At 66.5% G+C, this 55,747-nt stretch carries 52 protein-coding genes and 3 pseudogenes; 14 read left to right on the top strand and 41 right to left on the bottom strand.

Translation table 11 applies throughout. The features are described from left to right. The 9 genes from RMP09_RS17750 to RMP09_RS17710 all read right to left on the bottom strand — a co-directional run. A partial coding sequence (locus tag RMP09_RS17750; protein ID WP_310567304.1) for an HAD-IC family P-type ATPase occupies nucleotides 1-1,253 on the bottom strand: 1,253 nt, incomplete at its 3' end. A gap of 10 nt (nucleotides 1,254-1,263) precedes the next feature. After that, nucleotides 1,264-2,313: a cytochrome D1 domain-containing protein gene (locus RMP09_RS17745; RefSeq protein WP_244908973.1), complete on the bottom strand. Its 1,050-nt coding sequence runs from the start codon at nucleotides 2,311-2,313 to the stop codon at nucleotides 1,264-1,266. 9 nt (nucleotides 2,314-2,322) lie between these two features. Further along, on the bottom strand, nucleotides 2,323-3,963 hold the full coding sequence (locus RMP09_RS17740) for a multicopper oxidase domain-containing protein (RefSeq protein WP_310567303.1): 1,641 nt from the start codon (nucleotides 3,961-3,963) through the stop codon (nucleotides 2,323-2,325). A gap of 57 nt (nucleotides 3,964-4,020) precedes the next feature. Further along, nucleotides 4,021-4,530 carry a hypothetical protein gene (locus RMP09_RS17735; RefSeq protein ID WP_310567302.1) on the bottom strand — a complete coding sequence of 170 codons (510 nt, stop codon included), beginning with the start codon at nucleotides 4,528-4,530 and terminating at the stop codon, nucleotides 4,021-4,023. 104 nt (nucleotides 4,531-4,634) lie between these two features. Continuing rightward, a complete protein-coding gene (locus tag RMP09_RS17730; RefSeq protein WP_310567301.1) occupies nucleotides 4,635-5,021 on the bottom strand; it encodes a cytochrome c in 387 nt (128 codons plus the stop codon). A 116-nt stretch (nucleotides 5,022-5,137) separates the two neighbouring features. After that, nucleotides 5,138-5,476 (bottom strand): copper-binding protein, encoded by a 339-nt coding sequence (locus RMP09_RS17725; protein ID WP_310567300.1) that lies wholly within the window; start codon nucleotides 5,474-5,476, stop codon nucleotides 5,138-5,140. Nucleotides 5,477-5,517: 41 nt separating this feature from the next. Next, complete coding sequence (locus RMP09_RS17720; protein WP_310567299.1) at nucleotides 5,518-6,012, bottom strand: cupredoxin family protein; 495 nt, start codon at nucleotides 6,010-6,012, stop codon at nucleotides 5,518-5,520. A 70-nt stretch (nucleotides 6,013-6,082) separates the two neighbouring features. Beyond that, entirely contained in the window at nucleotides 6,083-7,477 is a 1,395-nt protein-coding gene (locus RMP09_RS17715; protein ID WP_310567298.1) for a copper oxidase, read from the bottom strand. 13 nt (nucleotides 7,478-7,490) lie between these two features. Further along, entirely contained in the window at nucleotides 7,491-8,600 is a 1,110-nt protein-coding gene (locus tag RMP09_RS17710) for a TolC family protein (protein ID WP_146219374.1), read from the bottom strand. 146 nt (nucleotides 8,601-8,746) lie between these two features. On the opposite strand from RMP09_RS17710, the gene RMP09_RS17705 reads away from it, so the two are divergent. Both RMP09_RS17705 and RMP09_RS17700 read left to right on the top strand, forming a co-directional pair. Next, a complete protein-coding gene (locus RMP09_RS17705; RefSeq protein WP_310567297.1) occupies nucleotides 8,747-9,433 on the top strand; it encodes a heavy metal response regulator transcription factor in 687 nt (228 codons plus the stop codon). Further along, a complete protein-coding gene (locus RMP09_RS17700; RefSeq protein ID WP_110400896.1) occupies nucleotides 9,433-10,821 on the top strand; it encodes a heavy metal sensor histidine kinase in 1,389 nt (462 codons plus the stop codon). Before RMP09_RS17705 ends, RMP09_RS17700 begins: the two co-directional genes overlap by 1 nt. 253 nt (nucleotides 10,822-11,074) lie before the next feature. On the opposite strand, the gene ttdB is transcribed toward RMP09_RS17700, so the two are convergent. The 7 genes from ttdB to RMP09_RS17665 form a co-directional block, all read right to left on the bottom strand. Next, a complete protein-coding gene (gene ttdB, locus RMP09_RS17695; RefSeq protein ID WP_226466571.1) occupies nucleotides 11,075-11,683 on the bottom strand; it encodes a L(+)-tartrate dehydratase subunit beta in 609 nt (202 codons plus the stop codon). Then, a complete protein-coding gene (gene ttdA, locus RMP09_RS17690) occupies nucleotides 11,680-12,579 on the bottom strand; it encodes a L(+)-tartrate dehydratase subunit alpha (protein ID WP_226466573.1) in 900 nt (299 codons plus the stop codon). The genes ttdB and ttdA overlap by 4 nt, the downstream gene beginning before the upstream one ends. Nucleotides 12,580-12,608: 29 nt before the next feature. Continuing rightward, on the bottom strand, nucleotides 12,609-13,550 hold the full coding sequence (locus RMP09_RS17685) for a tripartite tricarboxylate transporter substrate binding protein (protein WP_310567305.1): 942 nt from the start codon (nucleotides 13,548-13,550) through the stop codon (nucleotides 12,609-12,611). A 166-nt stretch (nucleotides 13,551-13,716) separates the two neighbouring features. Next, entirely contained in the window at nucleotides 13,717-15,135 is a 1,419-nt protein-coding gene (gene pyk / locus RMP09_RS17680) for a pyruvate kinase (protein ID WP_310567296.1), read from the bottom strand. After that, complete coding sequence (locus RMP09_RS17675) at nucleotides 15,136-16,422, bottom strand: glycerate kinase (RefSeq protein WP_310567295.1); 1,287 nt, start codon at nucleotides 16,420-16,422, stop codon at nucleotides 15,136-15,138. It lies immediately after the preceding gene. Between the two features lie 20 nt (nucleotides 16,423-16,442). After that, nucleotides 16,443-17,783, bottom strand: a complete 1,341-nt coding sequence (locus tag RMP09_RS17670; RefSeq protein ID WP_226466584.1) for a dicarboxylate/amino acid:cation symporter — start codon at nucleotides 17,781-17,783, stop codon at nucleotides 16,443-16,445. Nucleotides 17,784-17,947: 164 nt separating this feature from the next. Further along, nucleotides 17,948-19,036, bottom strand: a complete 1,089-nt coding sequence (locus RMP09_RS17665; protein ID WP_310567294.1) for a tartrate dehydrogenase — start codon at nucleotides 19,034-19,036, stop codon at nucleotides 17,948-17,950. Nucleotides 19,037-19,150: 114 nt separating this feature from the next. Between RMP09_RS17665 and RMP09_RS17660 the strand changes: the two genes are divergently transcribed. Then, nucleotides 19,151-20,080, top strand: coding sequence for a LysR family transcriptional regulator (locus tag RMP09_RS17660; RefSeq protein WP_310567293.1), 930 nt, complete (start codon nucleotides 19,151-19,153; stop codon nucleotides 20,078-20,080). Between the two features lie 83 nt (nucleotides 20,081-20,163). On the opposite strand, the pseudogene RMP09_RS17655 reads toward RMP09_RS17660, so the two are convergent. The 11 genes and pseudogenes from RMP09_RS17655 to RMP09_RS17605 form a co-directional block, all read right to left on the bottom strand. Further along, nucleotides 20,164-21,112, bottom strand: a pseudogene (locus RMP09_RS17655) (IS5 family transposase). A 47-nt stretch (nucleotides 21,113-21,159) separates the two neighbouring features. Next, complete coding sequence (dctP, locus tag RMP09_RS17650; protein ID WP_310567292.1) at nucleotides 21,160-22,203, bottom strand: TRAP transporter substrate-binding protein DctP; 1,044 nt, start codon at nucleotides 22,201-22,203, stop codon at nucleotides 21,160-21,162. Between the two features lie 34 nt (nucleotides 22,204-22,237). Next, entirely contained in the window at nucleotides 22,238-23,767 is a 1,530-nt protein-coding gene (locus RMP09_RS17645; protein WP_310567291.1) for an aldehyde dehydrogenase (NADP(+)), read from the bottom strand. 12 nt (nucleotides 23,768-23,779) lie between these two features. Next, on the bottom strand, nucleotides 23,780-25,336 hold the full coding sequence (locus tag RMP09_RS17640; RefSeq protein ID WP_310567290.1) for an altronate dehydratase family protein: 1,557 nt from the start codon (nucleotides 25,334-25,336) through the stop codon (nucleotides 23,780-23,782). A gap of 4 nt (nucleotides 25,337-25,340) precedes the next feature. Then, the gene (locus tag RMP09_RS17635; protein ID WP_310567289.1) at nucleotides 25,341-26,546 is read right to left on the bottom strand and encodes a fumarylacetoacetate hydrolase family protein; all 1,206 of its coding nucleotides are present in this window, start codon (nucleotides 26,544-26,546) and stop codon (nucleotides 25,341-25,343) included. A 5-nt stretch (nucleotides 26,547-26,551) separates the two neighbouring features. Further along, complete coding sequence (locus RMP09_RS17630; RefSeq protein WP_310567288.1) at nucleotides 26,552-27,376, bottom strand: transporter substrate-binding domain-containing protein; 825 nt, start codon at nucleotides 27,374-27,376, stop codon at nucleotides 26,552-26,554. Between the two features lie 38 nt (nucleotides 27,377-27,414). Beyond that, the gene (locus tag RMP09_RS17625) at nucleotides 27,415-28,233 is read right to left on the bottom strand and encodes an amino acid ABC transporter ATP-binding protein (protein ID WP_310567287.1); all 819 of its coding nucleotides are present in this window, start codon (nucleotides 28,231-28,233) and stop codon (nucleotides 27,415-27,417) included. Next, nucleotides 28,217-28,867: an amino acid ABC transporter permease gene (locus RMP09_RS17620; RefSeq protein WP_310567286.1), complete on the bottom strand. Its 651-nt coding sequence runs from the start codon at nucleotides 28,865-28,867 to the stop codon at nucleotides 28,217-28,219. Before RMP09_RS17620 ends, RMP09_RS17625 begins: the two co-directional genes overlap by 17 nt. 12 nt (nucleotides 28,868-28,879) lie before the next feature. Further along, nucleotides 28,880-29,563, bottom strand: a complete 684-nt coding sequence (locus RMP09_RS17615; RefSeq protein WP_310567285.1) for an amino acid ABC transporter permease — start codon at nucleotides 29,561-29,563, stop codon at nucleotides 28,880-28,882. A gap of 25 nt (nucleotides 29,564-29,588) precedes the next feature. After that, nucleotides 29,589-30,344 carry a FadR/GntR family transcriptional regulator gene (locus RMP09_RS17610; RefSeq protein WP_310567284.1) on the bottom strand — a complete coding sequence of 252 codons (756 nt, stop codon included), beginning with the start codon at nucleotides 30,342-30,344 and terminating at the stop codon, nucleotides 29,589-29,591. A gap of 333 nt (nucleotides 30,345-30,677) precedes the next feature. Beyond that, the gene (locus RMP09_RS17605; RefSeq protein ID WP_310567283.1) at nucleotides 30,678-30,824 is read right to left on the bottom strand and encodes a hypothetical protein; all 147 of its coding nucleotides are present in this window, start codon (nucleotides 30,822-30,824) and stop codon (nucleotides 30,678-30,680) included. 380 nt (nucleotides 30,825-31,204) lie between these two features. On the opposite strand from RMP09_RS17605, the gene RMP09_RS17600 reads away from it, so the two are divergent. Continuing rightward, on the top strand, nucleotides 31,205-31,780 hold the full coding sequence (locus RMP09_RS17600) for a hypothetical protein (protein ID WP_310567282.1): 576 nt from the start codon (nucleotides 31,205-31,207) through the stop codon (nucleotides 31,778-31,780). A 16-nt stretch (nucleotides 31,781-31,796) separates the two neighbouring features. Continuing rightward, nucleotides 31,797-32,765, top strand: coding sequence for a relaxase/mobilization nuclease domain-containing protein (locus RMP09_RS17595; protein ID WP_310567281.1), 969 nt, complete (start codon nucleotides 31,797-31,799; stop codon nucleotides 32,763-32,765). On the opposite strand, the gene RMP09_RS17590 is transcribed toward RMP09_RS17595, so the two are convergent. Beyond that, entirely contained in the window at nucleotides 32,747-33,442 is a 696-nt protein-coding gene (locus RMP09_RS17590) for a glutathione S-transferase C-terminal domain-containing protein (RefSeq protein ID WP_310567280.1), read from the bottom strand. The genes RMP09_RS17595 and RMP09_RS17590 overlap by 19 nt on opposite strands. A gap of 89 nt (nucleotides 33,443-33,531) precedes the next feature. Further along, nucleotides 33,532-33,771: pseudogene (locus RMP09_RS24105) on the bottom strand (glutathione S-transferase N-terminal domain-containing protein); the annotation flags it as partial. 231 nt (nucleotides 33,772-34,002) lie between these two features. On the opposite strand from RMP09_RS24105, the gene RMP09_RS17585 reads away from it, so the two are divergent. The 7 genes from RMP09_RS17585 (at nucleotide 34,003) to RMP09_RS17555 (ending at nucleotide 40,060) form a co-directional block, all read left to right on the top strand. Then, nucleotides 34,003-34,863 carry a branched-chain amino acid ABC transporter permease gene (locus RMP09_RS17585; protein ID WP_310567279.1) on the top strand — a complete coding sequence of 287 codons (861 nt, stop codon included), beginning with the start codon at nucleotides 34,003-34,005 and terminating at the stop codon, nucleotides 34,861-34,863. Between the two features lies 1 nt (nucleotide 34,864). Then, nucleotides 34,865-35,836, top strand: coding sequence for a branched-chain amino acid ABC transporter permease (locus tag RMP09_RS17580; RefSeq protein ID WP_310567278.1), 972 nt, complete (start codon nucleotides 34,865-34,867; stop codon nucleotides 35,834-35,836). Between the two features lie 5 nt (nucleotides 35,837-35,841). Further along, nucleotides 35,842-36,606 (top strand): ABC transporter ATP-binding protein, encoded by a 765-nt coding sequence (locus RMP09_RS17575; RefSeq protein ID WP_310567277.1) that lies wholly within the window; start codon nucleotides 35,842-35,844, stop codon nucleotides 36,604-36,606. Further along, nucleotides 36,593-37,300, top strand: coding sequence for an ABC transporter ATP-binding protein (locus RMP09_RS17570; protein WP_310567276.1), 708 nt, complete (start codon nucleotides 36,593-36,595; stop codon nucleotides 37,298-37,300). The genes RMP09_RS17575 and RMP09_RS17570 overlap by 14 nt, the downstream gene beginning before the upstream one ends. 76 nt (nucleotides 37,301-37,376) lie before the next feature. Then, entirely contained in the window at nucleotides 37,377-38,543 is a 1,167-nt protein-coding gene (locus RMP09_RS17565) for an ABC transporter substrate-binding protein (protein ID WP_310567275.1), read from the top strand. Nucleotides 38,544-38,549: 6 nt separating this feature from the next. Further along, nucleotides 38,550-39,410: an SMP-30/gluconolactonase/LRE family protein gene (locus tag RMP09_RS17560; RefSeq protein ID WP_310567274.1), complete on the top strand. Its 861-nt coding sequence runs from the start codon at nucleotides 38,550-38,552 to the stop codon at nucleotides 39,408-39,410. A 32-nt stretch (nucleotides 39,411-39,442) separates the two neighbouring features. Then, on the top strand, nucleotides 39,443-40,060 hold the full coding sequence (locus RMP09_RS17555) for a histidine phosphatase family protein (protein ID WP_310567273.1): 618 nt from the start codon (nucleotides 39,443-39,445) through the stop codon (nucleotides 40,058-40,060). A gap of 28 nt (nucleotides 40,061-40,088) precedes the next feature. Here RMP09_RS17555 and RMP09_RS17550 read toward each other — a convergent pair whose 3' ends face one another. The 8 genes from RMP09_RS17550 to RMP09_RS17515 are packed head-to-tail and all read right to left on the bottom strand — an operon-like array spanning nucleotide 40,089 to nucleotide 50,298. Next, entirely contained in the window at nucleotides 40,089-41,069 is a 981-nt protein-coding gene (locus tag RMP09_RS17550) for an NADPH:quinone oxidoreductase family protein (RefSeq protein WP_310567272.1), read from the bottom strand. Nucleotides 41,070-41,093: 24 nt separating this feature from the next. Further along, nucleotides 41,094-42,209: a Zn-dependent alcohol dehydrogenase gene (locus RMP09_RS17545; RefSeq protein WP_310567271.1), complete on the bottom strand. Its 1,116-nt coding sequence runs from the start codon at nucleotides 42,207-42,209 to the stop codon at nucleotides 41,094-41,096. Then, nucleotides 42,206-43,906: a long-chain fatty acid--CoA ligase gene (locus RMP09_RS17540; protein ID WP_310567270.1), complete on the bottom strand. Its 1,701-nt coding sequence runs from the start codon at nucleotides 43,904-43,906 to the stop codon at nucleotides 42,206-42,208. The genes RMP09_RS17545 and RMP09_RS17540 overlap by 4 nt, the downstream gene beginning before the upstream one ends. Then, the gene (locus RMP09_RS17535) at nucleotides 43,903-45,129 is read right to left on the bottom strand and encodes an acyl-CoA dehydrogenase family protein (protein WP_310567269.1); all 1,227 of its coding nucleotides are present in this window, start codon (nucleotides 45,127-45,129) and stop codon (nucleotides 43,903-43,905) included. Before RMP09_RS17535 ends, RMP09_RS17540 begins: the two co-directional genes overlap by 4 nt. Nucleotides 45,130-45,160: 31 nt before the next feature. Then, nucleotides 45,161-46,225, bottom strand: coding sequence for a phosphotransferase (locus tag RMP09_RS17530; RefSeq protein WP_310567268.1), 1,065 nt, complete (start codon nucleotides 46,223-46,225; stop codon nucleotides 45,161-45,163). A 2-nt stretch (nucleotides 46,226-46,227) separates the two neighbouring features. After that, on the bottom strand, nucleotides 46,228-47,001 hold the full coding sequence (locus tag RMP09_RS17525; protein WP_310567267.1) for an SDR family oxidoreductase: 774 nt from the start codon (nucleotides 46,999-47,001) through the stop codon (nucleotides 46,228-46,230). Nucleotides 47,002-47,003: 2 nt separating this feature from the next. Continuing rightward, nucleotides 47,004-48,182, bottom strand: a complete 1,179-nt coding sequence (locus tag RMP09_RS17520) for an acetyl-CoA C-acyltransferase (RefSeq protein WP_310567266.1) — start codon at nucleotides 48,180-48,182, stop codon at nucleotides 47,004-47,006. 28 nt (nucleotides 48,183-48,210) lie between these two features. Beyond that, on the bottom strand, nucleotides 48,211-50,298 hold the full coding sequence (locus tag RMP09_RS17515; RefSeq protein WP_310567265.1) for a 3-hydroxyacyl-CoA dehydrogenase NAD-binding domain-containing protein: 2,088 nt from the start codon (nucleotides 50,296-50,298) through the stop codon (nucleotides 48,211-48,213). 145 nt (nucleotides 50,299-50,443) lie between these two features. On the opposite strand from RMP09_RS17515, the gene RMP09_RS17510 reads away from it, so the two are divergent. Continuing rightward, entirely contained in the window at nucleotides 50,444-52,249 is a 1,806-nt protein-coding gene (locus RMP09_RS17510) for an acyl-CoA dehydrogenase (protein ID WP_310567264.1), read from the top strand. A 147-nt stretch (nucleotides 52,250-52,396) separates the two neighbouring features. After that, on the top strand, nucleotides 52,397-52,843 hold the full coding sequence (locus RMP09_RS17505) for a PaaI family thioesterase (protein ID WP_310567263.1): 447 nt from the start codon (nucleotides 52,397-52,399) through the stop codon (nucleotides 52,841-52,843). A gap of 19 nt (nucleotides 52,844-52,862) precedes the next feature. On the opposite strand, the gene RMP09_RS17500 is transcribed toward RMP09_RS17505, so the two are convergent. From RMP09_RS17500 to RMP09_RS17485, 4 genes and pseudogenes are all read right to left on the bottom strand, one after another. Beyond that, nucleotides 52,863-53,606 (bottom strand): IclR family transcriptional regulator, encoded by a 744-nt coding sequence (locus tag RMP09_RS17500; protein ID WP_310567262.1) that lies wholly within the window; start codon nucleotides 53,604-53,606, stop codon nucleotides 52,863-52,865. A gap of 237 nt (nucleotides 53,607-53,843) precedes the next feature. Continuing rightward, complete coding sequence (locus RMP09_RS17495; RefSeq protein WP_310567261.1) at nucleotides 53,844-54,320, bottom strand: MaoC family dehydratase; 477 nt, start codon at nucleotides 54,318-54,320, stop codon at nucleotides 53,844-53,846. Further along, nucleotides 54,320-55,252 carry an electron transfer flavoprotein subunit alpha/FixB family protein gene (locus RMP09_RS17490; protein ID WP_310567260.1) on the bottom strand — a complete coding sequence of 311 codons (933 nt, stop codon included), beginning with the start codon at nucleotides 55,250-55,252 and terminating at the stop codon, nucleotides 54,320-54,322. Before RMP09_RS17490 ends, RMP09_RS17495 begins: the two co-directional genes overlap by 1 nt. A gap of 2 nt (nucleotides 55,253-55,254) precedes the next feature. After that, nucleotides 55,255-55,747, bottom strand: a pseudogene (locus RMP09_RS17485) (electron transfer flavoprotein subunit beta/FixA family protein); the annotation flags it as partial.

Raw genomic sequence — 55,747 nt, 5'->3', positions numbered from 1 at the left:
GTCAGGGTGCCGGTCTTGTCCACGATCAGGGTGTCGACCTTGCGCAGGTTCTCGATGGCCGCCGCGTCGCGGAACAGCACGCCGTGGCCGGCGCCGCGGCCGGTGGCCACCATGATCGACATGGGCGTGGCCAGGCCCAGCGCACAGGGACAGGCGATGATGAGCACCGCCACCGCATTGATCAACGCATAGACCCAGCTGGGCTCCGGTCCCAGCCAGCCCCAGCCCAGGAAGGTGAGCGCCGCGATGCCCACCACGGCCAGCACGAAGGTGCCCGCCACCTGGTCGGCCATGCGCTGCATCGGCGCGCGCGAACGTTGGGCCATGGCCACCATCTGCACGATCTGGGACAGCACGGTGGCCGATCCCACGCGCTCCGAGCGCATGACAAGGGCCCCGCTGGTGTTGAGCGTGGCACCGATCAGCTTGTCCCCCACCTGCTTGCTGACCGGCAGCGGCTCGCCGGTGAGCATGGATTCGTCGAGGGCGCTGCGGCCTTCCACCACCACGCCATCCACCGGCACTTTCTCGCCCGGGCGCACCCGCAACAGGTCGCCGACGTGCACATGCGCCAGCGGCACGTCCTCTTCCTTCGCGTCGGAGCCGATCCGCCGCGCCGTCTTGGGCGCCAGCCCCAGCAGGGAACGGATGGCGGCCGAGGTCTGGGAGCGAGCCTTGAGCTCCAGCACCTGACCCAGCAGCGTGAGCGAGATGATCACCGCCGCGGCCTCGAAGTACACCGCCACCCGCCCCATGGACTGGAACGAGGCAGGGAAGGCCTGCGGTGCGACCGTGGCCGCGACGCTGTAGACGAACGCGGCCCCCGTGCCCAGGCCGATCAGGGTCCACATGTTGGGGCTGCGGTGCACCACCGACTGCCACCCCCGCACGAAGAAGGGCCAGCCCGCCCACAGGACGATCGGCGCGCTCAGCACCAGCTCGACCCAGCTCTGCACCGCCATGTCGAACCAGCCCAGCCGGTGCCCGGCCATCGCCAGCACCGTGACCACCACCGTGAGCGGCAGGGTGGCCCAGAACCGGCGCTGGAAATCCGCGAGTTCCGGGTTGTCCTGTTCCTCGGCCTCCGGCATCACCGGTTCCAGCGTCATGCCGCACTTGGGGCAGTTGCCCGGGTGCGGCTGGCGGATCTCGGGATGCATGGGGCAGGTGTAGACCGTGCCCGCTGGCAGGGGCACCGCAGGCGCCGCTGCGTGCGAATCGGCGACCGGGTGGTGGTGGTGCGGCGCATGCATGGGCCTGCTCCTATGGGGTCACGCTGATGCCGTTGGGGCCGGCACCCACCGGCACGGTGGCGACCGGCTTGTGCGCGACCAGGTCGATCACGGTGACCGTGTTGTCGTACAGGTTGCTCACATAGGCCTGCCGACCGTCCGCATCGACCACGACCCCGTGCGCACCCCGTCCAGTGCGGATGCTGGCGGTGACCTTGAAGGAGGTCAAGTCGATCACGCTCACCGTCCGCCCGGGGTTCTTGCGGCTGCCCTGGTTCGCCACCAACAGGCGCTGGCTGTCCGGGGTCGCAAACAGCTGGATGGGACCGTCTCCGACGGGGACCTTGCGCACCACTTCGTGGGTCTTCGGGTCGATGACGGCCACCCGGTCCTCCTGCGACAGCGACACGAACGCCAGGCGCCCGTCGCCGGTGAACCCCACCTGGGCCGGCCCCCGGCCCACGGGAATGCTCGCGACCTGCTGGCGACTGGCCGTGTCGATGACGGACACGGTGCCGCCCTTGAGGTTGGCCACATAGGCCTGCCGCCCGTCCGGGCTCAGCCGGATGCCATGCGGGAACGCCCCGGTGGCGATGGTGGCCACCTCCTTCATCGCCGCGGCGTCCACCACGCTGACGGTGTTGTCACTACCGTTGGCCACGTAGACCCAGCGGCCGTCCGGGGACACCACCACGTGCGCGGGATGCTTGCCGACCGGCACCTTGCCAACCACCGTGTCGGTGGCGGTGTCGATGGCCCAGACCTCCCCAGGAGTGGTCATGGCGGCGTGTGCGGCGCCCGACATCCCCTGGTGGCCCGCGTGGCCGGCGTCGGCCGGTGGCGTTCCGTTGTTGGTCACCCAGACCCGCTGCCCGTCGGCGGTGGCCTGGACGTTGTGCGCGCCTGCGCCGACGGTGACGGTGCGCACGGTCTGGCGGGTGTCGGTCGCGATCACGCTGACCGTGCCGTCGGTTTCATTGGCGACGTAGACCTTGGGCGCGGCCAGGGCGGCGGAGATCCCGCCCAGGGCGAGGCAGGCGGACAACAGGGTGAATCGCATGGGATAGTTTCGGATGTTCATGTGGGTTCCTCAAGCCTTGACCTGGTAGCGAAGCATCATTCCCGCTTCGGCGTGTTCCAGCGTGTGGCAGTGAAAGACATAGTCCTGATCGCCGGCGTGGGGGTGCGAGAAGTCGATGGCGACCTTCACCGACTCGCCCGGCCAGACCTGCAGGGTGTCCACCACCCCCAGGTCTTGCGGCAGCAGGCCGCGAGCGCCGGCCAGGGGACGGATCTGGTCCGGGCTGCCCAGGCGTTCGAGCACCCGGAACGAGAAGCCGTGCAGGTGCATGGGATGCGGCATGCTGCGTTCGGCGTTCTCGATCAGCCAGGTTTCACGCGCGCCCCGCTGCACGGTCAACGCCACGGTCGCGTGGTCGAACACCCCGCCATTGATGGTCCAGTGGCCCTGGCCGTCGTGACCCAGCCGCATGCGGCGCGGCGTGCCCGCCGGTTCGACCGGTGTGGCGAGGCTGGACAGCCGGGAGGGCATGCGCCGGTCATAGGGCACTCCGGCTGCCGCCAGGTCAATACGCATCAGTGCCCTCGCATCGCCTTCCATCGCCATGGCGGCGGGCGCGGCGGCACCGAGGGCCGCGCCGTGCTGGCTGTGGTCCATCGCGGCCATGTCGTGCCCACCCTCCTGGTGCATCGGGTCGAAGGGCAGCGAGGCCAGGGTCACCGGCCGCCCGGCCTCGGCTTCCCGGAAATCCACCAGCACATCCAGCCGCTGACCGGGTGAAAGGAAGGTCTGCTCGATGCGCACGGGCTGGGCCAGCAACCCACCGTCCGTGCCCGTCAAATAGAAGCCCAGGGCGCGGCCCTGCTGCAGGAACGCCAGCCGGTAGCTGCGCGCGTTGCTGCCGTTGAGCAGGCGAAAGCGCACGATGCGGCGCCCCGCCTGAAGCACCGGGCGCTCGGTCAGGTTGATCATCAGCCGGCTGCCCACCCAGCCGCCAAAAGACTGTGCGGCGCTGGGTGCGTACTGGAGGCGTCCCTGTGCGTCGAATTCCTTGTCCTGCAGCACCAGCGGGATCTCGGATTCACCCAGCGCCAGCGCCAGTTCCTTGCGCAGGGCGGTTTCGTCGTCGTCCTCGACAAAGAACAGGCTGGCAAGCCCGTGGTAGGCCTGCTGGGGAATGAAGCCGTGCGCATGGGGGTGGTACCAGTACATCGACGACCGGTCCTGCACGGTGAAGGCGTAGTCCATCTGCTGGCCCGGCGCCACCACGTGGAGCCCGTTGCCATCGTTGCGCGAATCCACGCTCAGGCCGTGCCAGTGAACGACGGTGGGCTGATCGATGCGGTTGATCAGCTTCACCCGCATCTCGTCGCCACGGCGGGCCAGAAGCGCCGGGTTGAGGAACTTCTTGCCACCCGATTCCACGGCGTAGGCCAGGATGGGTGTGCGCTGCCCCGGCAACACTTCGATCTCGCTGCGGACCACATGGACTTCCTTGAAGTCCGTCGCGGGGAGCACCCCGAAGAGGCCACTGGTACTCGGCAGGCGCAAGGGGTTGGAAAAGCCCGTCGCCTGCGCTTCAAGGCGCAGGACCGCGTCGGTGGACAGGCTTGACGGCGTGGCTGAAGCGGCCCAGGCGCCCGGGCAGGCTGCTGCTGCCCCCAGCGCGCCCATGCCGCCCAGAAACTGCCGCCGTGAAAACATCGACATCACACAATCTCCTGAACTGGATACGAAAACAGGAACAGCGTCAGAACGTCGGCTCGATCACTGGGCGCCGGGTTTGGCGGGCGATGGCGGCATGCGCTGCATCATCATTTCCATCATGTTTTGCATCATGTCCATGCGCATCTCCATCATTTGATGCCGCTGCGTCAGATCCGGCGTGGCCGCGCCCGGGGCACCCATCCCCTGCATCCCCGACGTGCCGGCCATACCGCCCATGGGCTTCATGGCTTTCATCATGTCCATGCCCTCTTGCATGGCTTTCATGTGCTCGACCATCAGAGCCTCGCGTTCGGCCGGCGTCTTGGCGGCCGCCATCCTGGTGCGCAGCGTCTGCATCGTGGCCATGTGCTGCTGCATGTGCTCCTGCATCTGCGGCATCGACGACATGCCCATGGGCATGCCTGCTTGGGGTGTGGTCGGCTGGGTCGCGGTGCTGGTCGCCGAAGTGGACGGGTGGTGCTGGGTGTGGTCGGCTGTTTGCTGCGCTGCGGCCGAGAACGCTGCACCGGCGACAGCCACGGACAGAAGGGTTCGGATCAAGGCGGACATGACGATTTCCTTTCGTGACAGAACGCATGGCGAACTGCCATGGGGTCACTGTAGGAATCGGCCCGGGTCGGCAAGATGACCCGGAGATGACAAAAAAGTCAGGTTCAGCGCGGCGACTGCTGCTGAGCCTGCCGGTTGATGTCGTCGTGGTGGCGTCGTGTCTCTGGCGCCCATTGCGACTTGATCCAGGACAGCACGGCCACAATGTCGGCATCGCTGAGCGAATCGCCAAAGGCGGGCATGTTGGTGGCGTAGTCGGGCATGCCGACGGCCTTCGCCACCCCTTCCTTGGTGATGCGAATCAGCACATCGTCCGGGTGATGCCACGTGTGGCCGCTTGCATCGTGGGGAGGTGCAGGCAATCGCCCATCGGCGCCTCTTTCGCGCCAGTTGGCTTGCCCCTCCAGATGGACACCGTGGCAGCTTGCACAGCGGGTCTGATAAATCAGCGCCCCCTGTTTGAGCATCGCAGCGTCATCCGTGCGAAGCATCCCGACAGGAACTGGCCGGAAGAGGTCCGCAGATTGCCACCAGAAAAAGGCTGCGGAAGCCCCGGCGAGTGCCAGAACGACCGCAGCTGAACGGAGGAAACCTGTGCGCTGAAGAATCACTTCGCTGGCTGGATGTCGGTCACCGTCATCTGACCGTTCTCGTTCGTTGCCATGAACTGGATCTTGGCGCCGACGCTGGTCTTGTCCAGCAAGGCCTTGTCCTTGGCCACGAAGACCATGGTCATGCCGGGCATGTCCATGTGCTTGATGTCACCGTGCTTGATGGTGATCTTGCCGGCGTCCTTGTCGATCTTGCGGACCTCGCCGTCGGTCATGCCGGGCATGGCCGCCATGCCCATTTTTCCGTGGTCCATGTTCATCTGGGCGAACACCGGGTTAACGGCAAAGGTCGTGAAGGCCAGTGCGCCCGCACTCAAAATCACTCGCAGCTTCATCGTGAATTCCTTTCGTTGAGTGGAGATAACCAGAAAAAGGCTCACTTGGCCGCCACCTTGACCTGACCCTTCATGCCAGCGTCGAAATGTCCCACGTGCAGGCACGCGAAATCCACGGTGCCGGCCTTGGTGAACTGCCAGATCACCTCACCCTGTTTGCCGGGCGCCAGCGAGATCTTGTTGGGCTCGTCGTGCTCCATGTCGGGGAACTTCTTCATCACCTCGTAGTGCTCCGCCAACTCCTTGGGCGTGCCCAGGCTGAACTCGTGTTTGACGCTGTCGGTGTTCTTCAGGACGAAGCGGACGGTTTCACCCCGCTTGACCTGGATGTCCGACGGCTTGAAGCGCATGCCGTTGCTCATGTCGACCTGGATCGTGCGCGTGACCTTGGCGGCGACACCTGGTTTGCCGATGGGTGACTCTTCGTGGTGGCCACCGCTGTGGGTGCCACCAGCGAAAGCAGCCGATGCGGCCAAGCTGGCCGCCGCGAAAACAAAGCCGGCGCGGGAAGCGACGTTGAACTTGAGGGAATTCATGGTTGTCCTTGGGGTTTTGGTTGGGGAAACGGTTGAGGAAAAGCGGTGGCGAGGCGTGCAATGGCCCATTTCAGTGGGACATGCCTTTGGCGCTGGGTTTGATCGCCGTGGCGGCAGCCGGGGTCGTGTCGCTGCTGGCCGCTGGGCGCGGCGTTGGCGGGAGCGTGCCGTTCCATTCGTAGGCCACGGTGCCTTCAGGGAACTTGTACGGACCCGGGTCCTTGTAGTCGCCTGGTTTCTGGTCCTTGCGCACCTTGAAGACCGTGAACATGCCGCCCATTTCCAGCGGGCCGAACTGGCCGGTGCCGGTCATCATGGGCGCCGTGTTGTCGGGAATGGGCATCTGCATCTCGCCCATGTCGGCCATGCCGCGCTCGCCCATCAGCATGTAGTCGGGCGCGACCTTCTGGATCTTCTTGACCAGGCCCCGGTGGTCCACGCCGATCAGGGTGGGCACGTCGTGCCCCATGGCGTTCATGGTGTGGTGGCTCTTGTGGCAGTGCATGGCCCAGTCGCCTTCTTCGTCGGCGATCAGCTCGATCTGGCGCATCTGCCCCACAGCCACATCGGTGGTGACCTCATACCAGCGGGTGCTCGGTGGGGTCGGTCCGCCGTCCGTACCCGTGACCAGAAACTCGTGGCCGTGCAGGTGGATCGGGTGGTTGGTCATGGTGAGGTTGCCCACCCGAATGCGCACGCGGTCGTTCAGGCGCACGTTGAGCGTGTCGATGGCCGGAAACACCCGGCTGTTCCAGCACCAGATGTTGAAGTCGGTCATGGTGTTGACCTTGGGCGTCTTGCTGCCGGGCTCCACATCGAAGGCGTTGAGCAGGAAGCAGAAGTCGCGGTCCACATCACTGATGTGCGGGTGCTTGGCCTTGGGGTGGGTCACCCACATGCCCATCATGCCCATGGCCATCTGCACCATCTCGTCGGCGTGCGGGTGGTACATGAAGGTGCCAGGGCGCCGAGCCTCGAACTCGTAGACATAAGTCTTGCCCACTGGAATGGCGCGCTGATTCAACCCCCCCACGCCGTCCATGCCGCTGGGCAGGCGCTGGCCGTGCCAGTGGATGGTGGTGTGCTCGGGCAGCTTGTTGGTCACGAAGATGCGCACGCGGTCGCCCTCCACCACCTCGATGGTCGGGCCTGGGCTCTGACCGTTGTAGCCCCACATGTTGACCTTGAAGCCCGGCGAGACCTCGCGCACCACCGGCTCGGCCACCAGGTGGAATTCCTTGACGCCTTTGTTCATGCGCCAGGGCAGCGTCCAGCCGTTGAGCGTGACCACCGGGTTGTAGGGTCGGCCGGACTGTGGCACCAGCGGCGGCGCGGTGTCGACCGAAGTCTGGATGACCGGCTCGGGCAAGCCAGCCAAAGCAGAGCGGGCCACGGCCAGGCCGGCCACGGAGGCGGCGGCACCGGCGAAGAACTGTCGTCTGGAGTTGGTAGGGGTGTTGGTCATGTGATGTGTCCTTTCAATGCGCTGCTGCTGCCGGAGCCTCGCCACCGGCGCCGCCCAGATTCACAAAACTGTCGGGCTCTCCGCCCTGCAAGACCCACTGCAGATCGGCCTCGGCCAGCCAGAAGTCGCGCTGTGCACCGATTGCATCCACAGTGGCCTGAGACTGGTTGCGCACCTCGTCCAGCAGGTCCCAGACACTCTTGAGCATGCCGTTGTAGTGCAGCACAGTCTCTTCGGTGATGAACTCACGGGTCTTCAGGATGTCGCCCTGGCTGTCCTGCGCCAAGGTGTGGGCGGCCCAATAAACGTTCATGGCTGACTTCGATAGCGCACGGTTGCGCAGGCTTTCTGCATCTGGCAACTGGTTGCGAACAGCATCACCGCGCTTTTGCAGGTCCGCTGCCGCCATGGGTTGCGCCGGGATGGCAGGCAACTGGTCTGGCAACACAAAGCCATCCTGAAGACCCGTTTGCCCCATCGTCTTGACCAGATTGGCCTGCGCCTGGGCGGCGGCTTGCTGCGCTCGCCTCATATTCATGCGTGCGTTGGAGGCGGCCAGTTGTACGGGAGACAGTTGCAGCTTGCTCCAGTTGCCCACCGTCACCATACGCTGCCCCAGCTCATAGGCCGCCTGGGCAGCCTCCAGCATGTCACGCTGATGCTTCAGGACCTGCTGGGCGGCCACAGCGTCAATCCAGGCTTTGCGCCCCGCCGCAGCCACCTCCAGCACCTCGCCGGTATCTTCGACGCGGCGCTGCAGGCTGGGGTCGAGTTCCGTCCAACGGCCCTCAGCGATCAGTTGCTCGTGCTTAGGACCCAACCGAGCCAACGCACGGGCCAGATCGCGATGCACCATCCAGGCCATGCGAACCGCTACCTCTGCGGTGGGGATGGCAACTCCCATGGTGCTGCTCGGCGTAACGGCGGCGACGCTCACGTTGGTCTGCTCCCACTTGAGTACGTCGGCATGGCCGCGCTTGAACACTCCCACTGCGTCATTGGCACGGCGCCAGTCGGCCTCCTGCGTCGGGCTGGCCGTCTGCGCAGCCAGCGCGAATGGGACGACCAACAGGCCTGCCACCAGCAGCTGGCTTGTGGCTCGATAACTGAACAAAGGTTTCACTGCAATCGCTCCTTTTGATGTGGATCAAGTGGTGCGGATTCTGGCGAGGCGAGTTCGTCACTTCCCTGTCGGTCAGATTACAAAAATGTCAGCTTTTGTCGCGCCCGCCTCGATACGGGCAAACTCGAGGTCAGGAGAACGTGAACGTGAAAATTCTGATCGTCGAAGATGAGCCCAAAGCGGGTGACTACCTCAGACAAGGCCTGCGCGAGGCCGGCTTTGCCGTGGACCTCGTCACCAACGGTGTGGACGGTCTGCACCATGGCCTGGAGGGGGACCACGATCTGGTGATCCTGGATGTCATGCTGCCAGGCATGGACGGGTGGCAGGTGCTCAAGAACCTGCGCAGCCAGGGACGGCAAATGCCCGTGCTGTTCCTCACGGCACGCGATCAGGTCGAGGACCGCGTCAAGGGGCTGGAACTGGGCGCAGACGACTACCTGGTCAAACCGTTTTCGTTCGCCGAACTACTGGCGCGGGTGCGCACCATCCTGCGCCGAGGCCGATCGGGCATGGAGGCCACCACACTGCAGGTGGCCGACTTGGAACTGGACCTGCTGCGCCGACGCGTGAGCCGATCCGGCAAGCGCATCGACCTCACCGCCAAGGAGTTCGGCCTGCTGGAGCTGCTGATGCGTCGGCAGGGCGAGGTGCTGCCCCGCTCCCTGATCGCGTCCCAGGTCTGGGACATGAACTTCGACAGCGACACCAACGTGATCGAGGTCGCCATGCGCCGCCTGCGGGCCAAGGTGGACGACCCGTTCGAGCCGCGGTTGATACAGACCGTTCGTGGCATGGGGTATGTGCTGGAAGCCCCCGAGGGCGCACGTTGATGCCGGGGCGGCTCTCGCTCACCGCGCGGCTGACCGCGTTCTATACCCTGGTGTCCGCGGCGGTGTTGGTCGGCATGGGCGTCCTGGTGTCGTTGGCCACCGAGCGGCACTTTGTCGAACTGGATCACGACTACCTCAAAGACAAGATCGGACTGGTCCAGAAGATCGTCCGGGAGTCGCCTTCGCAGGTCGAACTGTCCGGCCGGCTGGATGAGCTGCTGAACAGCCACCATGGGCTTTTTGTCGATCTGCGACAAGGTGATCGGCTGGTGTATGGACAGGAGGCTGCCAGCTTTCCCAAGGGCCTGCCCACCGCGGACTCGGGGGCCGATCCGGTGGACTGGTCAGTGGGGCCTCAAACGCTCAGAGGGCTGTCGGCTCAGGCCGAGGCCCCTGCGCTGCCCGACGTCGCCTCGCAAGCGACGATGCAGCTCAGGATCGCAGTGGACACGGCACACCATGCGCACTTCCTGCAGGCGCTGCGTCAGACGCTGATGCTGTACCTGCTGGGCGCCATCCTGGTCAGTGGCCTGCTGGGCTGGTGGGCGGCGCGCCGAGGGCTGGCGCCGCTGCGGGTGATGAAGGAGCGCGCCATGACCGTCACGGCTCAGAAGCTGGACCAGCGAATGCCGGTGCAAGCGGTGCCGGCGGAGTTCGCCGACCTGGCGCAGAGCCTGAACAACATGCTGGAGCGCCTGCAATCCGACTTCGCGCGGCTGCAGGAGTTTTCCAGCGACCTGGCGCACGAACTGCGTACCCCCATCAACAATCTGCTGACCCAGACCCAGGTGTCACTGGCCCAGAAACGGGATGCGAACGCCTATCAGGACATCCTCGCCTCCAACGCCGAAGAGTTCCAGCGGCTGGCCCGCATGGTGTCCGACATGCTGTTTCTGGCCAAGACGGAACACGGCATCGAATTGCCCAACCCGGAAGCGATATCGCTGGACCAGGAAACACAGGCGCTGTTCGAGTTCTACGATGCGGTGGCTGATGAAAAGCGTATCCGGCTATCACTCACCGGCCAAGCGGTGGTCATGGGCGACCGGCTGATGTTGCGGCGTGCGATCGGCAACCTGCTGTCCAATGCGCTGCGGCACTCACCGACCGATGCCGAGGTGGCGGTGATGATCGAGCAGCAGGGTGCGAACACCACGCTGAGCCTCACCAACCAAGGGGTCACCATTTCGCCCGAGGTGCTGCCGAGGCTGTTCGACCGCTTCTTCCGGGTGGACAAATCACGCAGCCACCCGGACTCCGACGGTGCCGGCCTGGGCTTGTCGATTACCCAAGCCATCATGGCGGCCCATGGCGGTGCCGTGACAGCCAGTTCGAGCAACGGCATCACCACTTTCTGCCTCGTGTTTCCCGGCTCAGTTGCAGGTTGACTGACGCTTGGAATGACCGGTCACATCGATAGCGAACGTTCAACTGGCAAGTTCGAGCGACAGCAGCCAGCCTGAAGCAGCCAGATCGTAGAGCCGCTTCGCAGCGGGAGCTGTCTGTTGAAGCCGAAGGGCGAGTGCACGATGTACGACGCTTTGCTGTCGTTCGGTTTGGCGCCTGATGAATAAAGATAGAAGCCGCAGTGCTTGGCACTGCGGCTTCAGGGCTGCAAGAAGAACTTTGAGGGGTGTCAGGTCACTTGATGAAGCGGACCTGCTGGTTGATGCGCTCCAGAATCGGCTTCTTCTTCTCATTGAAGACCGCCTTGTTTTCCTCGATCAGGTTCTTGCCCTTGGTGTCGATGGAGATGATCAGCGGGCCGAACTCCTTCACGCGGTTGACCCACAGGGTCTCGGGCATGCCCAGGTCGGTCCATTCCGCGGCCTCGATCTTCTCCACCTGCGTCGCAGCCAGCACGGCGCAGCCGCCGGGGAAGATGGCATGCACGGCCTTGTTCTCCAGGCAGCCCTGCTGTGTCTCGGGACCCATGCCGCCCTTGCCCACGATCAGCTTCACGCCGGTCTGTTCGATGAAGGCTTTCTCGAACTTCTCCATGCGCATGCTGGTGGTCGGGCCGATGGAGACCATCTCGTATTCGCCGTCGTCCTTCTTGCGCACGATGGGGCCGGCGTGGAAGATCGCGCCGCCTTTGAGCTGCACCGGCAGTTCGCGGCCCTGTTCGATCAGGCGGCGGTGCGCCACGTCGCGGCAGGTCACCAGCGTGCCGGTGAGGTAGACCACGTCGCCGATGTTGAGGGCTTCGAGGTCTTCGTCCTTGATGGGGGTGGTGAGGATTTTTTTCATGCTTGAAAACCCTGGTGCGAAATGACTTCGTGCGTCAGGTCGGCGTTGATCTTGATGCGGCCGCGGCGGTGCGCCCAGCAGCCGGTGGACACCGCGACGCCGATGGTGGACGGGTGGCGCGCGGACGATTCGATGTTCACGCCCATCACGCTGTTGTTGCCGGTCAGGCCTTGCGGGCCCAGGCCCAGTTCGTTCAAGCCATCGGCCAGCAGCTCCTCCATGAGGGCGGCCTTTTCATTCGGGTTGCTGGACGTGACGGGTCGCAGGATCGCCTTCTTGGACAGGCGCGCCGCCGTCTCGACCGAGGTGGACACGCCCACGCCGACCAGCAGCGGCGGGCAAGCATTGACACCACGCGAGGTGATCACGTCAAACACGAACTCGGCCACGCCTTCGTAGCCCTGGCCCGGCATCAGCACCGTGGCCTTGCCGGGCAACGTGCAGCCGCCGCCGGCCATGTAGACGTCGACGATCACGCTGTCTTCGTCAGGCACGATCTCCCAGTCCAGCCATGGAATCTTGCTACCAGTGTTGGTGCCGGTGTTCTTCTCTTCAAAGGTTTCCACCGCGTTGTGGCGCAACGGGCCCATGCGGGTGGCCCCGGCGGTGGCTTCTTGAAGGATGCCCTCCAACTCGCCCAGCAGCGGGAACTTGGCCCCGGCCGTGAGGAAGTACTGGATCACACCGGTGTCCTGGCAGCTGGGGCGGTCGAGCTTGTCGGCCGCTTCCTGGTTCTGCCGCATCGACTCGTAGACCTCTTTGGCGAGGAAGTTGACTTCCTTCTCACGCAGTTCGCCGAGCTTCTGGGTGACGTCGGTGGGCAGGCGCTTGCCGATGTGGGAGGTGAATTTCGCCAGCAGATCGGTCAGATCGGCGACAGCGGTGGCTTTGTCCACGGTGGGCTCCTGTGTGGGGGTGGGGGTGTTCACTCGATGACGACTTTGGCGTCTTTCACCAGCTTGCCGAACTTCTCGGTCTCGCTGGCGATCTGCTGCGCCATCTGGGCGCTGGTGTTGCCGATGGGTTCAGCGCCGATGTCGGCCATCTTGGCTTTGAACTCGGGCGACTGGATGATCTTGACCATCTCGGTATTCAGGCGCGCCACGATGTCCTTGGGCGTGGCCGCAGGGGCCAGCACGCCGAACCAGGTGCCGATGTTGAAGCCCTTGAGGCCGGCCTCTTCGAGCGTGGGCACGTCGGGCAGCGCGGCCGAGCGCTTGGCGGTGGTCACGGCCAGCGGACGCAGCTTGCCGGCCTTGATGTGCGGCAGCACCGGCGTGATGGTGTCAAAGCTCATCAGGATCTGACCGCCCAGCAGGTCGGTCGAGAGTGGGCCGCTGCCTTTGTAGGGGATGTGGATCACATCGGTGCTGGTGAGGTTCTGAAACTGCGTACCGATCAGGTGCTGCGCCGTGCCGTTGCCGTTGGAGCCGAAGGCGTATTTACCCGGGGCGGGCTTGATCATGGCCAGCAGTTCGGCCACGTTTTTGGCGGGTGTGCTGGCGTTCACCACCAGCACGTTGGGCACCAGGGCCACGGTAGTGACGGGGGCGAGGTCTTTCGAGAAGTCGTAGGGCAGCTTCTTGTAGACGGCGGGGGCGATGGTGTGGTGCACCGCGCCCATGAGCAAGGTGTGGCCGTCGGGCTTGGCCTTGGCCACGTAGTCGGCGCCGATGGTGGCGCCCGCTCCCGGCTTGCTTTCCACAATGACCGGCTGGCCCAGCGCCTGCGAGAGCTTGTCGGCCAGCGCGCGGGCCAGCACGTCGGTGGTGCCGCCGGCTGCAAAGGGCACGATCAGGCTGACCGGCTTGCTGGGGAAGGCTTGCGCCATGGCGCTGCCGCCGGACACGGCAAGGGTCAAGGCCATCGCTTGCACAACGCGGCGACGGGAAAAGGTTTGAATGGCTTTCATGCTTGTCTCCAAAAATGGCGCGGGATGCGCTCTGGTGAACCGAACTGTAGGAGTCCGGCGACATGCCGAATCACCCAAAAAGTGAATCCGGCGTGAACTTCAAATCAACAATCAACGGAATTCAATCCACCTGTGCGATGCGCAGCAGGTTGGTGCTGCCCGGGGTGCCGAAGGGCACACCCGCAGCGATCACCAGCGTCTGACCCGGAACCGCAAAGCCCAGGGTCTTGGCGGTGTCCACGGCCAGGCGGGTCATGCCGTCCACGTCGGGCACATCGGGGCTGAGCACGGGCTGAACACCCCACACCAGTGCCAGGCGGCGCGCGGTGCTGTCCCGAGGCGTGATGCCCAGGATGCTGGCGCGCGGGCGCTCGCGCGCCATGCGCAAAGCCGAAGAGCCGGAGCTGGTGTAGGCCACCAGGGCGGCCACATCGAGCAGGCCGGCCACTGAGCGCGCGGCCCAGCCGATGGCGTCGGCCGTGTTGGCCGCGGGCGGTGTGTGCGAGGCGTCGATGGCCTCGCGGTACTGCGGGTCGGCCTCGGTCTGGGCAATGATGCGGTCCATCATCGCCACCGATTCCACTGGGTATTTCCCAGACGCCGATTCGGCCGACAGCATCACGGCGTCTGCGCCGTCGTAGATGGCGGTGGCCACGTCGGAGGCTTCGGCACGCGTGGGCACCGGCGCGCTGACCATCGACTCCAGCATCTGCGTCGCCACGATCACCGGCAGGCCGCGCTGGCGGCAGGCGCGCACGATGCGCTTCTGGATCGCGGGCACCTGCTCGGCTGGCATCTCCACGCCCAGGTCGCCGCGCGCCACCATCACCGCGTCGGTCACGTCGAGGATCGCGTCCAGGCTGTGGATGGCGGCGGGTTTCTCCAGCTTGGCAACGATGCCAGCACGGCCCTGCACGATGGCCTTCACCTCTTCGATGTCGGCCGCGCGCTGCACGAACGAGAGCGCGATCCAGTCCACGCCCAGGCTGAGACCGAAGTCCAGGTCGGCGCGGTCCTTGGCCGTCAGGGCCGAGAGCGGCAGCACCACGCCCGGCACGTTCACGCCCTTGCGGTCCGAGAGCGGGCCGCCGTTGAGCACGCGTGTCTCGGCAAAGTCCGGCCCGCAGCGCTCCACCACCAGGCGCAACCGGCCGTCGTCGAGCAGCAGCTCGGCGCCGGATTGCAGCGCGGCAAAGATCTCGGGGTGCGGCAGGGGCGCGCGGGTCGCGTCGCCCGGTGTGGATCGGTCCAGGTCGAGACGGAAGGACTCGCCCTCCACCAGCGTCACCGGTCCGTTCGCAAAGGTGCCGACGCGCAGCTTGGGGCCTTGCAGATCCAGCAGCACGCCAATGGGACGGCCCAGGTCGGTTTCGATGCTGCGGATCAGTTCCAGGCGCTGCTGGTGGTCGGCGTGCGTGCCGTGACTGAAGTTGAGGCGGAACACGTCAGCCCCGGCCTTCACCAGGGCTTCGATGGTGGCGCGGTCGGCGCTGGCGGGGCCCAGCGTGGCGACGATCTTGGCGTTGCAGGGGCGGTTCATTCAGGGGGCCTCGGTTGGGGGGCCGTCGATGACGATGGCCCGAAAGTCGTTCACATTGGTCAGGGTCGGGCCGGTGATCACCGCGTCGCCCAGCGCTTCAAAGAAGCCGTGGCCGTCGTTCGCGTCCAGCCGTTCGCGCGGGTTCAGGCCCAGCGCCCAGGCGCGGTCCAGCGTGTCGGGCCCGATCAGGGCACCGGCGATCTCTTCCTGGCCGTCCACACCGTCGGTGTCCCCGGCCAGCGCGTGGATGCCGGGCTCGCCTCGCAGCGCCACGGCAAGGGCCAGGAGGAACTCGACGTTGCGGCCGCCGCGCCCCTGGCCTTTCAGCGTGACCGTGGTCTCGCCGCCCGAGAGCAGCACGCAGGGCCCCAGGAAAGGCTGGCCCCGACGGGCGGTCTGCAGCGCGATGCCGGCCAGCGCCTTGGCCACGTCGCGCGCTTCGCCTTCGATGGCATCACCCAGGATGTGGGCATGCAAGCCCGCTTGTCGAGCGACAGCGGCTGCGGCCTCCAGCGCTCTCTGCGGCGTGGCGATGAAGTGGGTGTCGATGAGCGGCAGGCGCAGATCGCCGGGCTTGAGCGATTCGCCGTCACCGCTTTCCAGCCAGGCCAGCGCGGTCGGCGGCACGCGGATGCGGTAGCGCCGCAGGATGGCGAGTGCATCGGCGCAAGTGGTCGGGTCGGGCACGGTGGGGCCTGAGGCGATGTCGATCGGGTCGTCGCCCGGCACATCGGAGAGCAACAGGTTGAGCACACGCGCCGGGTGGCAGGCGGCGGCCAGGCGACCGCCCTGGATGGCCGAAAGGTGGCGCCGCACACAGTTCATCTCGGTGATGCTGGCGCCGCTGGCAAGCAGGGCCTGGTTCAGCGCCTGCAGGTCCGCCAGCGTGAGCCCTGGCAGCGGCAACGGCAACAGCGCCGATCCACCGCCAGAGATAAGGCACAGCACCAGGTCGTCCGCACCAAGACCTTGAACCGTCTGCAGCAGCCGAGCGGCCGCTTTTTCACCTGCCGCATCGGGCACCGGGTGCGCCGCCTCAACGATCTCGATGCGCTCGCAGGGCACGGCGTAGCCGTAGCGCGTGACCACCAGACCGGACAACGGGCCAGGCCAGTGCTGCTCCACCGCGCGCGCCATGGCGGCCGACGCCTTGCCCGCGCCGATCACCACCAGCCGGCCTTTGGGCGCCGGGGGCAGCAACGGCGGCACGCACAGCGCGGGCTGAGCGGCGGCGATGGCGGCGTCGAACATGCGACGCAGCAACCGCTGGGTATCGGTCGGTTTCATGGCGTGTACCCGATACCGGTTCAAACGCCCGCTGATACGACGGGCTTGAGCACGGTGCTGGCTGGCGGAGCGTCTCCCTCGTACAGCCCGTGCAGGTCTTCAGGATCGGTCTTGCCGTCGAGCACCTGCTCCAGGCGCTCTCGGTCCACCGAGCCGACCCAACGGGCGATGGCCACGGTGCCGACGGCGTTGCCGATGGTGTTGGTGATGGCACGGGCTTCCGACATGAAGCGGTCCACCCCCAGCAACAGCACCATGCCGGCGACCGGGATCTTGCCCATCGACGCCAGCGTGGCCGCCAGCGTGATGAAGCCCGATCCGGTCACACCCGCAGAGCCTTTCGAGGTCAGCAGCAGCACGCCGAGCACCACCAGCTGGTCGGTCAGCGTCAATGGTGTGTTGGTGGCCTGGGCAATGAAGATCGCCGCCATCGTGTAGTAGATGCACTGGCCGTCGGGATTGAAGGTCAGCCCGGACGGCACCACCAGGCCGACCACCGGTTTGGAGACACCCGCGTTCTCCAGCTTGCGCATGAGCTGCGGCACCACCGATTCGGACGAACTGGTACCCAGCACGGTGAACAGCTCGTCCTTGATGTACTTCAGGAATTTCCAGAGGCTGAAGCCCGAGAGACGCGCGATGCCGCCGAGCACGATGGTCACGAACAAGAAGCAGGTGATGTACATCGTGCCCATCAGCTTGCCCAGTGAGACCACCGATCCCAGCCCGTACTTGCCGACGGTGAACGCCATGGCGCCAAAGGCGGCGATGGGCGCCAGCCGCATGATCATGCCGACGATGGAAAACACGCCGTGGGTGAACGAGTCGAGCAGGTCCACCACAGGCCTGGCGCGTGGTCCGATGTGCGAGAGCGCCACGCCAAAGAAGGTTGCGAAGACCAGGATCTGCAGGATGTCGTTCTTGGCGAGCGCGTCCACGATGCTGGTGGGCACCAGATGGAGCATGAAGTCCACAAAGCCAGCGGGCTTGGTGGAGGTGGCCGTGTAGTTGGCGATGGCCGTGGTGTCGAGCTGGGCCGCGTCGATGTTCATGCCCTCGCCGGGGCGCACCAGGTTCACAACCACCAGGCCCAGCACCAGCGCAAACGTGGAGAGCACTTCAAAGTAGATCAGGGCGCGCACACCGACGCGGCCCAGTTCCTTCATGTTCTCCATGCGCGCAATGCCCAGCACCACCGTGGCAAAGATGATGGGCGCAAACACCATCTTGATGAGCTTGATGAACACGTCGCCCAGGGGCTTGAGGTCGCTGCCAAGCTGGGGCCAGAAGAAGCCCAGCGCCACACCGGCGAACACGCCGATCAGGACCTGGACGTAGAGTTTTCCGAAGAAGCGGCGCATGGCGGAACTCCTGAGTGAGGGACGGACGCAAAAAAGGCCTCGCGCCAGTGCGAGATGACTGGCTCGGAATGGAGCGGGCGCCGGACGCGCCGCTGGGACGGAATGAAGAACCAACGCGCAAGACCGGGCAGCTGCCGGCCTTGCGTGTTCAGCCTGTCAGCAGATCAGGCGGCTTTGCGCAGTGCGCTGGCGTTGAGCAGGTCGCACACCGCCTGCGTGACCTGGGCCGTGGTGGCCTTGCCACCCAGGTCGCCGGTGTGCAACGCGGGGTTGGCGGTGACCTGTTCGATGGCGCTCATCAGGCGCTTGGCAGCGTCGAATTCGCCCAGGTGTTCGAGCAGCATCACGCAGCTCCAGAAGGTGCCGACCGGGTTGGCCAGGCCCTTGCCCATGATGTCAAACGCCGAGCCATGGATGGGCTCGAACATGCTGGGGTAGCGGCGCTCGGGGTCGATGTTGGCCGTGGGCGCAATGCCCAGGCTGCCGGCCAGCGCAGCAGCCAGGTCGCTCAGGATGTCGGCGTGCAGGTTGGTGGCGACGATGGTGTCCAGCGTGGCCGGACGGTTCACCATGCGGGCGGTGGCCGCATCCACAATTTCCTTGTCCCACTTCACGTCCGGGAACTCCTGCGAGATCTGCACGGCGATCTCGTCCCACATCACCATGGCGTGGCGCTGTGCGTTGCTCTTGGTGATCACGGTGAGTTGCTTGCGCGGGCGGCTCTGCGCCAGCTTGAACGCAAAGCGCATCACGCGCTCCACGCCGGCGCGGGTCATCATGGTCACGTCGGTGGCGGCTTCGATCGGGTGCCCTTGGTGCACGCGGCCGCCCACGCCGGAGTATTCGCCTTCGGAGTTTTCGCGCACGATGACCCAGTTCAGGTCTTCGGGCTTGCAGCGCTTGAGCGGCGCGTCGATGCCGGGCAGGATGCGCGTGGGTCGCACGTTGGCGTACTGGTCGAAGCCCTGGCAGATTTTGAGGCGCAAGCCCCAGAGCGTGATGTGGTCCGGAATGTCCGGATCGCCGGCCGAGCCAAACAGGATGGCGTCCTTGTTGCGCAACGGCTCCAGCCCGTCGGCTGGCATCATCACCCCGTGCTGACGGTAGTAGTCACCGCCCCAGTCGAAGTTTTCAAATTCGAAGCGCAAGCCGCTGCTGGAAGCAGCGATGGCTTCCAGAACTTGCTGGCCAGCGGGCACGACTTCTTTGCCGATGCCGTCTCCGGGAATGGTCGCGATGGCGTAGGTCTTCATGGCTTGTCTCCTTGTTTGGACGGGAACGATGGCGCAACTGTAGGTGGGTTCCGGCGTGCTGATTCAGGGCTATAGTGAATGCATTGTTCACCTTGATTCAACAGTGGAGCACCCATGAGCAACCCTGTTCAGCCCGCCGATCTCGGCTTTTTCTCGGTGCTGGCCAGTGCTGGCAGCCTCAGCGACGCCGCACGCGAACTGGGCATCACCACCCCGGCGGTCAGCAAGCACCTGGCACAGATGGAAGCACGTGTGGGGGTGTCGCTGGTCAACCGCACCACGCGGCGCATGGGCCTCACGCCCGAGGGCGAGCTGTACCTGGAGCACGCGCGCCGCATCCTGGGCGAGATCCAGGACCTGGGTGAGCTGCTGGGTGCCGCCAAGTCCAGCCCGCAGGGCCTACTGCGCGTGAACGCCACGCTGGGTTTCGGCCGCAGCCACATCGCACCGCTGATCTCGCGCTTCGCACGCCAGAACCCCGGTGTGGACGTGCAACTGCAGCTCTCCGTCAACCCGCCTCCGCTGACGGACGACGCGTTCGACGTCTGTATCCGCTTCGGCGCGCCGCCCGACGCGCGCGTGATCGCGCGCCACATCGCACCCAACCGGCGCCTGCTCTGCGCTTCACCGGCTTACCTGAAGCAACATGGCACGCCGCGCACGCCGCACGAACTGGCACGGTACAACTGCATCGGCATCCGCCAGGGCGAAGAGGCCTACGGTACCTGGCGGCTGACTCATGGCCGCGGTAAACAGGCGGTGACTGAGACGGTCAAGACACGCGGCAGCCTGACCACCAACGACGGCGAGATTGCGGTCAACTGGGCACTGGACGGTCACGGCATCCTGATGCGTGCCGAATGGGACATCCAGCGTTACCTGAAGAGCGGCCGGCTGGTACAGGTGCTCCCGCAGTGCTTCACGCCCGACGCCGACATCTACGCGGTGTACCCGCAGCGCCACCAGATGGCCGCGCGTGTGCGGGCCTTTGTGGATTTTGTCGCTACGGCGTTCTCGCAGCCGGCCGGCCAGGCCACCAACTGAGTGAATCGCCCCTCATATGTTCAACAAACGGCTTTGTTGCACAAGTCGGAAGGCAGACGAGATTACCCCAGCCCCAGACGCAGCTATGCCATGGCACCCACGGGCACCGTGCTCGGGCGCCCGAGCTGGGTGAAGCGGTTGAGCAGAGCCACACGCACATGCAACTCCACCACCTGACGCTCAAACGTGCGCGCCATCACCCGCTGGCCCAGGCGTTTGAAGCAGTGCATCTTGGTCTCCACCAGACTTCTGCGGTGATAGCCGCTCCACTTCTTCCAGATGCTGCGCCCCAATCTGTCACAGGCTCGCAGCGCTTCGTTGCGCGCATGCGCTCCCACCAGGGTCGCCTTCCACGTCTGGGCGTTCTTGCGCGGGGGGGATCACCGCCTGCGCATTTCGCTGGGCAATCGCCGCATGGCACGCCTTGGTGTCGTAGGCACCGTCCCCACTGACGCTGGCAATCGGCTCATCGGGTGGTATCTGCTCCAGCAACTCGAGCAGCATGGGCGCATCGCCCACGCTGTTGTCGGTCACCTCGATGGCCCGGATCTCCAACGTGTGGGCATCAATACCCAGGTGCACCTTGCGCCACTGGCGCCGGTACTCGGCCCCGTGCTTCTTGCGTTTCCATTCGCCTTCGCCAAGGAACTGAATGCCGGTGCTGTCCACCAGCAGTTCCAGTGCGGTGGTACTGGCTCGGTAGGGCAGTTGTACCTGCAAAGTCTTCTGGCGTCGGCACACGGTGCTGTAGTCGGGCACCCGCCAGTCCAGGCCTGCCAGATGCAGCAGGCTTTCAACCATGCCCAGGCTTTGACGCAGGGCCAGACCGAACAGGCACTTGATGCCCAGACAGAACTGGATGGCTGCGTTGGAGAAGATGTGCTGGCGCCCGCGTTTGCCGCTGGATGGGGCGTACCACTGCATGCCTTTGTCCAGCCAGATTGTCAGCGACCCTCGGGCTTTGAGCGCGGCGTTGTACTCTGCCCAGTTGGTGGTCTTGTAGCGGGCCTTGGACCCCTTCGGTTCACTCATGTCTCGAGGCTACCAGCTCAGCGGACTGGCTTTGTGCAACAAAGCCACTACCTCGCCTCAGACCGAGCCTGGGCGCCCTTGTCGGCTTTCGTCAAGGGTGGTTCTCCCACCGGCGGCGTGACGTTGCGCGCGATTGCCTGGATACGTTCGTAGTCCTGCTGCGTCGCGCCCAGGTCGGACGGCATGACGCGTTTCAGCGCCGCCTCCCTGAACGCCTTGCGATCCACGCTGCGCAGCTGCATTCCCAGCCGGCGCAACTCGGCTTCCATCAGCAACTCGTTGGAGATCGTTTGCACGTTGACCCACGTGGCCGCCTTGCGGATCGCCGCCTCCACCACTTTCTGATCGGCCGGTGTCAACGCTTTCCATGCGGCGCCGGAAAGCGTGATCGATACCAGGTCGTGGATATGCCCTGTCAGGAAGGCGAATTTCTGCACCTCGTAGAACTTCTTCGCGTAGATCGTGGGCAGTGGGTTTTCCTGCGCGTCGACCTCGCCGTTCTTGAGCGCTTCGTACACCTTGGCAAACGGAATGGGCGTCACCTGGGCCTGCATCGCCTGGCCGAACAGCTTGTATGCCGGCGCGCCGGGCACCCGCAATTTGAGGCCGGCCATATCCTGCGGCCCGGTGATCGAGCGGTTCGAGGTGACATGGCGGGCGCCGTAGTACACGGCGCCGATCATGTGATTGCCGGTGGCCTTTTCGTAGCCGTCCAGCTGTTCCTGGAAAAAGCCGCTGGCCAGATAGCGCCGCACATGGTCGATGTCCTGGAACACGAACGGGAAGCCGGAAACCGCCAATCCAGGATAGTCCTTGCTCGCATGGGTCATGCCTAGATAGGCGATGTGGATTTCGCCGCTCTTGAGTTTGGCAGGGAGTGTTTCCTCCCCACCCGCCTTGCTCGCGGGAATGACTTCCAGCCGCACGCGTCCCTGGGTTAGCCGGGCGATTTCGTCACCCGCCTGCACGGCCTGCAGGTGATAGGGTTCGCCCGCTTCATATACGTGGGCCCACTTGAGCACTTGGGTCTGGGCGATCGCCGCGACGCACGCGAAGGTAGACAACGCAAACAGGAATATTCTTTTCTTCATTCTCTGTCTCCCTCCGAAAAATGCGATGCCGGCTTCAGGCGGGCAGCAATGACGCCGGAAAATCCTGGTAGCACACCGGCCTGAGGAAGCGGTCGATGGACCGGCTGCCTACCGAAGTCGAGCGAACGTCGGAAGTGGCGGGGAATGGCCCACCGTGAACCATCGCATGAGCCACTTCGACGCCGGTCGGAAAGCCGTTGACCAGCAAGCGCCCGGCCTTGCGCTCCAGGATGGCAAGCAGCTGCCTGGCCGCTTCGTTATCCACCCCATCGAGTTGCAGCGTGGCGGTGAGTTGGCCGTCCAGGTGTTCGGCCAGCTCGCGCATCTGCGCGAGGTCGCGGCAGCGCACGAGCAGGGAACACGGCCCGAAAACCTCGTCGTGCAATGCCGGCGTAGCCAGAAATGTTGCGGCTTCGGTCTGGAAGACGGCCGCCTGTGCGGCGCAGGTGCCAGCAGAGCCCTGCCCTTCGCCCACCCGAGCGACGCCGGTCATCGCGGCCAACCGATCCACGCCCGCGCGATAGGCCTTATGGATTCCCGTGTTGAGCATTGTCGCCGCGGGCCGCTGTGCCAGCGCCTCTGCAACGGCCGCGCTGAATCGGTCCCATTCGGGACCGCCGACGCCAACCACCAGGCCGGGATTGGTGCAGAACTGCCCGGCTCCCATCAACAGCGAATCGACGAAACCGCTTGCGATCGCATCGCCTCGAGCCGCCAGCGCGTTCGGGAACGCGAACACCGGGTTGATCGCACTCATCTCGGCATACACCGGGATCGGCTGCGGCCGCCGCTGCGCCAGCCGGCACAGCGCCAAGCCGCCGGCCCGCGAGCCGGTGAAGGCTACCGCCTGCACGGCCGGATGCGACACCAGCCGCTCGCCGACGTCGTGGCCGGGCCCAGCCAGCATCGAGAACACGCCCAAAGGGAGATCGCAAGCCGCGGCGGCGGCCTGGAGGACCCGCGCCACCCACTCGGAAGTGCCCGGATGGGAAGGATGGGCCTTGACAATCACCGGACAGCCGGCGGCCAGCGCCGCAGCCGTATCGCCCCCCGCTACCGAGAACGCCAGCGGGAAGTTGCTCGCGCCGAACACCGCCACTGGTCCCAGCGGGATCATGCGCATGCACAGCTCGGGCCGGCGCGCCGGCTGGCGATCGGGCAAGGCACTGTCCACGACGACGGGTTGCCACAGGCCCGTGCGCGCGATTTCGGCAAACAGCCGCAACTGGGCGGTCGTGCGGGCGCGCTCGCCCTCCAGCCGCGCGCGCGGCAGGCCCGTTTCGGCCATCGCGCGTTCTATCAGCGTGTCGCCCAGCGCTTCGATGCCGGCCGCGATTCGCTCCAGGAAGACCGTCCGCTGCTCGCCGGTCGTTTGCCGGTAGGGATCGAAGGCTTGCTGCGCGAGCGCGGCGGCGTGGTCGACGTCTTCCGGCGCGGCGGCGCTGAATGCAGGTTCCAGCGTGCGCCCGCTCGCGGGGTCGACGGCATGGAAGGCGGCAGGAATTCCGGCCAGGCTGCGCTGGCCGATCAGCAGTTGCCCGTCGAGGTGCAAAGGGGAGTTCATTCGTGATTTCGTTCAGGTGATCGCGCCGAGTTGCCACGGCACGAATTCGTTCTGGCCATAGCCGTGCAGTTCGCTTTTCGTGCGTTCGCCCGAAGCGACACGCAGGATGGCCTGGAAGATCTGCTCGCCCATCTCGTCGACCGACACCTCGCCGTCGGCGATACCGCCGCAGTTGATGTCCATGTCGGCGGCCTGGCGCTGCCACAGCGCACTGTTGGTGGCGAGCTTGACCGATGGGGCCGGTGCGCAGCCATAGGCCGAACCCCGCCCGGTGGTGAAGCAGATCAGGTTGGCTCCGCCGGCCACCTGTCCGGTGGCACTGACCGGGTCGTAGCCAGGCGTGTCCATGAAGACCAGCCCGCGGCTGCGCACCGGCTGCGCGTACTCCAGCACATCGACGAGGTTGGTGCTGCCGCCCTTGGCGACTGCGCCCAGCGACTTCTCCAGGATGGTCGTGAGCCCGCCGGCCTTGTTGCCCGCCGAGGGATTGTTGTTGAGGTCCGCCCCCATGCGGCGGCAGTAGTCCTCCCACCAGCGGATGCGTGCCAGCAGCTTGTCCGCCACGGCCGGGCTTTGCGCGCGCCGCGTGAGCAGGTGCTCGGCGCCGTAGATTTCCGGCGTCTCGGACAGGATGGCGGTGCCGCCGTGGCGCACCAGCCGATCCATCGCTGCGCCCAGCGCCGGATTCGCCGTCATGCCCGAATAGCTGTCGGAGCCGCCGCATTGCAAGCCCACCACCAGGTGGCTGGCCGGCACTTCGACACGCTCGATGGCATTCGCCCGCGGCAGCAGATTGCGCACCGCCTGCACGCCCCGCTCCACCGCCAATGCGGTGCCGCCGGATTCCTGGATCGTGAAGGTCTGAAGCGCCGGGCCGGCCTGCAGGCCCTCGGCCTCGATCCAGCCCGCAATCTGGTTGGTTTCGCAGCCCAGCCCGATCACGAGCACGGCCGCGAAGTTGGCATGCAGCGCATACCCGGCCAAGGTGCGGCGCAGCACGCGCAGCCCTTCGCCTTCGGCATCGATGGCGCAGCCCGCGCCGTGGGTCAGCGCCACCACGCCATCGACGTGAGGGAAATCCGCCAGCTCTTGCGGGTGGATGTCGCGACGGAACCGGTCGGCAATGGCGCGCGCCACCGTGGCCGAGCAATTCACCGACGTCAGTACGCCGATGTAGTTGCGCGTGGCCACGCGGCCGTCAGGGCGCACGATGCCGAGAAAACGGGCCGGGTTTTGCGCCGGCACTGTTTCGCGTGCGTCAGTCGCGGCCGCGGCATCGCGCTCGAATGCACCCATGGCCAGGTTGTGTACGTGCACGTGCTGGCCGGGGCGGATCGGCTGCGAGGCGAAACCGATGATCTGACCGTATCGCCGCACCGGGTCGCCGGCCGCGATGTGGCGCACCGCCACCTTGTGGCCCCGGGGCACCAGGCCCGCCACGCGCACCTGCTCGCCCGGCAGCAAGGTGCCGGACACCAGTTGGCCGCGCGCGATCACGACGTCGTCGTCCGCATGCAGGCGAATGGTGAATTGCGCTGCCGCCGCCGCTGCGGCTGTTTCTGCTGGCATCACCCTACAGTTCTCCCTGCGCCAGCAGGCCGCGCGCCGCGAGGTTGTTGATGAACGCACGCAGCCCGAATCGCCAGGGCGCAGCGCGCTCGCTGTGGGTCACGCGGTTGCACAGCTCGCCCAGGCGGGCGCTGCGGATGGACACACGGTCGCCCAGCTTATGGGTGAAACCCCCGCCGGGCTGATCGCGGTCCTGCGTCGGCGCGAACAACGTGCCCAGGAACAGCATGAAGCCGTCCGGATACTGGTGCGCGGCCATCGCCTGGTCCACCAGGTCCTGCGGATCGCGGCTGATGCGGCCCATGGAGTTGGTGCCCAGCAGTTCGAATCCCTCAGCATCGTCCACGCGCAGATGCACTGTTTCGCGCCGGACATCGTCCAGGCCGAAGGTCTCGTCGAACAGCCGGATGAACGGGCCAATCGCGCAGGAAGCGTTGTTGTCCTTGGCCTTGCCCAGCAGCAGCGCGCTGCGGCCCTCGATGTCGCGCAGGTTGACGTCGTTGCCCAGGCTGGCACCCACGATGCGGCCCCGGCTGTCGACGGCCAGAACCACCTCCGGCTCCGGGTTGTTCCATGAGGAGTCGGCGCGGATGCCGATCTCGCTGCCCGTGCCGACCGCGGCCAGGACCGGCGCCTTGGTGAACACCTCGGCGTCGGGGCCGATGCCCACCTCCAGGTACTGGGACCACAGGCCCTGGCGCTGCAGTACTCCCTTCAGCGCCTGCGCCTGGGCCGAGCCCGGCCGCACCGCCGCGAGGTCGGCGCCGATCTGGGCTTGCACCTGGGCGCGCACTTCCTGGGCCCGCGCGGCGTCGCCACCCGCCTGCTCTTCGATCACCCGTTCGATCAGGCTGGCGGCGAAGGTCACGCCGGCCGCCTTGATCACTTGCAGGTCGCACGGCGCCAGGAAGAAGGCGCGCTCTGGATCGCGCGCCGCCTCGTCGCTGTTGGCCAGCACCTCTTGCAGGCTGCCCAGACGTTCGCCGGCCACTGCACGCACCCTGCTCGCCGGATCGGCCGCCTCGAGCAGCGTGCTCATGGTGGGAATTTGCGCCGAGAGATCGTAGACACCATCGGCGCGCACCGCCGCCACCGATGGCCCCGGCAGCGCCCCCGGGCGCCAGACCCGTGCCACCAGCGTGCCCGCGCAACCATCATCGGGCAGGCAGCGCTGGGCCTCGAGGGCGAGGCTCGTCTTGCTGTTGTTCACGGCGGTCACAGTGCGATGGCGCGGGCTTCATCCGCAAGCTTCTTCATGTCGGGCAGTTGCAAGCCCATCCACTTCGAGTAAATCTTGTTGAGCTCGCCGTTGGCGGCGTTCTTCTCGACCCAGCCGTTGATCCACTTGGCCAGCTCGACTTCGCTCTTGCGCATGCCGATGGCGAGCGGCTGGACCTTGACCACGAACTTGATCTCGAGGTTCTTGGCGGGGTTGCGCGAAGCCAGTGTCTGCACCGTCGTGGACGGGGTGGCGATGGCATCCACCTGGCCGGCGATCAGCGCGGTGTTGGCGGTGGCGTCGTCCTCGTAGCGCACCAGCGTGGCGCCCTTGGGTGCCGACTTGGTCAGCTCCAGGTCCTGCAGGTTGCCGCGCACGACGGCGATGCGCTTGCCCACCAGGTCGTCCATCTTGGCGATGGCCACGCCTTTGGGCGCGCCCACCACCAGCTGGTTGACGCTGTAAGGCGCCGAGAAGAGAACGACCTTGGCACGTTCGGGCGTGACGCTGAAGGAGGAGATGACGATGTCGGCCTTGTTGGTCATGAGGAAAGGAATCCGGTTCGGACCGCTGACCTGCACGATTTCCATTTCGACGCCCATGTCCTTGGCCAATGCGCGGGCCACGTCCACGTCCGAACCCTGCGGCTGCATGGCGGCGTCGGTCATGCCGAAGGGCGGCACGCTGAGGTCGATGGCGACCAGCAATTTCTTGCGCGCCTGGATGTCCTTGAGGGTGTCGGCCGCGGCGGCGAAACCGGTGGCGGCCAGAGCTAGCGCCAATGCGCCCTGGGCAAGAATTCGGCGGTTGATACGGATCATGATGTGGGGTTCCTTTCGGTTGGGATAAGAAGTGCGGCTCACAGGCCGCTGCTGATGAATTGGGCGAACTCGGCCGTGCGCGGCCGGTTGAAGAGTTCCTCGGGCGGACCCATCTCCCACACCCGCCCCTGGTGCATGAAGATCACGACATCCGCCAGCCGGCGGGCGAAGGCCATCTCGTGGGTGACCAGCACCATGGTCATGCCTTGGCGCGACAGGTCTTCCATCACCTTCAGCACTTCGCCCGTCAGTTCCGGATCCAGCGCGGAAGTGACTTCGTCGAACAGCATCAGCTGGGGAGCCAGCGCCAGTGAACGCGCGATCGCGACCCGCTGCGACTGGCCGCCGGAGAGCTGCTCGGGATAGCTGGCTGCCTTGTCCTGCAATCCGACCAGCGCAAGAACGCGCTGGGCGATGGACGTGGCCTCGGCGCGGGCCAGCTTTTTCACCGAGGTCAGCGCGAGGGTGATGTTGCGCTCCACCGTCAGGTGGGGAAACAGGTTGTAGCCCTGGAAGACAATGCCCACGTCACGCCGCAGCTCGCGCAGCGCGAGCTTGTCCCGCGCCCCGATATCGTGGCCGCACACGCGCAGCTCGCCACCTTCGATGCTTTCCAAGGCATTCATGCAACGCAGGAGGGTGCTTTTGCCGGAGCCGCTGCGGCCGACGATGGCCACCATCTGGCCGCGCTCGATTTCCAGCGAAACACCGTCCAGCACCTTGGCGGTACCGAAACGCTTGACCAGGTTCCTGACCGAGACCAGCGGTCCGGCAGCGGCAGTGCCGGCACGGGTATTCGGCAACACGGCCGGCGCGTGACGCGCACCGGCGGGCGCAAGCTTATTGGCGACCAACATTCAATTTCCTTTCGAAGTGACGGCTGGCCAGCGAAAGCGGATAGCACAGCGCGAAGTACATGAGGGCGATGACGCAGAACACGGTGAAGGGCTGGAACGTCGAGTTGTTGACCACCTGGCCGGCCCGCGACAGTTCCAGGAAGCCGATCACCGAGGCCAGCGAGGTGTTCTTCACCACCTGGACCATGAAGCCCACGGTGGGCGCAACGGCGATGCGCCCGGCCTGGGGCAACACCACATGGAAATACTGGCTGAAGCGGTTCAGGCCCAGGCACTCGGCGGCTTCCCACTGCGTGCGCGCCACGGCCTGGATGCAGCCGCGCCAGATCTCGCCCAGGAAGGCGCCGGTGTACAGCGTGAGCGAGAGAGCGGCCGCCAGCAGCGGCGGGACGTTGATGCCGGCGATGCTGATGCCGAAGTACGACAGGAACAGCAGCACCAGCAGCGGCGTGCCCTGCACCACCTGGATGTAGGCCGAAGCGGCCTTGCGCAGGAACGAAATCTTCGACACCCGCGCCAGGGCCAGGGCCAGGCCCAGCGTGGCGCCACCGAGAAAAGCCAGCAGGGAGAGCAGCACCGTCCATTGGGCGGCCACGGCGAGGTAGCCGACATGCGTCAGCGAAAACGAATTCACGGGAAAGACTCCTTACAGCGAAGTGCCGAGGCGGCGGCGCCGCACGAAGACGATCCGGCCGACGGCCCAGAAGGCGCCCCGGAACAGGAAGGACAGCGCCAGATAGACCAGCGCGACGACGATGTAGACCTCGAAACTGCGGAAGGTCTCGGATTGCAGCAGGTTGGCGGCTGCGGTCAATTCCTCGGCCGAGATCTGCGAGGTGACGCTGGAGGCCAGCATCAGCAGCACGAACTGGCTGGAGAGGGCCGGATAGACCCGCTCCACCGCCGGCAACAGCACCACATGCCAATACACCTGCAGCCGCGACAGGCCCAGGCATTCGCCCGCCTCCACCTGGCTGCGCGCCACCGACTCGATGCCCGCGCGCAGTATTTCGGTGGAGTAGGCGCCGATGTTGATGGTCAGGGCCAGCGCCGCGCACAGTTCCGCCGAGATCTGAAACCCCAGGCTCGACAGACCGAAGTACACGAGGAAGATCTGCACCAGCAAGGGCGTGTTGCGGATGGCCTCCACATAGCCGCCGACCAGACGGCGCATCGCGGGCGTCCCGTTGGTGCGGGCCAAGGCGCAAACCGCCCCAAGGACGAACCCGAGCACGATGGCGATCGTGGCGAGCTGGATGGTCAGCCAGGCGCCGTGCAGGAAGCGCGGCCAGGTGGTCGCGAGAAAGGAGAAGTCGAATTGGTACTGCATTGGGATTGTTTGGAGATGCCGGCGTTCATGACCAGGCGGTGGTACCTGTGGCACGGGGGCGCTGCTCGGCCGAGGCGGGCACGTTCGCCAGCTCCCAGCCGCGCTCCAGCGCTGCGCGCACGGTATCGAGGTGCTTCGCCATGGCGGCACGGGCGCCCTCGGCGTCGCGCTGCTCGATGGCGACCACCAGCTTGCGGTGCTCCTCGATCGCCTCGGCATGGCGCTGCGGGCTGTCGAAGTGCTCGTCGAGCTTGCGGAACATCGCGCTATAGCGGAAGTTCCACAGCTGGTGCACCAGGTGGACCAGAGCGCTGTTGCCCGAAGCTTCGGCGATGCGAAGGTGGAACAAGGCATCGGCGTTGAGCCCGACGCCACTGGCGCTGACCTCTTCGGCCATCAACTGCAGCGTTTCGCGGATGCGCGCATGGTCCTTGGCACTGCCGTCGCGCGCGGCCAGGGCGGCGGTTTCGCATTCCACCAGATAGCGCGCGGACAGCACTTCGAACGGACCCGGCTCGCCCAGCAGCGCGGTTTGAGAGTTTGCCGCGGGAGCGGCGTTCACGAAAACGCCCAATCCGACGCGCACATCCACCAAGCCGTCGATCTCCAGCGCGATCAGCGCCTCTCGTATCGAGGCACGGCTGACATTGAATTGCTGCGCAAGCTCACGCTCGGATGGCAAGCGGTCGCCGGGCTTGAACTCGCCGCGGCGAACCAGTTCCGCAACCTGATCGGCGATCTGGCGATAGAGACGCTGCGAGCTAACCGCTTGAATGGGCATGTTTTTGGTCTGTCTGGATATCAGGTGGTCAGGCCACCGAACAGGCGAGAGAATACTGAGGTTCCGGTGCTTCAAGCCCCAGTGTTTACCCTGAGACAGGAACAGTGCTGAGGGGCTTTTATCTGCGAGACCGGTCATCGAACGGCAAGTTCAATGACCGGTTTTGGAGATCGCGAACGTTCGAAACGCTGATATGTACGTCCGGACTCAGCCTTCAAGCGACCTTCGATTTTTCAAGTTCGGCTGTGCAGCGACAGCCGTGGGTGGACGCGGGCAGGGAGGCTCACTGCGACAGGACCACCGGCCTATGTCGAGGAGGCCAGATAAAGAGTGTCACCGCAGCAACACCAGCCACAAGAAGGCCAAGATCCGGCTGGCCACTTCGCGCTGCACAGTTGCATTGCTGACGTGCACACCAGAGGAAGCCAGCGCCAGACGAATGGCCTCGAAGTTGTAGCCCTGGGCACGCAGCGCTCGCATCTCGGTCGCAAAGCGCCGAGCTTTGCGCGAGCTCCGGCCGGGCGCTTCGTTCGGGACCAGTTTTATCGCGTCATTTCTATTCATTTTTCGTGCAGCAGTTGATCGGTTGCTGTTCAGTTTGTGCAGTGCCTGTGCGCTAGCTGTTCAACCTGTGCAGTTGCTGAGCACTTTCTGTTCAGTCGTGTGATGGGTGCCTTGCGTTGACACCCATCTTCGACCCTCCTACAGCCCTTTCACGTGCTGGATTTACGCCCAAATCCAGCACGTCAGGGTGCTCGATCCAGGGGCAGACTGTCTGCATGGAGCAGTGCAGAGATAGGCGGCCCGCCGCCGATTTCACAAACCACTCGCTTCGCTCTCGTTTGAACTTTGGGGGACCCATGAAGACTCGCAACCCCGACTTCATCACAGTCGACATGCGCGGCCTCAAGACCGCGCTGGTGAGTTGCGCTCAGGCCCGCCGGGAGAGCGTGTCGGTGCTGGTTCGACGCGCTGTGGCCCGTGAACTCGGACAGTCCGAGTCTGTCCCTCAGTTGGTCGTCGATACCGGGTGCCTTGGCGCGTCGCATGTGCCCCGGGTCAAGTTGTCAATCAGATTGACAACCCCCGAGGCCAAGCGGCTGGTGGTCGGTGCGCACACCGCACAGATGTCGCGTGATGCCTACCTGGCGGGTTTGATCATGGGTGTTCCTGCCCTGACCACAGGCGCAAGCCGCACCGTAGAAATCGTTGAACTCATCAAGTCCAACGCGAAGCTCTCCAGCCTCAGCCGGAACATCCACACCCTCTCGCGCCTGCTCGCCCAGAGCAACGTGAAAAAAGCAGTGGCCTACCGCGACATGCTCGACACGCTGGACGGAGACGTCCGGCGTCACCTCGCCCAGGCGGCGGCCCTGATGGCCGATCTGCGCCCGCGTGGGTCATCCACAGAGACCATCCGCCGGTCCAACCGGTGACGTCAAGGAGAACGCCATGAGCCAAGCGCCGGACATCGATGGGGTGATCGTTCAGTGGGGTGATCGCCTGTTCTACCCGGGCAACCGGGTGGTCAAGGTGAGGCCGCAACCCAGGCTGGGTGATGGAGGCATGCACCAGCGCGCGGACGCCATCCGCAAGCGGATTGAATCCACCGTGGTGAAGCGGGCGCCTCAGGTCATGGTCAAGGTCACCGGGGGAGGGCGGGGCATGCTGGCCATTGCGGCCCACTTCCGGTACATCAGCAAGAACGGCCGTCTCGGCATGGAGAACGAGCAGGGCGAAGTCCTGCAAGGACTGTCGGCTGTCTACGAGCTGAGCGACGAGTGGCGCTACGGCGGCAGCCTGATCGCAGACGAAGGACACCGGCGCGAGGCCTTCAACATCATGTTGTCCATGCCACGCGGCACGGACCCACGGATCGTCCAGCAGGCGGCGAGCGAGTTTGCAAAGACCGAGCTGGCCAACCACAAGTACGTGATGGTGCTGCACGATCACCAGGCGAACCCGCATGTGCACCTCAGCGTACGGGCTGAGTCGATCTACGGCAAACGACTCAACCCGCGCAAGGCCGATCTGCAACGGTGGCGCGAGACCTTTGCCGAGAAACTGCGTGGTTACGGGGTGGAGGCCGATGCCACCCGGCAGGCCACCCGGTTTCAGACCAGGAATGCGGAAGCACTGTGGCGGTTGAAGGCCAGGGAGGACGGGCGGTTGCGGAAAGCCAGACCAGAGGACAAGAGCAGCCCGAAATCGCGGACCACCCGTACAGAGGCGCTGCGTGCCTGGTTGCACATTGGCCAGGCTCTGGCCAAGTCGCCGGATGTCAACGATGTGAAGCTGGCTGGGGCGATTGTTTTGTTCCTGCAGGGATCATCCCTTCCGGTCGGGCTGTCCAGGATGCCGCCAGACCGCACACAACTGACGCGAATGGGAGCGGTTGTTGATCATGAGGTCAGGCGATGATGGTCTGCCTTGCTCAGGCTGGCGAGATGGTCTCGAACGCGCTGCAGCATCCACAGGCTGTAGGGGCGCACGATGCGCTCGCCGGTGCAGCCCTCCAGCGTGAAGCGGTGTTGTCCCAGCGTGCGCGGCAGCGGCTGGCCCGGGTGGTCGGTCATCCATTGCCGGACCAGGTGCGCGCTGTCCACCAAGACTGGCAACTGTTCGCGGGCCATGCGTCGCAGCACCGGTTTGAGCGTCTCGGGAATGGCGTCGTCGGGCAGTAGCTCGCCGTGCAAACCGCTTGGCCGGAACTGCAGCTGCTCGACCCAGCGCGCCACATGGGGCGCCAGGCGCCGCATCAGCTCGCCGGACGCCGGGTCGCGCCAGAGGTGGGCGTACAGCGGTCCGATGAGGCCGAAGTCGCCCAGGGTGGCGGCGGCGCCGAGCAGGGCAGGGTGCTGCGCCAAGTGGGTATCCAGCTCCTTGAGCAGCTGTTCATAGCTCGCCTCCACAGCGGCCTCCATGTCGGGCGTGGCGCCCAGCAACTCGGCTGCCGCAGCGAAGGGGGCCGCGCGGCGGGCGCCGATGAGCAGTTGTTCTTCTGGCGTGGCTTGTGGCGCATTGAGTGCGCCAAACTGCGCCACCGCCAGTCCCGGTTGTGGTGCCAGCGGTAGTGCATGGCCGGTATGACCAGCCACTCGTCGCCATAGGTCTCCAGCATCAGGCTCACCAGTTTCTGTACCGGCCCTGCGGGGTGGACCGACGGCACACCGCCGCGTTCCGCGTGGCGGGCGTCAAGCGTTTCGATGATCTCGGTGCTGTCCTGCAGCAGCGTGCCTTCGGGCGTTCGCACGACGGGAACGACGGCCGCTCCGACGCCGGGCACGATGACCTGCCGGTACACCTCGGCGTCCGAGAGCACTTCTTCAAATGGCAAACCGGCCCAGCGCAGGTACGCGCGCACCTTGCCGGTGAAGTAGCTCAGTTCGGAGCCGTAGAGCAGGTATGGCGAGGCGCAGCTTGTCATGGTGATGTGGGTTGGGGCGGTGAACGGGTTTGCTGTGCAGAACCATGAAGCATCGGATGGGGTGTCCAACATGTCTTGAACGCGCGTGACAAGGGATTTTTTTGCTGTCACACAGGTGATGTTGGCAGGGTTTTCCCCTTGCTTTTAGTTCCACTCTGCAGGATATAGTGCCAAAAACGCGCTCGGCATCAACCGCCAGGCACCCCATCAACTCCTGAAAGTGCTCGCAACGTGGAAATCTTTTTTCAGCAGGTGCTCAACGGGCTGACGCTCGGTGGCATCTACAGCCTGGTGGCACTGGGGCTGACCCTGGTCTACGGCATCCTGCATGTGCCGAACTTCGCGCACGGCGCCTTCTACATGGTCGGTGCCTTCATCGCCTACACGCTGATGACCCGGCTGGAAGTCAACTACTGGCTGGCCATGCTGGGCGCGGCGGCGGTGGTGGCGGTGCTGGCCGCGCTGGCCGAGCGGCTGGTGTTCCACCCGCTGCGCAACGAGACCGGGTTGCACCCGATGATCGCAGCCATCGGCCTGCTGCTGTTCCTGGAGGCGGGCGTGCAGGTGGTCTGGGGTCCGGACTTCCTGCGCATGCCCACGCCCTACACCGGCATCTTCGACATCGGTGGCGTGACCGCCCCGGCGCAGCGGCTGCTCATCATTGCCGCGGCCTTCACGCTGATGCTGGCGCTGCACCTGTTCCTGACGCGCACCGTGATGGGCTCGACCATCATCGCCATGGCGCAGAACCGAGAAGGTGCGTCGCTGGTGGGCATCGACGCCAACCGCGTGGCCATGCTGACCTTTGCGGTTTCGGGCGTGCTGGCGGCGTTCGCTGCCACGCTGTACGCGCCGATCAACCTGGTCTACCCGGCCATGGGCCACCTGGTGATCACCAAGGCGTTCGTGATCATCATCCTGGGCGGCATGGGCAGTGTGCCCGGCGCCATCCTGGGCGGGCTGATCATCGGTTTTGCCGAGTCCTTCGGCGCTTTTTATGTGTCCGACCACTACAAGGACATCATCGCCTTCGTCGCGCTGGTGGTGATCCTGTCGTTCCGTCCGCAGGGCATCTTCAAGGGAGCCCACTGACATGCTCAACCGTCTTCACGGTCCCCTGGGCTGGGCCTTGCTGCTGCTCGCCGGCCTGCTGTTTCCCTTCGTCGCCGGCAACGACTACCACCTCACGGTGATGTCCACCGCCTACCTGTTCGCCATCGCCACGCTGGGGCTGAACCTCATCGTCGGCTACACGGGGCAGTTCAACCTGGCGCACGCCGGCTTCATGGCGATCGGTGCCTACGCCGTGGGCATCCTCACCGTGGACCACGGCTATTCCTACTGGCTGTCGTTCTTCCTGTCCGGCGTGATCACCGTGGCCATCGGCCTGCCGCTGGGCTGGGTTTCGCTGCGGCTCAAGGGCCACTACTTCTCGATCTTCACGCTGTGTGTGGGCTACATCATTTACCTGGTGATCGAGAAGTGGGACGACCTCACCCATGGCCCGGTCGGCATCATCGGCATCCCGGCGCCCGAGCCGATCGGCGACTTCGCCTTCGAGTCCCCGATCGCGCAGTACTACCTGATGTACTTCTTCCTGGTGCTGGGCGTGTGGGTCATGCGGCGCATCGTCAATTCGCTGCTGGGCCGCACCTTCATGGCCATCCGCAACGGCGACGACCTGGCCGAGGCCCTGGGCATCAACCTGATGCGCAACAAGCTGCTGGCCTTCCTGATCTCGGTGTTGTACGCCGGCTGGGCGGGTGCGCTGTACGCCGGCTTCGTGCGTTTCCTCGGGCCGGACCTGGCCAGCGTCGCCCACACCTTCGACATGACCATGTACATGCTCGTCGGCGGCCTGGGCACGCTGATCGGTCCGCTGCTCGGTTCCCTCTCGGTGCCGTGGATCACGCAGTACCTGCAGTTCCTGCAGGAATACCGATTCGTCATCTTCGGCCCCATCCTGATCCTGCTGGTGATCTACCTGCCGCACGGCGTGGTGGGCACCTGGCTGGGCTGGCGCGCGCGCAAGGCCGCGGCGCAAAGCAGCGCCGGGCAGGAGTGAACGCCATGCTCAAGATCGAACACCTGACCAAAAAATTCGGCGGCAACGCGGCCGTCAACAACGTCTCGACCACGGTCGAAGAGGGCAAGATCAACGCCATCATCGGTCCCAACGGCGCCGGCAAGACGACCTTCTTCAACCTCATCAGCGGTGTGCACCGGCCCACCTCGGGCACCATCACCTACGACGGGCGCGACATCACCTCGCTGCGCACCGACGCGGTGGCCCGCCTGGGCGTCGCGCGCACCTTCCAGTCCACCACGCTGTTTGACAACGCCAGCGTGCTCGACAACCTGATCGTCGGCCACCGCCTGCGCACGCGCTCGGGCCTGCTGGACGTGCTGGTCGGCTCCGGCCGCCTGCGCGAAGAAGAGCGCATCTGCCGCGAGAAGGCGCGCAACGCGCTGGACTTCGTGGGCCTGGCGCACCTGGAAAACCGGCTCGCTGGCGACATCTCGCAGGAAGAGCGCAAGCGCGTGGCCTTTGCGCTGGCGCTGGCCACCGAGCCGCGCCTGGTGCTGCTGGACGAGCCCGCCGGCGGCGTGAACCCGGAAGAAACCGTGGGCCTGGCCGAGCTGATCCGCAAGATGATCAAGAGTGGCCTGACGGTCTGCCTGATCGAACACAAGATGGACATGATCATGAGCCTGGCCGACAAGATCCTGGTGCTCAGCTACGGCGAGAAGATCGCTGAAGGCACACCCGCCGAAGTCAGGGCCAACCCGGCCGTGATCGACGCCTACCTGGGGAGCGACCATGCTGACATTTAAGGATGTCTCGCTCCACTACGGCGCCTTCCGCGCGCTGGAAAACGTCAGCCTGCACGTCAACACCGGCGAGCTGGTGGTGCTGCTGGGCGCCAACGGCGCGGGCAAGAGTTCGATCTTCCGTGCGCTCTCGGGCCTCACGCCGATCTCGGGCGGCGACATCGCGCTGGGCGATGCCTCGCTCAAGGGCATGAAACCCTCGCAGGTGGTGCGCCAGGGCGTGGTGCAGTGCCCCGAAGGACGCAAGCTGTTCCTGCAGATGTCGGTGCTCAAGAACCTGATGCTCGGCGCCTACGTCTACCACCGTGACAAGGCCGAGAACCAGCGCCGCCTGGACGAGGTGATGACCCTGTTCCCCATCCTGGCGGAGAAGCGCCACGATGCCGCCGGCTCGCTCAGCGGCGGCCAGCAGCAGATGGTGGCGATCGGTCGCGCGCTCATGGGCAGGCCCAAGGTGCTGCTGCTCGATGAACCCTCGCTCGGCCTCGCGCCGCTGGTGGTCAAGCAGGTGTTCGAGGTCGTCAAGGGCATCAACCAGGCGGGCACCACGGTGCTGCTGGCCGAACAGAACGCCTATGCGGCGCTGAAGATCGCCAGCCGGGCCTACGTCATCGAGCGCGGCCGCATCGTGCTCGAAGGCGACCGCGACAGCCTGATGAACAACGAGGCCGTGCGCAAGGCCTACATCGGCGCCTGACCACGTCGGAACCGCTTCATCGTTTGCCACCCACGAGCGCCGCTCGATTCTTTCCACCCACCCCCAGGAGACACTCATGATCAGAAGGCAATTCACCCAGATCGCCGGCGCCATCGCCGTGGCAGGCTTCCTCGCTTCGGCACCGGCCCACGCGCAGGAGATCGTCAAGATCGGCTACTCCGGCCCGCTCAGCGGCGGCGCCGCGCAGTACGGCAAGAACACGCTCGACGGCATGAAGTTCGCCATCGACGAGCTCAATGCCTCGGGCTTCGAGGTCGCGGGCAAGAAGGTGAAGTTCGAGGTGGTCGCGCTGGACGACAAGTACAACCCGGCCGAGACCGGCATCAACTTCCAGCGCCTGGTGCAGGAGCACAAGACCCCGGCCGTGATGACACCGCATTCGGGTGGCAGCTTTGCCATCCAGACCAAGAACGTCGCCACCAAGACCCTGCTGCTGTCCTACACCAGCGTGCCGGAGATCACCGCCCGCGGCAACCCGCTGACGCTGCGTATCCCGCCGGAATTCACCTCCTACATCCCGGCCTTCGTCAAACACGCACAGACCAAGTTCGGCAAGAGAATGGCCGTGGCCAACGCCGACCACGACTACGCCAAGGCCTGGACCAAGGCCTTTGTGCCGGCCTGGACGGCCGCCGGCGGCCAGGTGGTGGCCGAGAACCCCATGAGCTACAACCGCGCCACCGACTTCTACAGCGGTGTGAGCAAGGTGCTGGCGTCCAAGCCCGACGTGCTGTTCATCGGTGGTGCGTCCGAGCCGACCGCACTGGTGGTCAAGCAGGCGCGCGAACTGGGCTTCAAGGGCGGCTTTGTCATCATCGACCAGGCCAAGATGGACCAGATGAAACCCATCCTGGGCGGCAACTACGCCATGCTCGAAGGCGCCATTGGCGTGCTGCCGCTGATCGATGACGCCACCCCGGGCGCCAAGGCCTTCGTGGGCAGCTGGCTCAAGGCCTATCCCGGCCGCGACCCTGCCTCGGAAATGTCGCTGAACTACACCGCCATGCTGGCCACCGCGCAGGCCATGAAGCTGGCCGGCACCACCAGCGACGCGGCCGCGATCCGCGCCAACCTGGACAAGGGCTTCAAGGCCCTCAAGCTGAGCCAGAACCCGCACAACCTCGACGGAGTGGACGCCAAGGGCGGATCGACCGCCAAGACCCGTGTGGCGGTGGTGGAGAACGGCAAGATCAAGGAAATGGCCATCGCCAGCTTCCAGTGAACGGCGATGCCTTGGCTCACCCCGTCCGCGACACTGACCACCCTGGTCGGCGGACTGGGGTTTGCCGAGGCGCCGCGCTGGCACCAGGGCCGGCTGTGGTTTTCTGATTTCTTCCAGGCGCAGGTGATGTCGGTCGACATGGCCGGCGACTTGCGCGTCGAATGCACCGTGCCGCACAGTCCCAGCGGCCTGGGCTGGCGCCCGGATGGCAGCCTGCTGGTGGTGTCCATGCACGACCGGCGCCTGCTGGCCCTGCGCGACGGCGGCTTGCAGTGTGTGGCCGACTTGTCGCCGCAGGTGGGTGGGCACTGCAACGACCTGCTGGTCGATGCCGCGGGGCGCGCCTACGTCGGCAACTTCGGATTTGATCTCTACGCGAAAGCGCCGGTGCGCAGCACGCAGCTGATGCGGGTCGATCCCGACGGCAGCCTGCACGTCGCCGCCACCGAGGTGACGTTTCCCAACGGCATGGCGCTGACGCCGGACGGCCGCACGCTGGTGGTGGCCGAAACGCACGCGCAGCGGCTGACCGCGTTCGATGTGGACGACAAGGGCGGGCTTTCGGGCCGGCGTGTCTGGGCCGATCTGACCGGCACCTTCCCCGATGGCCTGTGCCTGGACGCCGAAGGTGCCATCTGGGTGGCCGATGCGCGCGGCCACCGGGTGCTGCGCGTGATGGAACAGCGCGGTGTGGTGCAAACGATCCCCACCGGGGAGCGCGGCAGCTTCGCCTGCATGCTCGGGGGGGCGGACGGCCGCACCCTGTTCATCTGTACCGCGCCGGCCTTTGGCCCGGAAGCGGGCGCGCGGCGCGAGGGCCGCATCGAGTTCACGCAGGTCACCGTGCCCCACGCCGGTCGGCCTTGATCCGGGGGCGAGGCATGGACCAGAATGCGCCGATGCAGATCATCCTCGTGCGTCATGGCGAAACGGCGCTGAATGCGGCGCGTGTGCTGCAGCCACCCGACACGCCGCTGTCGGCCCTGGGCCTGCAGCAGGCGGGTGCCGTGGCGCGGCGGCTCGCCGGCGACGGTGTGGCGGGCATCGTCAGCAGCGACCTGGCGCGCGCGCGGCAGACCGCCGAAGCGATCGCGGGCCGCTGCCAGAACCTGAAGGTGGTGCTGTCGCCCGCGTTCCGCGAGCGCGACTTTGGCGACTGGCGCGGGCTGCCTTACGACAGCCTGCCCGCCGATGCGCTGCACACGGAAGCCGCACCGCCCGGTGGCGAGTCCGCAGCGGATTTCGCGGCGCGTTGCCGCCAGGCCTGGGCGGCCTTGCTGTCCCTGCAGGCGCACCTGGGTGGCGCGCTGGTGGTGGTGTCGCACGGCCTGACCATCGGCCAGTGGCTGGCAGGCCTGCCGCTGGCGCCGGGCGCCGGCCAACGCGGGGAGCGGCTGGGCAACACCGCGGTCACGCAGGTGGACGCCACGGCACCGCACACCGTGCGCCTGTTCAACTGCACCCGGCACCTGGCCGCCGGGCTGCAGGAGGGCGCGGGCAGCCTCTCGGGCGGCTGAAGCGCGCTGATCCCGCGCTTGACGCTTCTCAGCCGCGCGGCAGCACCACCAGCTTGCCCATCGCCCTGCGGCTGGCCAGGCGCTCGATGGCGTCGGCCGCCTGCGACAGCGTCACGCGTTCGGTCACCGGCGGCTTGAGCTTGCCCGCCTGGAACCAGCCGGCCAATTGCTTCAGATCGGCCAGCAGCTGCTTCGGATCTTTGGCCATGGCCGCGCCCCAGAACACGCCGAGGATGGCACGCTCCTTGAGCAGGGTCAGGTTCAGCGGCAGCTTGGGGATGTCGCCCGCCGCGAAGCCCACCACCAGGTAGCGCCCGCGCCAGGCGGTGGCGCGCAGGGCCGGTTCGGCATAGGGGCCGCCGACGGCGTCGTACACCACGTTGGCCCCTTGGCCGTTGGTCAGGCGCTCGACCTCGCGTCGCCACTCGGGCTGGGTGTAGTCCACCGTCTCGTCGGCGCCGGCCTGTTTCGCCAGGGCGCGTTTTTCATCGCTGGACGCGGCGGCGATCACGCGCGCGCCCAGGGCCTTGGCGATCTCGATGGCCGCGATGCCCACGCCGCCGGCTGCGCCGAGCACCAGCAGGGTCTCGCCCGCCTGCAGCTTGCCGATGGTCTGCAGCGCGTGCAGCGAAGTGCCATAGACCAGCACGAAGGAGGCGCCGGCCGCGTAGTCCATGCCCTCGGGCAGAGGGATCACCTTGGCGGCATCGGCCACCGCCTGTTCGGCGAAGGCGCCGGTGCCCGTGGAGCAGACCACACGGTCGCCGACCTTCACGTGGCTCACCCCGTCGCCCACCGCGCTGACCACACCGGCCAGCTCGGCGCCGGGCGTGAAGGGCAGGGGCGGCTTGACCTGGTAGAGGCCCTGGACCATCAGCGCGTCGGGGAAGTTGATGGACGCGGCGTGCACGTCCACCAGCACCTGGCCCGCAGCGGGCGAGGGGCTCGGAATGTCTTCGACCACGAGGGTGTTGATGGGGCCGAAGGCGTTGCAGCGCAGGGCTTTCATGGGGGTCTCCTGGGGTTGTCCGGGTCAGTCGAAAACGATCATGCCGCGGGCGTTGCGGCCTTGGGCCAGATCTTCAAAGGCCTGCGGCGCTTCGTCGATGCGATAGCGGTGGGTGATGAGCTCTTCGAGCTTGAGGCGCCCGCCCTGGTAGAGCGAGATCAGGCGCGGGAAGTCTTCGCGCGGACGGGCCGAGCCGTAGTAGCTGCCGGTCAGCGTCTTTTCCTCCATTGACAACGTGAGCGTCTTGATCGAGGTCGTGTCCTTGACGCCGGCCACACCCACGGCCACCGCGGTGCCGCCCTTGCGCAGGCAGCCATAGGCCTGGGCCACCACCTCGCCGTAGCCCACGCATTCAAACGCGTAGTCGGCGCCGCCACCGGTGAGCTTTTTCAGTGTCTTGACGATGTTCTCGTCGCCGCTGGCGTTGACCGTGTGGGTGGCACCGAACAGGCGGGCGAGTTCGAGCTTGCTGTCGGCGCGGTCCACCGCGACGATCATGGCCGCGCCCGCGATGCGGCAGCCCTGGATCGCGTTCAGGCCCACGCCGCCCGCGCCAAAGACCACGGCGACCGAGCCCGCCGTCAGGCGCGCGGTGTTGACCACCGCGCCCACGCCGGTCATGACGCCGCAGCTGACCAGCGCGCAGCACTCCATGGAGACGTCCTGCCCGATCTTCACCACGTTGTCCTGGTGCAGCGTGGCGTAGTCGGCCATCACGCCGCAGCCCGAGAAGATGTTCAGCGGCTGGCCGGCCATGTCGGTCAGGCGGGTGCTGCCGTCGGGCAGGGTGAAGGCGGCCTTGCCCGCCTGGTCGCACAGCTGCGGCCGCCCGGTGGTGCAGTAGCGGCAGTGGCCGCACATGCTGACGAAAGACGAGACCACGCGGTCGCCCACCGCCAGACCCTTGACGCCGTCGCCCACCGCCACCACGGTGCCCGCGCCTTCGTGGCCCAGCACCACCGGTGGTGGCAGCGGGATCACGCCTTTGGCGGCCGAGAGGTCGCTGTGGCACACGCCGCAGGCCGAGATCTTGATCATGACCTCGCCGGCCCGGGGCGGGTCGACCCAGATGTCTTCGACGGTGACGGGGGCGCCGTGTGCGCGGGCGATGACGGCGCGGGCTTTCTGACGGGTGCTCATGGTGTGGCTCCGGATGTGTCCTGCTGGTTTTGGCGCTCCTGCAACTGGCGCCACATGATCTTGCCGGTGCCCGACTTGGGCAGGGCCTCGGTGAATTCGACGATGCGCGGGCTCTTGTAGGCGGCCATGTGATCGTGCGCCCATTGCACGATGTCGGCCTCGCCGACCTGTCCCCGGTGTTCCGGTTTCAGCACCACCACGGCCTTGACGGTCTCGCCGCGTCTGGGGTCCTGCGCGCCGATCACGCAGACCTCCAGGATCGCGGGGTGGTGGTACATCAGCGCCTCCACCTCGGCCGGCCAGACCTTGTAGCCGCTGGCGTTGATCATGCGTTTGAGGCGGTCCATCATGAAGAAGTAACCGTCTTCGTCGATGCGGGCGAGGTCGCCGGTGCGCAGGAAGCGCCGGCCGTCGATGGTGAGGAACGCCTCGGCCGTGGCCGCCTCGTTGCGCCAGTAGCCCTGCATGATCTGCGGCGCGTGCACCACGATCTCGCCGGTTTCGCCCGGGGGCAGCTCCTGCAGCGTCGCGGGGTCGATGATGCGGGCATCGACGTCAAACACCGGGATGCCCAGGCACTGGGCCTTGGGGCGCTGTGGCGGGTTGATGTGGGTGGCCGCCATGGTCTCGGACATGCCGTAGCCCTCGACATAGTCCAGCCCCAGCAGGTCCTTGAGTTTCTGGGCCACCGCGGCGGGCATGGCGGCGCCGCCGCCGCGGATGCCGACCAGGCGCGAGAGGTCGTATTCGCCGATGCGCGGGTTGGCCAGGAAGTCCACCACCATGGTGCTGATGGCCTGCCAGCCGGTGATGCCGTGGCGCTGCATCAGCTCGGCCGCCACCTCGCGGTCCCAGCGCGACATGACCACGATGGTCCCGCCCAGGAACAGCGGGCCGTTCATGCCGCCGGCCATGCCGGTGACGTGGAAGAAGGGCAGCACCGACAGCGCGACCGAGTCCTGGTTGCGTGCGAACCACTGCATGCCGCCGATGGCGGTGCATTGCGCGCTGCGGTGCGTGTGCATGCAGCCCTTGGGGTGGCCGGTGGTGCCCGAGGTGTAGGGCATCACGCACAGGTCGTCGGGGCCGGCGGTGTGCGGGCCGGGCGCGTGGTTCGCCGCCAGTGCCTCGGCCCAGGCGTGCAGGCCGGCACCGCCCACGCGCTGGCGCGGCGCGGTCACGAAGTCGGGCAGGCGCAGGTTGGTGGTGGCGTGCAGGTAGTCGCTGTAGGTGGCGACCACCACATGGTCCAGCGCATCCGCCCCCGCGGCGCCATGGGCGCTGTGATGGGGCGTCAGCTGCGCCAGCAGGTCCTGGGCGGTGATGGCCACGCGCGCGCCGCTGTCGGCCACGTAATGCGCCAGCTCCTCGCTCATGTTCATCGGGTTGACCGGAACCACCACCGCGTTGGCGCGCAGGATGGCGTAGTAGCCGATCACCCACTGCGGGCTGTTCTGCAGGTAGAGCAGCACACGGTCGCCGGCCTGCACGCCGCAGACTTGCTTCAGGTGACCCGCCAGGCGCTCGGCGTCGTCGCGGAAACGGCCAAAGCCCAGTGGCGAGTCGTAGTAAACGATGAAGGGTTTGTCAGGGTAGCGCCGGGCCGAGACCTCGGCGTTGAACCACAGGCTGGTCTCGGGCAGCGTCAGCTGCCGGGGCAGTCCGGGCGGCCAGTGGGCGTGGTGCAGGGTATTCATGTCTGGCGGGCCAGGAAACGGCCGATCTCTTCCTTCGCGATGGCGTTGCGGTGCACCTCGTCCGGGCCGTCGGCGAAACGCAGCGTGCGTGTGGATGCGTAGGAGCGTGCCAGACCGAAGTCGTCGCTCACGCCGGCGCCGCCGTGCACCTGCATGGCCCAGTCGATCACCTGCAGCGCCATCGACGGCGCGGCCACCTTGATCATGGCGATCTCCTGTTTGGCCGCCTTGTTGCCGACCTTGTCCATCTTCCAGGCCGCGTGCAGCACCAGAAAACGCGCCTGGTCGATCAGGATGCGCGACTGCGCGATGCGCTCGCGCGTGACGCCCTGTTCGGCCAGGGTGCGGCCGAAAGCCGTGCGCTGGGTGGCGCGGCGGCACATGTCTTCCAGCGCGCGCTCGGCGCGGCCGATCACCCGCATGCAGTGGTGGATGCGGCCCGGGCCCAGACGGCCCTGGGCGATCTCGAAGCCGCGGCCCTCGCCCAGCAAGATGTTCTCCACCGGCACGCGCACATCGGTGAATTGCACCTCTGCGTGGCCGTGCGGTGCGTCGTCGTAGCCGAACACCGGCAGCGAGCGCAACACCTGCACGCCCGGGGCGTCCATGGGCACCAGGATCATCGACTGCTGCGAGTGCTTGGGCGCGTCGGGGTTGGTCTTGCCCATGAAGATCAGCACCTGGCAGCGGGGATCGTTGGCGCCCGAGGTCCACCACTTGCGGCCGTTGATGACGTAATGGTCGCCGTCGCGCTGAATGCGCGCTTCGATGTTGGTGGCGTCGCTGGAGGCCACGGCCGGCTCGGTCATGGCAAAGGCCGAGCGGATGCTGCCATCCAGCAGCGGCTGCAGCCATCGTTCCTGCTGGGCCGAGGTGCCGTAGCGCACGATGGTCTCCATGTTGCCGGTGTCGGGCGCCGAGCAGTTGAAGGGTTCGGAGCCGATGGGCGAGCGACCCATGATCTCGGCCAGCGGCGCGTACTCCAGGTTGCTCAGGCCCGCGCCCAGCGGCGACTCCGGCAGGAACAGGTTCCACAGCCCGGCGGCCTTGGCCTTGTGTTTGAGTTCCTCCATCACCGGCGGCTCCTGCCAGGGGTTGCCGGCGGCGCGGAAGGCTTTCATTTCGGCCTCGAACACCGGTTCGGCCGGGATGATGTGTTCGTCCAGGAAGGCGCGCACGCGGGCTTGCAGGTCCTGGACCTTGGGGGAATGGTCGAAATCCATGGGGGCTCCGTTCGGGAAAGGTGGTTTGAGACTAGAGGGTCTGGGCCAGCGCCCAGGCCTGTTCGGCCAGGGGACGGGCGCGCTTGCCGGTTTCCACCGCGCTGGCGTTGGACGCGTTGCCCAGCTGGGCGCGCTTGGCAATGCCCTGCAGGATGCCGACCAGGCGGAACATGTTGAACACCAGGTAGTAGTTCCAGTCGCGCGCGGGGACCGCGGCGCTGCGGCCGGTGCGCATCAGGTAGCTTGCCAGGTAGTGCGCCTCGCTCGGGATGCCCAGGGCCGCGATGTTCACGCCCGCCAACCCGCGAGAGGTCGGCGGCATGCGCCAGCTCATGCAGTGGTAGGCAAAGTCCACCAGGGGATCGCCCAGGGTGGAGAGTTCCCAGTCGAGCACGGCCAGGATGCGCGGCTCGGTGGGGTGGAAGATGACGTTGTCGATCCGGTAGTCGCCGTGCACGATGCGGCTTTCGCCCTCGGGCGGCATGTGCCGGGGCAGCCAGTCGATCAGGCGGTCGGCGGCCTCGATGGGTTCTGTCTCGGCGGCCTTGTACTGCCGCGTCCAGCGCGCCACCTGGCGCTCCAGGTAGGCACCGGGGCGGCCATAGTCGGCCAGGCCCACGCTGGCCGGTTGCACCTTGTGCAGGGCGGCCAGCACGCGGTTGAGCTCGTCGAAGATGGCGCCGCGCTCGGCCGGCGTCATGCCCGGCAGGGTCGGGTCCCAGAAGATGCGGCCCTCCACATGGTCCATCACGTAGAAGGCCGAACCGATGACCGCGTCGTCTTCGCACAGCGCGTGGGCGCGCGCCACGGGCACGTCGGTGCCGGCCAGCGCCCGGATGACGCGGAACTCGCGGTCCACCGCGTGGGCCGAGGGCAGCAGCTCGCCCATGGGCTTGCGGCGCAGCACATAGCGCTGCCCGCCGGCCATGAGCAGGAAGGTGGGGTTGGACTGCCCGCCCTTGAACTGCGCCACCGCCATCGGGCCGCTGAAGCCCGGCACGTGGGCCTGCATCCAGCGCGCCAGCGCCGCCTCGTCGAAGGCATGGGCCGGGCTCACCGGCTGGGTGCCGGTGAAGAGGGTCTGGGGTGCGTTCATCGTCAGATGGCCGAGGCGCCGCCGTCCACCGCGATGAACTGGCCAGTGATGTGGCGCGAAGCCTCGCTGGCCAGGAACACGACGGAGCCCATCAGGTCCTCGTCGCCGCCCAGGCGCCTGAGCGGCGTGCGCGCGGTCATGGCCTCGCCGATCGTGTCGAGCAGACCTTCGGACATCTTGGTGGGGAAGAAGCCGGGGCAGATCGCGTTGACGTTGATGTTGTAGCGGCCCCATTCGCTGGCCAGCGCGCGGGTGAAGTTGATGGCGGCCGCCTTGGAGGTGTTGTAGGCCACGGTGTGCACGCCCGGCCCCATGCCCTTGAGGCCGGCGACCGAGGCGATGGTGATGATCTTGCCCCTTTGTCGCGGGATCATGCAGCGCCGCCCCACCTCGCGCGAGAGGAAAAACGGCGCGTTGATGTTCAGGTTCATCACCTTGTGCCAGGCCTCGTCGGGGTAGTCTTCGGCCGGGGCGCCCCAGGTGGCGCCGGCGTTGTTGACCAGGATGTCGATCGGCCCCAGGCCATGGATCACCTCGTCCACCAGCGCCGGGATGCGCTCGGTTTTCTGCAGGTCGCTCACCACGGTCTGCACCGTGATGCCCAACGTCTCCAGATGCGCCTTCGCTTCGGCCAGTTCGTCGGCCTTGCGCGCGCTGATGGCGACCTTGCAGCCCATCTCGCCCAGGGCCTGGGCCATCTGCAGGCCCAGGCCGCGCGAACCACCGGTGACCAGGGCGACCTGGCCGTCGAGTCGGAAGAGTTGTTCGACGCCCATGGTCAGCACACCTCGAACAGGCCTGCCGCACCCTGACCGCCGCCGATGCACATGGTCACCACCACGTACTTCGCGCCGCGGCGCTTGCCTTCGATCAGCGCGTGGCCGGTCAGCCGCGCGCCGCTCACGCCATAAGGGTGGCCGACCGCGATGGCGCCGCCGTTGACGTTGAGCAGTTCGTCGGGAATGCCCAGCTTGTCGCGGCTGTAGAGCACCTGGCAGGCAAAGGCCTCGTTGAGTTCCCATAGGCCAATGTCCTCGACCTTCAGGCCGGCGCGCTGCAGCAGGCGCGGCACCGCGAACACCGGGCCAATGCCCATTTCGTCGGGCTCGCAGCCGGCCACCGCGAAGCCGCGGAAGATGCCCAGCGGCTGCAGGCCCAGTTGTTCCGCGCGCTTGCCGTTCATGACCACGCAGGCCGAGGACCCGTCCGAGAACTGGCTGGCGTTGCCGGCCGTGACCACACCACCGGGCAGGGCGGCGCGGATCTTCTGCACCGCCTCCAGCGTGGTGTCGGCGCGGATGCCTTCGTCGCTGTCGATGGTCACCTCTTTGGTGGAGATGCGGCCACTGGCCTTGTCCACCACGCCCATGACGGTGGTCATGGGCACGATCTCGTCCTTGAATTTGCCGGCCGCCTGCGCGGCGGCGGCGCGCTGCTGGCTGCGCACACCGTATTCGTCTTGCGCGAGCTTGCTGATGCCGTAGCGCTGGGACACGGTCTCGGCCGTCTGCAGCATGCTCCAGTACAGCTCGGGCTTGTGTTCGACCAGCCAGGGGTCGCGTCGCATGTGGGCGTTGGACTCGTTCTGCACGCAGCTGATGCTCTCCACGCCACCGGCCACGATGGCCGGGCAGCCTTCGACCATCACGCGCTGCGCGGCCATGGCGATGGTCTGCAGGCCCGACGAGCAGAAGCGGTTGACCGTCATGCCGCCGACGGTGACGGGTAGGCCGGCGCGCAGCGCAACGGCACGCGCGATGTTGCCGCCGGTGGTGCCTTCACCGAAGGTGCCGCCCATGATGCAGTCTTCGATTTCGCCCGGGTCGATGCCCGCGCGCTGCACCGCGTGCTGCACGGCGTGGCCGCCCAGCGTGGCGCCATAGGTCATGTTGAAAGCGCCCTTCCAGCTCTTGGCCAGTCCGGTGCGCGCGGTGGAAACGATCACGGCGTCGATCATGTGGGTCCTCCTTGTGTGGTTCGGTTCATCAGGCGAAGGCGCGGCCTTCTTCGGCCAGCCGGCGCAGCAGCGGTGCGGGTTGCCACCAGTCGAAGGCACCGGGCTCGGCGGCAAAGCTGTTCAGCGCGCGCTCCACGTTGAACAGGCCCACCTCGTTGGCGTAGCACATGGGGCCACCACGGTGGGCCGGGAATCCGTAGCCGTTGAGGTAGACCAGGTCCACGTCGGAGGCGCGTACGGCGATGCCTTCTTCCAGGATGCGCGCCGCCTCGTTGACCATGGCGAACACGCAACGCTGCACGATCTCCTCGTCGCTGACCTTGCGCGCGGTCACGCCCTTGGTCTTGCGGTACTCGGCCACCAGTTCCTCGACCAGCGGATCGGGCAGGGCGTCGCGCACACCGGGCGCGTAGCGGTACCAGCCGGCGCCGGTCTTCTGGCCGAAGCGGCCGAGTTCGCACAGCTTGTCGGCCACGGTGGGCTCGTGCGGCACGCCGGCCTCGGCCGCCTTGCGCTTGCGCGTGGCCCAGCCAATGTCCAGGCCCGCCAGGTCGCCCATGCGGAACGGCCCCATGGCGAAGCCAAAGCGCTCCAGAGCCTTGTCGATCTGCTGTGGCGAGGCGCCGGCCACGATCAGTGCGTTGGCTGCGGCGCCGTAGCGCGCCACCATGCGGTTGCCGATGAAACCGTCGCACACGCCCGAGACCACCGAGACCTTGCGGATCTGCTTGCCCAGGGCCAGCGCGGTGGCCATCACGTCCTTGGCGGTTTTTTCACCGCGCACGATCTCCAGCAGCTTCATCACGTTGGCCGGGCTGAAGAAGTGCAGGCCCAGCACGTCCTGCGGGCGGCTGGTGAAGCTGGCTATTCTGTTGATGTCCAGGTAGGAGGTGTTGGAGGCGAGGATGGCGCCGGGCTTGCACACCGCGTCGAGCTGGCGGAAGACCTTCTCTTTCACGTCCATCTGCTCGAACACCGCCTCGATCACGAGGTCCACGTCGCTGAACCCGGCGTAGTCCAGCGTCGGCGTGATCAGGCCCATGCGCTGCTCCACCTGTTCGGCGGTGAGCTTGCCGCGCTTGGCGCTGTTATCGTAGTTGCGGCGGATGGTGGCCAGGCCCCGGTCCAGCGCTTCCTGGCTGGTTTCCAGCAGCACCACCGGCAGGCCGGCGTTGAGGAAGTTCATGGTGATGCCGCCCCCCATGGTGCCGGCGCCGATGACACCCACCCGGGCGATGGGGCGCAGTGGCGTGTCTGCCGGGATGTCGGGCAGCTTGCCGGCAGCGCGTTCGGCGGCGAACACATGGCGCGCGGCGCGCGATTCGGGCGTGTTCATCAGCGCGAAGAAGGCGGCGCGCTCGCGCCTGAGACCTTCGTCAAAAGGTTGGGTCACGCTGTCCGCCACGGCTTCCACACAGGCCAGCGGCGCGGGCAGCCCCTTGGCGGCGGCCTTCACGCTGTTGCGCGCGAACTGCAGGAAAGCGTCTGTGGCGGCGGTCGGCAACTTCAGGTCGCGCAGGCGGCGCAGCGGCTTGCCGTCTGTCACGGCCTGCCGGGCGAATGCCACGGCGGCGGCGACCACATCGGCATCCACCACCTGGTCCAGCAGGGCCGTGCCTTCGAAGCTGGCAGCCTTCTGCGGCGCGCCCGAGACGATCATGTTCAACGCGGCCTCCAGGCCGATGGCGCGCGGCAGGCGCTGCGTGCCGCCGGCGCCGGGCAGCAGGCCGAGCTTGACCTCGGGCAGGCCCAGGGTGGCGTTCTTGAGCGCCACGCGGAAGTGGCAGCCCAGCGCCAGTTCCAGCCCGCCGCCCAGGGCGTGGCCGGCGATGGCGGCCACCACCGGCTTGCCGGCGTTTTCCAGCGCACGGATCACGTCCGGCAGGTGGGGCGACATGGACGACTTGGCCGTGCCGAACTCGCGCACGTCGGCGCCGCCGGAAAACAGCTTTTCGCCGCCAGTCAGCACGATGGCGGTGACGGCCGGGTCGGCCAGGGCGCGGTCGAGCCCGGCCACGATGCCGCTGCGCAGCGCGTGGCCCAGGCCGTTGACGGGCGGGTTCTGCAGGGTGAGCACGGCCACCGTGCCTTGCTGGGTGTAGTCCACCGGGTTCATGGATGTCTCCGTTGTGGGAAAGAAAAAGTGCGAAGGGCGCCGGGGCTGGATCGCCCCGGACCTAGGGATTACCATGATCTGCAGTGCAGAACACAGTTTCAAAACGAAGCGGATAATAGCGGCAAACGATGGCCTGAACAATCCCATGCACGACGATCTGATTCCCCGACGCGACATCCAATTCCAGCTTTACGAGGTGCTGGATGCCCAAGGCCTGCTGCAACGCCCACGCTACGCCGAACACAGCCGCGAGACCTTCGACGCCGTGCTGGACACGGCCACGCGCATCGCGGTCGACCTGTTCGCGCCCCATGCCCGCCTGGTTGACGAGCAGGAACCGCAGGTGGTGGACGGCAAGGTGGTGTTGCCCGAGGGCGTGCAGGCCGCGGTGCGCGCGTACTGCGAGGCGGGGTTCCTTTCGGCCAGCGCCGACGAGGCGGCCGGGGGCATGCAACTGCCGGTGCTGGTGACGCAGGCCTGCCTGTCGGTGTTCCGCAGCGCCAACGTGGCCACCACCTCGTATGTGGGTCTCACGGCGTCCAACGCCAACGTGATCGAGAAATTCGGGAGCCCGGTGCAGCAGGCGCGCTACCTGCAGGCGCTGCGCAGCGGACGCTTCTTCGGCACCATGGCGCTGACCGAGCCGCAGGCCGGCTCCAGCCTGAGCGACCTGCGCACCAGCGCCACCCCGCGCAGCGATGGCAGCTACCTCATCAAGGGCCAGAAGATTTTCATCTCCGGTGGCGACCACGAGCTGAGCGACAACATCGTGCACCTGGTGCTGGCCCGGCTTCCCGATGCGCCACCGGGCGTCAAGGGCATCTCGCTGTTCACCGTGCCCAAGTTCCACACCGACGAGCAAGGCCGCGTGGGCGCACGCAACGACGTGGCGCTGGCCGGGCTGATCCACAAATGCGGCTGGCGCGGCACCACCTCGACCATGCTGTCCTTCGGCGAACAGGACGCCTGCGTGGGCGAGCTGGTGGGCCGGCCCCACGAAGGCCTGGCCTGCATGTTCCACATGATGAACGAGGCCCGCATCGGCGTCGGCATGGGCGCCATCATGCTGGGCTACCGCGGTTACCTGGCGTCGCTGCGCTATGCGCGCGAGCGGGTGCAGGGCCGGGCGCCGTCGAACAAGGACCCGCTGTCGCCGCCGCTGCCGCTGGTGGCGCACGCTGATGTGCGGCGCATGCTGCTGGCGCAGAAAAGTTATGTCGAGGGCGCCTACGGCCTGGCGCTGTACGCGGCCCGGCTGGTGGACGAACAGCGCACCGAATCCGATCCGCAGCGCCTGCAGGAAGTGGCGCTGCTGCTGGAGCTGCTGACGCCGGTGGTCAAGTCCTGGCCCTCGCAGTGGTGCCTGGAAGCGAACTCGCTGGCGATCCAGATTCTGGGCGGCTACGGGTACACGCGCGAATTCCCGGTGGAGCAGTACTGGCGCGACAACCGGCTGAACATGATCCACGAAGGCACGCACGGCATCCAGGCGCTGGACTTGCTGGGCCGCAAGGTGGTGATGAAAGACGGCGCCGCGCTGGCGGCGATGCACCGCGTGGTGACTGCCAACATCGCCGAGGCCCTGGAGCAGCCGCCGCTGGTGCCGCTGGCCCAAGCGCTGCAGACGGCCTGGCAGGACGTGAGCGACTCGGTACAGGCCCTGCGCGTGCCGCTGCAGACCGACGGCGAGGCCGTGCTGGCCAATGCCCACCTGTTTCTCGAAGCCTTCGGCCACACGCTGCTGGCCTGGACCTGGCTGCGCCAGGCCACCGTGGCGCAGCAGGCGCTGTCGCGTGGCACCGACACCGACGCTGACGAGTCCTTCTACCGCGGCAAGCTTCAGGCCGCACAGTGGTTCTTCCGCTGGGAACTGCCCAAGGTCGCGCCCCAGCTGGCGCTGCTGCGCACGCTGGACGACAGCCACCGCGCCATGCAGGACGCATGGTTTTGAAAATGGTGAAACACCCCCCGCGCCGCTTCGCGTCACCCCCCTCCAAGGGGGCGGCACTGGCCGTCCGGCAAAGCCGGCCCGGCGGTGCCTCTGGGTGGCGTGGCTTCTTGCGTCGTGGGTGGCGCTCCGACACCATGGAAAACTGACATGAACGACATCAGCGTGCCCGAAGGCTTCTGGCCCCATGTCTACGGCGGTGCCTCGTACTTTCAGACCCTGGGCGACCTGTACGTGCGCGAGCGGCCCGACGGTCTGCTGGTGCTGGGGCTGCGCCTGCTGCCGCAGCACTGCAACCGGCTGGGCATACCCCACGGTGGCATGCTGGCCACGCTGGCCGACGGTGCGCTGGGCATCAACCTGCACCGCGCGCGTCGCCACAGCCCGACCATGGTGACGGTCAACCTGAGCCTGGACTACCTCGCGGCCGCCCGGGTGGGCGAATGGCTGGAAGCGCATGTGACGCCGCGCCGATTGGGCAAGCAGCTGGCGTTTGGCGACTGCGTGCTGCGCGTGGGTGAGCGCGAGGTGTTGCGGGCCACGGGCATTTTTTCCGCTGTGGCGCGGGTGCGCCCGGTGCTCGAAACGGACGGCTGAGCACCGCCGTATCGCTGCTTCAGCGCGGCAGCGCGTCTTCGATCGAGCGCACCACTTCCAGCAGGCGCGGCCGCACTTCCTTCAACAGGAATTCGGGCGAGAGGTTGTACGACGGGCCGCCCACGTTGACCGCCATGAGCGGCAGGCCGTTGCCCGGGTCAAAGGCGCGGGCGATGCCGTTGACCTCCTTGTTCCAGTCGCCGAAGGAGCAGGTCACGCCCAGCGTGCGGTAGTCCTCCAGCGCCTTGTTCACGCCTGCCTGGATGCCGGGCCAGGCCAGGTGGTCGAGTTCGCGGATCTGTTCCAACGCCTCCTCGCGCTCGGTGGCGGACACCGAGGCCAGCCAGGCACGCCCCATGGCCGAGGCCGCCAGCGGCATGCGCGAACCCACATCCAGCGTGAGCGTGAGTGCGGCGCTGCTGCGGCAGTTCTCCACATAAATCATCGAGAGCTTGTCGCGTACGCCCAGTGAGACCGAGGCGCCGGAAAAGTTCGCCAGCTCCTGCATCATGGGCCGCGCGATCTTGCGCACGTCCAGGCGCGTGAGCAGCGCGCTGCCCAGCGCCAGGCAGGCGGTGCCCAGGCGGTAGCGCCCGCTTTCTTCGACATGGATCAGGTAGCCCAGCTTGGTCAGCGTCATGGTCAGGCGCGAGACCGTGGACTTGGGCAGCTTGCAGCGCACCGCCAGCTCCTGGTTGCTCAGCGTGGCTTCGCCGGTGCGAAAGCAGGCCAGCACTTCCAGCCCGCGCGCTAGTGCGGTCACGAAGTGGCGATCTTCCTTGGGCTTTCGCGCCGGGGTGGGGCGCCTGGGGCGCTCTGCTGGCTTGCTGTCGCCCGCCGCGGACGCCGCCGTTTGCGGGCTGCTGGGGTCTGCGCTCAAAATGGAACTCCGTTCTGCAAAACGAGACATCACTGTACCCGGATTGTCGAGAGTTCCCAGGGGGGCGTTCCTCAGGGTATACCAGTGCGCACCCGGTGCTCCAACCCTGCGCGCAGCCGCTCAGGTGTAGCGGCGCGACACCATCTCGGCCACGCAGGCCGGTTTGCCGCTGCCCTCGACCTCCACCAGCGCCTGCCAGATGACCTGGGCACCGCCGTCGGGCAGCGCTTCGACCGAGTGCAGCGTGAAACGCGCGCGGATGCGGTCGTCCACCCGCACCGGCGCCATGAAACGCACCCGGTTGAGCCCGTAGTTCACCGCCATGCGGGTGCCGTGCACCGTGATGCAGCCTTGCGAGAGGCCCGGCAGCAGGGACAGCGTCAGGTAGCCGTGCGCGATGGTCGTGCCATAGGGCGATTCACGGCGCGCGCGCTCGGTGTCGATGTGGATCCACTGCAGGTCGCCGGTGACCTCGGCAAAACGGTTGATCCGCTCCTGGGTGACGGGCAGCCAGTCGCTGACGGCGAGTTCCTCGCCCACGCGCGCGGTCAGCGCATCCAGGCTCTCGGCCTCGAAGGTCTGCTTGCCGGAGTCCATCACAGCGACTGCACCAGCTCGGGCACAGCCGAGAACAGATCGGCTTCTAGGCCATAGTCGGCCACCGAGAAGATCGGCGCCTCAGGGTCCTTGTTGATCGCCACGATCACCTTCGAATCCTTCATGCCGGCCAGGTGCTGGATGGCGCCCGAGATGCCGGCGGCGATGTACAGCTGCGGCGCCACGATCTTGCCGGTCTGGCCCACCTGCAGGTCGTTCGGGGCGTAGCCCGCGTCCACCGCAGCGCGCGAGGCGCCGATGGCCGCACCCAGCTTGTCGGCCAGCGGCGTCATCACTTCGTTGAACTTCTCGCTGCTGCCCAGGGCGCGGCCACCGGAGACGATGACCTTGGCGGCCGTCAGCTCAGGGCGATCGTTCTTGGCAATCTCGCTGCCCACATAGCTGCTCTTGCCGCTGTCAGCCTGTGCAGCCACAGATTCAACAGCAGCAGAGCCGCCGGTGGCCGCAGCAGCGTCAAAACCCGTGGTGCGCACGGTGATCACCTTGACGGCATCACTGCTTTGCACGGTCGCGATGGCGTTACCGGCGTAGATCGGGCGCTCGAAGGTGTCGGCGCTGTCAACTTTGGTGATGTCGCTGATCTGGCCCACGTCCAGTTTGGCGGCCACACGTGGAGCCACGTTCTTGCCACCTGCCGTGGCGGGAAACAGGATGTGGTTGTAGTTCGAAGCGATGGCCAGCACCTGGGCTGCCACGTTCTCGGCCTGACCATGGGCCAGGGCTTCGCTGTCAGCATGGATGACTTTGGACACACCAGCGATCTGGGCTGCAGCTTGTGCGGCAGCAGCGGCGTTGTGGCCAGCGACGAGCACATGCACGTCACCACCGCAAGCGGCAGCAGCGGTCACGGTGTTGAGGGTCGCGCCCTTGATGGAGGCGTGGTCGTGTTCGGCAATGACGAGTGCGGTCATGATCAGATCACCTTTGCAACGTTCTTGAGTTTGTCCACCAGCGTGGCGACATCGGGCACCTTGATGCCAGCACTGCGCTTGGCAGGTTCTGCCACCTTCAGGGTCTTGATGCGGGGGGCCACATCGACGCCCAGGTCTTCTGGCTTGAAGGTGTCGAGTTGCTTTTTCTTGGCCTTCATGATGTTGGGCAGCGTCACATAGCGCGGCTCATTCAGGCGCAAATCGGTGGTGACCACGGCCGGCAGAGACACCGACAGGGTTTCCAGACCGCCATCGATTTCACGCGTCACGTTGGCCTTGCCATCAGCGACTTCGACCTTGGAGGCGAAAGTGGCTTGCGGCAGGTCGGCCAGTGCGGCCAGCATCTGACCAGTCTGGTTGCAATCGTCGTCGATCGCCTGTTTGCCCAGGATCACCAGGCCAGGCTGCTCTTTGTCGACCAGGGCCTTGAGCAGCTTGGCCACGGCCAGGGGCTGCAGCTCTTCGGTGGTTTCC

Source organism: Hydrogenophaga sp. (assembly GCF_031426985.1).
Taxonomy (GTDB): Bacteria; Pseudomonadota; Gammaproteobacteria; order Burkholderiales; family Burkholderiaceae_C; genus Hydrogenophaga.
This window is presented reverse-complemented; position numbering and strand designations above follow the sequence as displayed.

What these genes read in the sequence shown, in the direction of transcription:
- RMP09_RS17745 (WP_244908973.1), bottom strand. Translation starts at nt 2,313, where the DNA reads ATGAACATCCGAAACTATCCCATGCGATTCACCCTGTTGTCCGCCTGC.
- RMP09_RS17740 (WP_310567303.1), bottom strand. Translation starts at nt 3,963, where the DNA reads ATGTCGATGTTTTCACGGCGGCAGTTTCTGGGCGGCATGGGCGCGCTG.
- RMP09_RS17735 (WP_310567302.1), bottom strand. Translation starts at nt 4,530, where the DNA reads ATGTCCGCCTTGATCCGAACCCTTCTGTCCGTGGCTGTCGCCGGTGCA.
- RMP09_RS17730 (WP_310567301.1), bottom strand. Translation starts at nt 5,021, where the DNA reads ATGCTTCGCACGGATGACGCTGCGATGCTCAAACAGGGGGCGCTGATT.
- RMP09_RS17725 (WP_310567300.1), bottom strand. Translation starts at nt 5,476, where the DNA reads ATGAAGCTGCGAGTGATTTTGAGTGCGGGCGCACTGGCCTTCACGACC.
- RMP09_RS17720 (WP_310567299.1), bottom strand. Translation starts at nt 6,012, where the DNA reads ATGAATTCCCTCAAGTTCAACGTCGCTTCCCGCGCCGGCTTTGTTTTC.
- RMP09_RS17715 (WP_310567298.1), bottom strand. Translation starts at nt 7,477, where the DNA reads ATGACCAACACCCCTACCAACTCCAGACGACAGTTCTTCGCCGGTGCC.
- RMP09_RS17700 (WP_110400896.1), top strand. Translation starts at nt 9,433, where the DNA reads ATGCCGGGGCGGCTCTCGCTCACCGCGCGGCTGACCGCGTTCTATACC.
- ttdB (WP_226466571.1), bottom strand. Translation starts at nt 11,683, where the DNA reads ATGAAAAAAATCCTCACCACCCCCATCAAGGACGAAGACCTCGAAGCC.
- RMP09_RS17685 (WP_310567305.1), bottom strand. Translation starts at nt 13,550, where the DNA reads ATGGCCTTGACCCTTGCCGTGTCCGGCGGCAGCGCCATGGCGCAAGCC.
- pyk (WP_310567296.1), bottom strand. Translation starts at nt 15,135, where the DNA reads ATGAACCGCCCCTGCAACGCCAAGATCGTCGCCACGCTGGGCCCCGCC.
- RMP09_RS17675 (WP_310567295.1), bottom strand. Translation starts at nt 16,422, where the DNA reads ATGAAACCGACCGATACCCAGCGGTTGCTGCGTCGCATGTTCGACGCC.
- RMP09_RS17670 (WP_226466584.1), bottom strand. Translation starts at nt 17,783, where the DNA reads ATGCGCCGCTTCTTCGGAAAACTCTACGTCCAGGTCCTGATCGGCGTG.
- RMP09_RS17665 (WP_310567294.1), bottom strand. Translation starts at nt 19,036, where the DNA reads ATGAAGACCTACGCCATCGCGACCATTCCCGGAGACGGCATCGGCAAA.
- RMP09_RS17660 (WP_310567293.1), top strand. Translation starts at nt 19,151, where the DNA reads ATGAGCAACCCTGTTCAGCCCGCCGATCTCGGCTTTTTCTCGGTGCTG.
- dctP (WP_310567292.1), bottom strand. Translation starts at nt 22,203, where the DNA reads ATGAAGAAAAGAATATTCCTGTTTGCGTTGTCTACCTTCGCGTGCGTC.
- RMP09_RS17645 (WP_310567291.1), bottom strand. Translation starts at nt 23,767, where the DNA reads ATGAACTCCCCTTTGCACCTCGACGGGCAACTGCTGATCGGCCAGCGC.
- RMP09_RS17640 (WP_310567290.1), bottom strand. Translation starts at nt 25,336, where the DNA reads ATGCCAGCAGAAACAGCCGCAGCGGCGGCGGCAGCGCAATTCACCATT.
- RMP09_RS17630 (WP_310567288.1), bottom strand. Translation starts at nt 27,376, where the DNA reads ATGATCCGTATCAACCGCCGAATTCTTGCCCAGGGCGCATTGGCGCTA.
- RMP09_RS17625 (WP_310567287.1), bottom strand. Translation starts at nt 28,233, where the DNA reads ATGTTGGTCGCCAATAAGCTTGCGCCCGCCGGTGCGCGTCACGCGCCG.
- RMP09_RS17615 (WP_310567285.1), bottom strand. Translation starts at nt 29,563, where the DNA reads ATGCAGTACCAATTCGACTTCTCCTTTCTCGCGACCACCTGGCCGCGC.
- RMP09_RS17610 (WP_310567284.1), bottom strand. Translation starts at nt 30,344, where the DNA reads ATGCCCATTCAAGCGGTTAGCTCGCAGCGTCTCTATCGCCAGATCGCC.
- RMP09_RS17605 (WP_310567283.1), bottom strand. Translation starts at nt 30,824, where the DNA reads ATGCGAGCGCTGCGTGCCCAGGGCTACAACTTCGAGGCCATTCGTCTG.
- RMP09_RS17600 (WP_310567282.1), top strand. Translation starts at nt 31,205, where the DNA reads ATGAAGACTCGCAACCCCGACTTCATCACAGTCGACATGCGCGGCCTC.
- RMP09_RS17595 (WP_310567281.1), top strand. Translation starts at nt 31,797, where the DNA reads ATGAGCCAAGCGCCGGACATCGATGGGGTGATCGTTCAGTGGGGTGAT.
- RMP09_RS17580 (WP_310567278.1), top strand. Translation starts at nt 34,865, where the DNA reads ATGCTCAACCGTCTTCACGGTCCCCTGGGCTGGGCCTTGCTGCTGCTC.
- RMP09_RS17575 (WP_310567277.1), top strand. Translation starts at nt 35,842, where the DNA reads ATGCTCAAGATCGAACACCTGACCAAAAAATTCGGCGGCAACGCGGCC.
- RMP09_RS17570 (WP_310567276.1), top strand. Translation starts at nt 36,593, where the DNA reads ATGCTGACATTTAAGGATGTCTCGCTCCACTACGGCGCCTTCCGCGCG.
- RMP09_RS17565 (WP_310567275.1), top strand. Translation starts at nt 37,377, where the DNA reads ATGATCAGAAGGCAATTCACCCAGATCGCCGGCGCCATCGCCGTGGCA.
- RMP09_RS17560 (WP_310567274.1), top strand. Translation starts at nt 38,550, where the DNA reads ATGCCTTGGCTCACCCCGTCCGCGACACTGACCACCCTGGTCGGCGGA.
- RMP09_RS17555 (WP_310567273.1), top strand. Translation starts at nt 39,443, where the DNA reads ATGCAGATCATCCTCGTGCGTCATGGCGAAACGGCGCTGAATGCGGCG.
- RMP09_RS17550 (WP_310567272.1), bottom strand. Translation starts at nt 41,069, where the DNA reads ATGAAAGCCCTGCGCTGCAACGCCTTCGGCCCCATCAACACCCTCGTG.
- RMP09_RS17545 (WP_310567271.1), bottom strand. Translation starts at nt 42,209, where the DNA reads ATGAGCACCCGTCAGAAAGCCCGCGCCGTCATCGCCCGCGCACACGGC.
- RMP09_RS17540 (WP_310567270.1), bottom strand. Translation starts at nt 43,906, where the DNA reads ATGAATACCCTGCACCACGCCCACTGGCCGCCCGGACTGCCCCGGCAG.
- RMP09_RS17535 (WP_310567269.1), bottom strand. Translation starts at nt 45,129, where the DNA reads ATGGATTTCGACCATTCCCCCAAGGTCCAGGACCTGCAAGCCCGCGTG.
- RMP09_RS17530 (WP_310567268.1), bottom strand. Translation starts at nt 46,225, where the DNA reads ATGAACGCACCCCAGACCCTCTTCACCGGCACCCAGCCGGTGAGCCCG.
- RMP09_RS17525 (WP_310567267.1), bottom strand. Translation starts at nt 47,001, where the DNA reads ATGGGCGTCGAACAACTCTTCCGACTCGACGGCCAGGTCGCCCTGGTC.
- RMP09_RS17520 (WP_310567266.1), bottom strand. Translation starts at nt 48,182, where the DNA reads ATGATCGACGCCGTGATCGTTTCCACCGCGCGCACCGGACTGGCCAAG.
- RMP09_RS17515 (WP_310567265.1), bottom strand. Translation starts at nt 50,298, where the DNA reads ATGAACCCGGTGGACTACACCCAGCAAGGCACGGTGGCCGTGCTCACC.
- RMP09_RS17510 (WP_310567264.1), top strand. Translation starts at nt 50,444, where the DNA reads ATGCACGACGATCTGATTCCCCGACGCGACATCCAATTCCAGCTTTAC.
- RMP09_RS17505 (WP_310567263.1), top strand. Translation starts at nt 52,397, where the DNA reads ATGAACGACATCAGCGTGCCCGAAGGCTTCTGGCCCCATGTCTACGGC.
- RMP09_RS17495 (WP_310567261.1), bottom strand. Translation starts at nt 54,320, where the DNA reads ATGGACTCCGGCAAGCAGACCTTCGAGGCCGAGAGCCTGGATGCGCTG.
- RMP09_RS17490 (WP_310567260.1), bottom strand. Translation starts at nt 55,252, where the DNA reads ATGACCGCACTCGTCATTGCCGAACACGACCACGCCTCCATCAAGGGC.